This window comes from Longimicrobium sp. (assembly GCA_036389135.1).
Lineage (GTDB): Bacteria > Gemmatimonadota > Gemmatimonadetes > Longimicrobiales > Longimicrobiaceae > Longimicrobium.
In genome coordinates this window covers 1-54337 of the sequence record DASVQP010000062.1, presented here as the reverse complement: position 1 = coordinate 54337, position 54337 = coordinate 1, and the positions used below count along the sequence as shown (strand labels likewise).

Sequence of the window (54337 nt, the reverse complement as noted above, 5' to 3'; positions counted from 1 at the left end):
ATGTACCTGCGTCTCTGACCCAAACGGAGCGGAATCATACCCGCGGATCGGGTTCGAATTGCGTAGCAACCGCTCCGTACGACGTTTTCCACGGCTACCCGATACCCGCTTTTCCGCTGTTTCCGGATGGAAACTAGTTAGTGACAAACCTAGTTGAAGGTTGCGCTGAGCCACACGATTAACCCTGGACCCGTCGACGTTGAATGCGGCTCTCCCTTGATAGCGTGCGCACCGTGCACCCCCAGCCACTCGCGAGCGCCGGTCGCCGCGCCGTCGTTCGTCTCCCGGTGCCGGTCTGCGCAGGTGCGGATGCTGCTCCCGCCCGACCGACGGCGCTGCAGAGGCGCAGCGGCGAGCACCAGCAGAGGAACGGTGGACCTGAAGAGCTTCAATGCAGAATCGTCGTGTGATCGGTTTGGCGGTGAGAAACATGCCGCACTACCGAGGCGTGTGAAAGTGGAATAACCGAATGATCGTATATTGCTTCAAGAGATCATTCCGAAATTTATCGACATTCGCTCGTGCTTCCAATATCAAATCTAGAAAGGGTCCACTCGAGTGTTCTTGACGCGACGCATCAAAAAGTGTCCACCGAAACAGCGTGGCTGCGTCCCAGTTTTCGTTTGCCACTTCACGGTATAGTTGCTCCTCAATCGAAGAGATAGTTCTTCCCATCGCCCATGAATCGGCTGGGTAGGGCAGATAACCAGGTCTTGATTCATCTCCGAGCCATGCCAGCGCATCGTCGAGTCCCGCCAAGAAATCGACATATTGACGGACGGAGCGAAGCGCCTCTCGCTCGAGACGAGCCTCGGGCATCGGCAAAAAACGGAAATGAGCTCCCATACGGTTTAGCACCTCCCGTTGAGCAGCACTAACGCATCGTGTTGAGATGTCGTCGAAATACCGGCTACTTCGTCTACTACGAGTGTACGCAAATCCGGATCTCCTCTGTAGTCGGCCAGAAGAATATCGAACTCACTCTCAGCAAGGTCAGCGACGAGATATTCGTGTGAGCCAACCAGACCTGATCCTGCAACGTGCCTTCTCGCCGGAGGAATCATGTCGATATCAACCCGATATACTAGCGGATAGAAAAAAACAATATCGATTGTATCACATATGTCTTTCAACTGTGTGGCCGTGCTGAGATCGAACGTCCCCATGCGCTCATGCAGGATGATCCCTTTCCGCAGGTTTAGTCGAGTTTGCGTTATTAGCTTATCGAAGTCATCACGGTCCCGCCACGGCTGATAAAGATCTTGGTAAATTAGGTGCGGGTTGGATGATTTGGGGTTCGGCAGCCGGTAGGGGAAGTACTCGACCGCCAACCACGTATAATGGCTTCTCCCGTAAAAATAATGGGCAAGAATCCAGGCCAGGCTCGCAGATGTCCCATAGTAATGTTGTGCCATTTCCGGTGCCGGTCGACTCGGCGCAGAAGGAGAGGGAGTGCTGTAGTTTACCGATCTCTGTCAGTAGCGAGAACCGGACCATCATGGCCGTGCTCTCACTAGACAGTACAGGCAAGTACGAACAGGTGCGGGTAGGCGTAGTTTCGAATCCACAAGCACCCGCGCAGTATAGGAAGAATCACCTCAGGCCCACCACCGCGACAGACGGTCGCACGGCATCGCGGGGATGGCGAGGCCGGCGTGCTTGTAGTGGGAGGTGTCGTTGAAGAGGGTCAGGCGCGCGCGCGTGGTGCCGCGGAAGTCGACGATGTTCAGGGCGGCCGGGCTCTGGTCCAGGTTGTCGCGGTAGCGGCGCGGGTCGAAGCCCAGCAGCGAGCTGAGCAGCAGGCGGATCGTCGCCTTGTGCGACACCACGAGGATCGTCTCGCCAGGGTGGGCGCGCACCAGCTCCAGCATGGCGGGAAGCGCGCGCGCCGTTACGTCCAGCCCCGTCTCGCCGCCCTGTGGGGCAAAGGTGTACGGGTCCGCCTCCCAGCACCGGACCTCGTCCGGGAAGCGCGTCTCCACCTCGTCGCGCGTCATCTCCTCCCAGCGGCCGTGCGAGATCTCGCGCAGCCGTGCATCGGTGGTCACCGGCAGCTCGTGCGGAGCGGCGGCGATGCGGGCCGTCTCCAGCGCGCGGCCCAGCGGCGATGTGTAGACGGCCGCGATCGGCTCGCCGCTCAGCCGCAGCGCCAGCCGCCGCGCCTGCTCGCGCCCATCGTCGGAAAGAGGGACCTCAATGGAGCCGGCGAAGCGGTTCTCGGCGGTCAGCACCGTGGCGCCGTGGCGAACCAGAAAGACGCGCGTGGTGGAGGATGCCATTGGTCCCGAGGATGAGCGCGAAAGTCGTCGCGAGCGCGCCGTGATCCGGCAACTCGGATGCCGCCCACAACGAACCGCGGCCCGCACCCCCGTCGCGAGGGTGCGGGCCGCGGAGGTGTTCCGGCGGGGTGCGCTCAGCGCCGCATCTGGCCGTTGCTGGATGCCACGTTCAGGATCGGGGCGAGGATCGCGTCCTCCACGCACATAGGCTCCAGGACCGGGGCCGGCATCGCGGGCAGCTCGCAGAACTCGAAGCAGTTGCCGTTGCCGTCGCACACCAGGATCTCGGCGGGGCCCGCGGCGTCGCCGCCCGTCATCGAAAGGAGGTGGAACTGGCCGGTCAGCCCCACGGGGAGCCCCAGGCGAAACGTCCCGTCGGCCCCGGTGCGTGCCTGCACCACCGGCGTCCGGCCGCTTCCCGGGCGGTAGACGCCGACGGGGACGTTGCCCAGCACCGCCTTCGCGTCCTTGGAGACCAGGCGCAGGCTCAGCGTGCGTCCGGCCAGCGCGGTCCACTGGTCGCCGTGGCGAACGACGCCGGAGGAGCGCAGCAGGTCGCACTCGCGCGTGTCGAACACCGTGCCGCCGCTCGCCAGCACGTCGCACGGCGAGCCCGAGACTGGCCCGTTGACCGTGCGGTTGTTCGCGCCGCTCTGGGCCGCGGCGGTTCCGGACGCCAGGGTCATCATGGCGGCCAGCAGAATGAGGCGCCTGCTCCTGCGTATGTCGTGGCTCATCGCATCTCTCCGGGACGTGTCGTGCCGCTGAACGCGGCGAAGGGCACTGCAGGGGCAACCCCGTACGATAAACACGCTTCCGGAGCGATACAAGAAAACATCAGTCGCCGCGCCGTTCAGCCTCGTCTGTCCCCGTCTACGGCGCGCGCGAGGTGTCGCGGGGCTGCGGGGGCGGCAGGGTGCGCGGATCGACCGACTCGTCTTCCAGGCGGATGCGGAGCACGCCGTCCTGCCGGCGCAGGAGGCCGGTGTACGAGAGCGCCAGCGGGGCCGCCCCTCCGCGCCGGCCCCAGAGGAAGCGGCCCGCCACGACCACCGCATCGGGCCCCACGGGCTCGAACGACAGGTCGCGCCACTCGAACGAGGCGGGCGGCGACCAACGTGGGCCGCCGTACCGCGCCACGATCGAGTCGTACGGCTCGAAGTCCTTGTTGCCGTTCCCCATGAAGTACGCGCCGTTCCGGTCGTAGCGCCCCGAGATCGCGGCGCGGTTGCCGGCGAGCAGGTCGCGCGCGTAGCCGTCCATGAAGGCGCGCGCCTCCTCCACCACGCCCGCCTGCGAGGGGGCGCCGGCGGGAGCCCCGCTCGCGGCACAGGCGCCGGTCGCGATCATTGCCGCGAGAACCAGCGCGCTCAACCGCCTGCCTCGATTTCGATGCATGCGCAAGCCTCGGCCAGGGGTTCAGGGCGGGTGTTTCAGCCGCGCGCCGCGCCCATCGGCATGGGATGGATTTCGAAGGCGAAGCCCTGGCCGGAGCGGATGGTGGGGTCGCCGTCGGTGAAGGCGCGGACCTCGGCCTCGCTCGCGAACTCCACGACGCCCATTCCGAACGGGCCGCTGGGGTCCGCCACGAAGCCGAAGGTGATGACGCTGCCGCGCGCCACCGCGTCGTTCCAGTACGCGGCGTGCTCCTGCATCAGCCGCATCTCGGCTTCGGTCATGTCCATCGCGAATGTCGTCCTCGGCGGCAGCAGCTTGCAGAAGAAATTCATGTTGTGTCGTTGGAGGATGTGGATGCCCGCCCCCCTCCGGGGTCGGCCGACCGCAAAGTACACGGCGCGCGTGCCCGCCGCACCGGTCAGCGCACGCCCCACTCCCAGATGGCGTAGGCGGTCTTCTTGTCCAGCGGATGGCCGCCCTGCTTCAGCGTGAGCGCGATCTGCCCGCGGTGGTGCGACTCGTGGGAGACCAGGTAGCCGAGGAACGCCGTCACGTGCGGCTTGAAGCCCTTCACCCTGCCGCCGGCGGCCACGCTCTGCCGCAGCAGCTCGGCGATGGCGGTGGCCGAGCTCTCCAGCGCCGTCCGCAGACGGGGATGATCGGCCGCGTCCGTCTTCTCCACCTTTTCGAGGCCGGCGAGCAGCTCGGGAGCGGATTGCTTCAGCCACATCAGCCGCACGTTGTGCACATGCGCGAACTGCTCGGCCACCGTCCTGCCCTTCGAAGCGGGCACGTCGCCCAGCGCCTCCGGGGCAACGGCGTCCAGGAGGTACAGGTTGATGCGGTTGTGGATCGCCCAGGTCTCCAGAAGCTGCTCGTCCATGGGCCGATGCGGGTAGAAGGGCGAGAGAAGAGCTCCGAACCGCAACGTAAAGGCGAGGGGCAGCAGAGTACAACGATTTTCGGCCCGCGGTGTGCAGCCGAACGCGGGGAGCCGCGTACCGCATCGCGAAAAAAATTCGGGTGTTTCCACGGCGCGCGTGCTATACTGGGAAAGGTGCAGCCGTATCCCCCGATTTTAGAGGTGGTCGATGAGCGCAAACAAGCAGGCGTACACCGAAGCGTTCGAGCGTGCACTGCACGGAAAACCGCGCCCCTTCCTGGACAAGGTCCTCGCCGTCTTCACCGAAGACCAGTACACCCGCCAGTCGCGCGAAAAGGGCGAGCGCGATGGTATGGCCGCCCGCGAAGCCGGCGCGCCCGCCGGGGAAGGCTCGTCGCCGGCCATGGAGTCGCCCCCGATCGCGTAGCGCCGCCGGGCTCGCGCGAGCCACCCACCGCTCCCGTGAGCGCCTCCGAACCCACGTCTCCGCCCTGGCGGCAGGCCCTTGTGCCCAGGGCGGAGCGGACCGGCTACCGCGTTCCGCTCAAGACCCACGTCCACATGCCCGGCCGGGTGGTGGCGGACGTGGCCGGGGTGTTCCTGCGGCTTCCGCGCTGGCAGGGCGCGCCCTTTGTGGACGACCTCGGTAAGAAGGCCGCCGCCATGATCGAGCTGGACGGTGAGCACCTCATGCCCGAGCTCGCCCTGCTGCGCCTGCTGGAGCGCGACGGCTGGCGCGGGCGCTGGGTGAACACCACCGGCGCGGGCGGCGAAGTCTGGAAGTACCTCACGCATTGGGAAGACGTCCCCCGCGCCGGGCAGCGCAACCGCGTGCTGGAGGAGGAGGAACCGCGGCAGGTCCTCGCGGGCGTAGCGCGGCGGGCGGCGAAGCGCTACGCCGGGTGCTGGGACGTGTACGCGTGGCGCGACGGCCACTTCGCCTTCCTGCAGACGAAGCGCGGCGCGCCCAACGCGAAGTCCGAAGTCGGCGCGGCGCAGGTGGACTGGCTGCACACCGCCCTCCTCTTCGGCGACCCCCGCATCACCGTGGACTCGTTCGCCGTGGTGCACTGGGACTACGCCTGATGCGCCGATGTGAAGCCCCTCCACCCGCCTGGTGGAGGGGCTGCCCCGTTCCCCCGGCACCGCTCGTGCGGTCGCACCCCGGTCGCGAGCGCGCCCGCGCATCGCCGCCGTCCCACCGAGCGCCGGAGCCCCGAGATGAAGCCGCAGATCGCCATCCTGTTGACCGCCGTACTCAGCGCGTGCGCCACCACCGGACCCGGGAGCGCCGGGGGGACGGGAATGAGCTTCTTCATCACCAGCGCCGGGCCCGGAAACGGCGCCGCGCTGGGCGGCCTCGCGGGGGCGGACGAGCACTGCCGCAGGCTGGCGGAGGCGGCGGGGACCCTGGGGCGTACGTGGCGCGCGTATCTGAGCACGCAGGCCGCGGGCGGGCAGCCGGCCGTGAACGCGCGCGACCGCATCGGCACCGGCCCGTGGCACAACGCGCGCGGCGTGCGGGTGGCGGCCAGCGTCGCCGAGCTGCACGCGGACTCCAACGGCCTCAACAAGCAGACGTCGCTCAACGAGCGCGGCGAAGTCGTCGCCGGGCGCGGCGACACCCCCAACCGCCACGACATCCTGACCGGCTCGCAGGCGGACGGCACCGCCTTCCAGGCCGGCGAGGACCGCACCTGCGCCAACTGGACCAGCGGCGGCGAAGGCAGCGCCCAGGTCGGCCACCACGACCGCACGGGCGGCGGCGCCGCCCCGACCTCGTGGAACTCCGCTCACCCGTCGCGCGGCTGCAGCCAGGAGAACCTTCGCTCCACCGGCGGCGACGCGCTCTTCTACTGCTTCGGCCTGGCTTCCTGAACGGCGGGTCTCACGCAGAGACGTGGAGGCACAGAGAGAAGCATCTTCTCTCCGCGCCTCTGCGTCTCTGCGTGAAATTGCGGTTTTCGCGAGTTCCGCGCGAACGCTAACCCTCCAGCACCGCGAGGTACGACGTCAGCATCCTGACCGGATGGTCGCGGAACGCCTTCAGGGCACCGAAAAGCGCACGGTGCGGAAGACCTGGAGCTGAAGCCGGGCAGTCACGGCATCCCGCGACTCGCCGGCGACGTACACCGCCGGATTGGTCCACTTCGCCCCCGTGTAGAAGTCCCCCTCGAACTCGTTGTCGTACAGATCCGCCAGCTTCCCGCCGATCACCTCGGAGAAGCGCTTCACCCCGGTGGGCTCCGGAAGGGGATTGCCCGCCCGGACCGACACCACCCTCGTGACGACTTTGCCGGAACGGTACTCACCGGTTCCCCACTTCACCTCACCGCCGCCCCCGCGCCAGGTGCTCGCGTCCACACCGTTCCGCACGCGTCCGACGGGGCGCCAGCCCGCAGGCACGCAAAAGGTGAAGCCGGTCGCCCGCACCTCCCTCCACCCCGTGAGGTCCGCGCCGGGCACCGTCACCGTGCACGGACGCACTTCGGGGGCGGTGCTCTCCTGCGCCGCGGCGCCGAGCGGGGCGATCAGGAGGGCGAGGACGAGAAAGGGAGTCTTCATTTTCGGTGCTCCAGTGAGTGACGCGCGCGGGCGAAATACGAATCGTAACACCGTTCGCATTCGGCCACAACGCACCCTACGCACGGGTGGGAATTACCTCCGGACCCGCACCGGCATCGGCGCGACCAGCCGGCGTCGCGTCCGGTCCGTGGCCTCAAAGGGTGGTCGCGACGTACGCGAGGTAGGCGAACCAACCCAGCGCGGGAGCCGATGAAATCAGGAACCGCCTCAACAGCAACGCGTACTCACGCTTCTTGTCGCGATCCTGCTCTTCCTCCATCATCGCTCTGAAGTGCGCGATGATCTGCAGCCCTCCACCCACCCGGCTGTAGCCGCGGCCGCTGCGCCGCACCGCCGCCGCCATCTCGGACCAGTACAGGTTCCCAAAGATCAACGGCGGGCCGATGAAGACGACGAACATGACGACGGTCAGAGCCCACATGGGGCGATCTCAGCGCGCGAGAAGGCAATCCGGGTCACGGCCGGGATACTCGCACCACCACGGAGCCGTACGCCTGCGGCGGGCACGATTCCGCGACCGGACCCTCGACGTACACTTCCACCGTGTCACCGACCGCGACGGCGGAGCGGGGGATCGTGCGGAGCTCGCCAGACGCCTGCTTCTGGTAGTAGCGCGTCCGCGCGTCCACGGTGGCGGAGATGCCGCACGACTCCCGCGATCCCGGCCCGCCCCGCACCAGGAGGTTGGATGCCGTCGCGCTATGGGTGAACGCCTCGACTGGCCCCCGCGCGTACGGCGCTCCCGCGGGCGCGCCCAGCGGCGACGCGCGCGAGCAGGCGGCAACAACGGTGAGGGCGAGTACGGCCACCAGCTTCGAGAGAGGAGCGATCATCATCGGCCTCCAGAGCGCGGGACGAGGTACGGCAACCACAGCGAGAACGCGCCAGCCGGCGAATGGCTGACGCTGAGGCTCGAGTAGCACGCAAGGATACTCGCGCGCGCGCCTTCCATCCAGTGGAATCCGGCCGAAACCCGCTCCCCAATTTGAAAACGATCGTTGCAGAATCCGGCGCTCAAAGGGTGTTGGCGCACCACGCTCCGATCTCACGAATCACGAGCACCGCACATACGTTCTATGCTCGTGGGAGCACTTGACTTCCAGACGGTTCGGCGCTCTTATTGTCCGCATCCGATCACACCTCGCTAAACATCCGACGCTTCCCACGAATCCGCGGGAGCGTGGATGCATCCCCACCTCACCCCACCTTTCGGAGTACGCACCCATGAGAGCACGCCTCGCGTTGGTCCTCGCGGCATCGTTCGGCCTGGCGGCATGCCAGGGCGACGAGATCACCCCCTCGGACACCAGCACCTCCATGAGCGCCGCGGCGCAGGAGAACCTCCTCACACTCGTCTCGCAGCCGGCGCTCAACGCCGGGCAGCGCGACCGTCTGGCCAGCATCCGCGGCCGCTCCAGTACCGCCGAGGTGCACGTTGCCCGCATGGCATCCGCGCCGGGGCGCATGCTCCAGCAGGGCGGCGCTGTCCGCGTGGCGGTAGCCCCGGGCGTTCAGGTGGTGGCCGTGGGGGAGCGCGTGGTGAACCGTGCGGCCGACGACATCTCGTGGGCCGGCCCCGTACGCGGCGCCGAGGGCTGGGTTCAGATGGTGTTCATGGACGGCGGCGTGACCGCCACCGTGCGCGTGGGGAACACGTCGTACGCCGTGGAGCCCATCGGCGGCGGGCTGCACGCCGTCTCGCGCATCGACCAGAGCGGCTTCCCGCAGGAGCACACGGCCGACAACCCGAGCGGCGCGCTTGAGGACTTCGGCGGCAACCCCCTCGCCTCGCGCAGCCTGGGGATCGCCCCGGCGACCACGAGCAGCCTGGCGGCCGCCACGACGATCAACGTGCTGGTGGCGTACACCGCCTCGGCCGCGACCGCCGCCGGCACCATCACCAGCAAGATCCAGCTCGCGGTGGACGAGACCAACCAGTCGTACGTCAACAGCGGCATCAACATCAACATGGTGCGCGTGCACAGCGTGCAGGTCACGTACAACGAGTCCAACCGCAGCTTCAGCCAGCACGTCACGGCGCTGCGCAGCACCACGGACGGCATCATGGACAACGTGCACACGCTGCGCAACACGTACGCGGCGGACATGGTGATCCTGGTGGTGAACGACAGCGAGGCGTGCGGCCAGGCAGCGGGGATCGGCTCGACGGCCAGCAGCGCGTTCGCCGCGGCGCACTACACCTGCATCACGGGCTACTACTCGTTCGGCCACGAGCTGGGCCACCTGCAGAGCGCCCGCCACGACCGCTTCGTGGACGCCAGCACCACTCCGTACGCGTACGGCCACGGCTACATCCCGCCGTCCAAGAGCTGGCGCACGGTGATGGCCTACGGCAACAACTGCAACAACTGCACGCGCATCCAGTACTGGTCGAGCCCGCTCAAGACGCACCCGGGCACGCTCGAGGTGATGGGGACCGCGCAGTACGAGGACAACGCGCGCGTGCTCAACACCACCGCGGCGACGGTAGCCACCTTCCGCTAGCGTGAATCGCGGGACGTGAAGATGGAGGCCCGGAGAGCATCGTCGCTCTCCGGGCCTCCGTGTTTGTGCGCAGAGATGCAGGGAGAGAACGACCGAGAAAAGCATCACACAGAGAACACAGAAGGAACTGAAAGCCACGGAGTAAGCCTTTTGCGGTTCTCTCTGTGGCTCTGTGGCTCCGTGACTCCGCGTGAGACCTTTTGTCGTGCGTGGGGCCGGGAGTGGTGGACCGGGCGAGGCGGTGTAGTTATAGTTTGCACCTCTCGAACGCCCTGTGTGCAGATGATCGAAACGCTCCTGGCCGCCGCTCTCGTGGCGGCTTCGCCGTTCCAGGCCGATACTCAGCGCGTGGCCGACCCGCCGCGCGTGGAGACGGCACAGATCCGTGTGGACGGCCGGCTGGACGAGGAGGCGTGGTCCACCGCGGCGCTCCTCGGCAGCTTCACGCAGTCGCGCCCGGCGGAGGGATCGCCCGCCTCGGAGCGGACGGAGGTGCGCGTCTTCTACACCCCGCGCGACCTCTACATCGGCGTGCGCGCGTACGCCGCCGATCCGTCGCGCATCCGGTCCACGCTCGCCGAGCGCGACCAGATCACCAGCGACGACCACATCCGCATCCTGCTGGACACATTCGCGGACCGGCGCCGCGCCTTCGTCTTCTACGTCAACCCGCTGGGGATCCAGCAGGACGGCATTCTGGCGGAGGGGCGCGGGACCGACTTCGCCCCCGACTTCCTCTTCGACTCGCGCGGGCGCCTCACCGGCGACGGCTACGAGGTGGAGCTGCGCATCCCGCTCAAGAGCCTGAAGTTTCCCGCGGGGGGCGAGCAGCGCTGGGGCTTCAACGTCATCCGCGTGATCCCCGCCACCGCGGCCCAGGAAAGCTGGGCGCCGCGCCTGCAGAGCACGCCGTCGGAGCTGGCGCAGAGCGGCACGCTCCGCGGGATCCGTGGGCTGCGGCCGGGGCGTCTCTTCGAAGCCAACCCCACGCTCACCGCGCGCCGCGAGGGGAGCACCGGCGAGGCGGGCTTCCGGCGCGGGCCCACCGAGCCCGACCTGGGGGTGAACGTCAAGTACGGCATCACCAGCGAGCTGACCCTCGACGCCACCGTCAATCCCGACTTCTCCACCATCGAGGCGGACGCGGACCAGATCACGGTCAACGAGCGCTTCGCCATCTCGCTGCAGGAGAAGCGCCCCTTCTTCCTGGAGGGCGCCGACCTCTTTTCCACCCCGGAGACGCTGGTCTACACCCGCTCGGTGGTGGACCCGGCGGTGGGTGCGCGGCTCACCGGCAAGGTGGGGGCGCTGAACCTGGCTTATCTGGGCGTGGTGGACGAAGCTCCGCTCTCGCGCCCCGCCCGCTTCGCCCCGCGCGCCGACCGGGCGGTCGTCCACATCGCGCGCGTGCGCCGCGACGTGGGGTCGGCGGGCTCCACCCTCGGCGCGCTCGCCACCAGCCGCCAGACCGGCGACGCCTTCAACCACGTGGCGGCGGCCGACGCGCGCATCCGTTTCGGCGGGGTGTACACGGCGGGGGTGCTGGGCGGCGGGAGCTGGACGCGCTCGTGGGTCGCGGACCCGTTCGGGCGCGACTCGGCGGGCGCGCCCGGCGCGAAGCAGACGGTATCGACCGACGACGAAGTGGGGCACATCGCGAACCTCTATCTGGACCGCACGGGGCGGCGCTGGGGCTACCTCGCCACCCTGCGCGACGTCCCCTCCAGCTTCCGCACCGAGACGGGCTTCGTGCGCCGGCGCGGGATCACGGAGATCTCCGGGGGCAACCGCGTCTCCTGGTACGGCGCGCGCGGCGCCCTCCTCCAGCGCCTCGACGTGCGCGGGGGCGGCCGCCGGTACTGGGACGGGCGCGGCTTCTGGCGGGGTGACGGGGCGGTGGAGGGGGCGCTCTCCCTGGAGGCGAACGCGTCGCTGCGCGGGAACCTGGGGGTGGAGGTGGGCGTGCAGCGCGCCTTTTACACCCTCGACTTCAGAGACTACGCCGGCTTCTCGCGCATCGGACAGGGCGGCCGTACCGAGACCGGCGACTCGCTGGTGGGGCCGAACCCGCGCATGAGCGGGCTGCACGGCATTTCGCTCGAGGTGGAGTCGTCGCACTTCAAGACCGCTGACATCGGCGTGGAGCTCTTCGTGGGCGCCACGCCGATCTTCGCGGAGGGAACGCGCGGCGTGGAGAGCGGGATCGGGGCGGAGGTGGCGCTGCGCCCCACGCCGTCGCTGCGCGTGGACGGGCGCCTGGGCTTCTCCGTCCTGCGCCGCGCCTCGGACGACAGGCGCTACTCGCGGGCGCTGGTGCCGCGGCTGCGGGTGGAGTACCAGCTCACGCGCGCCCTGGCGGTGCGCGGCCTCGCGCAGTACTCCGTCGAGGAGGTCGACGTCCTGCGCGCCCCCGACGGCGGCGAGTACCTGCGCGAGGGCGAGCCGTTCCGCGTGCGCCGCGGCAACCTCCCCTCGTACCTGGAGCCGCAGCTCAACCCGCTGCGCCTGGACCTCCTCCTGAGCTACCGCCCCTCCCCCGGCACCGTCGCCTTCCTCGGCTACGGCCGCGAGGTGACGGATGACGAGGCGTTCCGCTTCGACGGGCTCCAGCCGCGCGCGGACGGGCTGTTCTTCAAGATCAGCTACCTGTTCCGGCGCTGAGCATGGGCGCGTTAACGACAAAAGGGGCGGGACCGCAGCCGCGGTCCAGCCCCCTCCATCTTCACGCCCCGACCAGATAGGTCGTAATTGACTTACCACCCTTCACCGCGTTTCGTCGCCCACGTCTGGCAGCAGTTCGTTGATTCGTTCCTCGGCTTCGGACTCGCCGGTCGCGGCCCTTTCAGCTTGGTCGAGTACGATTCCCCATTGTTCGCCGACCTCGCCATCCTCCTCCAGCGCGGCACGACGGCGGCGTAGTTCCGCGAAAACTTCCTCAGCAGGAATAAGCTCCGCCGTGCCGGAATCGACCTCAGCCAATCTGCGACGAACCTCTTCCACCCACGCGCACTCCATCTCGGCGGAATCGCTCTCTGCATCATCGGGCTGTGGGGCAATCGTCACCCCAAACGGTGATCCTGCCCGACCTCGTCCCCAGATTTCAGTCACCAACCCCATGCGCGTAAGTGCAAGGAAGAAGAATGTACAGTGACAATCATGCCCCTTTCGAGCCGAATCAAACAACGCAGGGGCGTAGCTCTTCAGGCGCTGAGTCGTCACCTCTCTTCCAGCGAAATGGTCGTACGCGGCGTGCAGGTCACAAAGACGGGTATAGAGCCGCAGGCTCCCGCGCCTATAGCAAACCCGCTCTTCGGTGCACCACATGATTGTGGAGGTGCCGCCCCCTGGGTTGTCGAGTACGGTTTCGGCTGGCAAGCTGGTCCGAAATAGCCGCGCGAAGACGGGAAATTCCACCAATAACCTCCATTTGGCATCAGCGTCGAGTAACTTCTGCCGTGACCTGCTTGCGCTGCGAACCTGGTCACGGATCGGACGCTCTGAGAATCTCCTCCACCACGAATGCGAGGAACGGCAGATCAATGGTCACGGTGTTCCACACGATGTCGCGGTCCACGTCGAAATACGCGTGGACCAGCCGGTTACGCATCGCCACGATCGCTTTCCACGGTAGCTCCGGATGCTGAATCCGGAACTCCTCACTCAAGCGGCTCGCCGCTTCACCGACGATCTCCACATCCTTGACGATGGCGAGCAGGAGCTGCCGATCTGTCTCCAGATCGTCACGCGTCCGTCCCGTCGCGAAGCCGATAGCCTCGCGCGCGGCATCGCGCATGTGGAGGAGGCGAACGCGCTCTTCAGGCCGCATACACCACGGTTGCGCCGTTGAGCACGTCCTGCCGGAAGTAGCGGCTCAAGTCAGCAGCAGTACGGAGATCGGCCTTGCGACCCACGAGTTCGCCGAGTTCCAGCTCCAGCTGCGCGAGCGTGAGAAGACCGACCCTCGCGTCCGGCTCGAACTCCACGAGAAAATCCACATCGCTATCCGCGCGAAAATCGTCGCGGAGCACCGAGCCGAACAGCCGCAGCTCACGAATGGCGTGGCGGCGGCAGAACGCGGCGATCTGGTCGCGTGGCATGTCGATCCGCGGCTCGCTCATCAGCTTTCCCGGTTTCAGTGGTGCGCGGCGGGGATTCGGTACCTAATCCGGCGGCTAGCGACTGTCAATCCCCCGCCACGCCTAGCGCGCTCTCCACGAACGGCGCCTCGCGCAGCACGGCCGGCTTACGGTGCCGGAGCACGAGCAGCCACTCGCGCACCGAGACGACGATCACCAGCACCGCGACGGCCATGAAGGCGAGCGCGACGACGGCGTCCAGGCGGTCGTTGAAGAGCATGTGGCGGGCGTCGGCGATGGTCTTGGCGCCGGGGGGGAGCTCCCCGGCGGCGAGGCGGGCCTGGATCATCCGGGCGTGGGCAAGGAAGCCGAGCTTGGGGTCGGCGGCGAAGACCTTTTGCCAGCCGGCGGTAAAGGTGACGGCGCAGAGCCAGGCCAGCGGCAGCAGCGTCGTCCAGGCGAAGCGCGCCTTGCCGCTCTTGATCAGCACCGTCGTCCCCACGCACAGCGCGACGGCGGCCAGGAGCTGGTTGGAGATGCCGAAGAGCGGCCAGAGCGAGTTGATGCCGCCCAGCGGGTCCACCACGCCCTGGTAGAGGAAGTAGGCCCAGCCGAAGACGATCAGCCCGCTGGAAAGGACGATGCTGGGGTACCAGGAGGTGCGCCCCAGCGGCTTCCACACGTGCCCCAGCAGCTCCTGCAGCATGAAGCGGCCGACGCGCGTGCCGGTGTCGATGGTGGTGAGGATGAAGAGCGCCTCGAACATGATGGCGAAGTGGTACCAGAGCGCCGCCATCCCCGGCCCTCCAAAGACGCCGCTGAAGATCTGCGACATCCCCACCGCCAGCGACGGGGCGCCGCCGGTGCGCGCCAGGAGCGTCGTCTCGCCCATCTCGCTGGCGAGGCGCGTCATGTCTTCGGGGGTGACGACGAAGCCCCAGGTGGCGATGGTGCGCGTGGCCGTCTCGACGGTGGCGCCCACGACGCCGGCGGGGGCGTTGATGGCGAAGTAGACGCCCGGCTCCAGGATGCAGGCGGCGACCATCGCCATCACGCCGACGAACGACTCCATCAGCATGGCGCCGTAGCCCACGAGGCGCGCATCGGACTCGCGCTCCAGCATCTTGGGCGTCGTGCCGCTGGCGACCAGCGCGTGGAAGCCGCTGATGGCGCCGCACGCCACGGTGATGAAGGCGAAGGGGAAGAGCTTGCCGCTAAATACCGGCCCCGTGCCGTCCACGAAGCGCGTCATCGCCGGCATGTGGATGACGGGGAGCGACACCAGGATCCCCACCGCCAGCCCCAGGACGGTGCCGATCTTGAGGAAAGTCGACAGGTAGTCGCGCGGGCAGAGGAGGACCCACACCGGGAGCACCGAGGCGACGAAGCCGTACCCCGCCATCAGCCACACGAGCGTCGTCTTCTCCACGGTGAAGACGGCGGCCCACGCGGGGTCCTTTGCCACCCACCCGCCGGCCACCACCGCCGCCATCACCAGCACCACCCCGATCGCCGACGCCTCGCCCACTCGGCCAGGGCGGAAGGCGTGCATCCACCACCCCATCAGCAGGGCGATGGGGATGGTGCAGGCGATGGTGAAGAGCCCCCAGGGCGAATGCGCCAGCGCGTTGACGACGATGAGCGCGAGCACGGCCAGCAGGATCGCCATGATGGCGAGCACGGCGACCATGGAGATCATCCCGGCGGTCGTGTTGATCTCCTCGCGCGCCATCTGCCCCAGCGACTTGCCGTCGCGGCGCATGGAGACGAAGAGGATGATGAAGTCCTGCACCGCCCCCGCCAGCACCACGCCCACGATCAGCCAGAGCGTGCCCGGCAGGTATCCAAACTGCGCCGCGAGCACCGGGCCCACCAGCGGCCCCGCCCCCGCGATCGCCGCGAAGTGGTGGCCGAAGAGGACCCATCGGTGGGTGGGCACAAAGTCCACCCCGTTCTCCAGCCGCTCGGAGGGGGTGGCGCGGCGGTCGTCCAGCTCGAAGACGCGCGTGGCAAGGAAGCGCGCGTAGAAGCGGTACGCCACCGCGTAGGTGCACACCGCGGCCACCACCAGCCAGGCGGCGTTGATGGTCTCGCCTTTGTGCAGCGCCATCACCGCGATGGCCGCCGCGCCAAGCACGGCTACGGCGCTCCACAGGAGGATGCGGACGGACTTGGGCATGGCGGGGGTTCGTGCGCTGGGAACGGGGGTGGGGGTGGGGGGACAAGGTAGTTTGAGTGAGCAGGCGATGGAAGGGAAGTGCGTGAGGGCGAAAAGACGAACGGCCGTTTCACACAGAGACCCGGAGGGGAACGGCAAGAACTACAAGAAGGGGTTCTTCGTGCCTTGCAGTTCTCTCTGTGCTCTCTGTGTGATGGTTTCGCTGTTCTACGCTCTCACGCATTTCCGTTCCCCCCGGATCGTATCTTGCCGGATACGTGGCATTCCCAGGGGAACGCGCGCGCCACGACTCAACCCGACGCCATGTCCGGACTCGAAGGGCTCCTCGCCGGCCGCACGCTGATGGGCCGCTACCGGATCGAGGAAGTGATCGGCAGGGGCGGTTTTGCCGCCGTGTACAGGGCCCACGACGAGCGCCTCGGGCGCACCGTGGCGGTCAAGGTCATCACCGTGGTCGCGGCGGACGCGGCGACGCGCGACCAGGTGCGCCGCCGCTTCGAGCGTGAGGCACGCGTCGCCGCCAGCCTGGACCATCCCAACGTCGTGACCGTCTACGACGTGGGGACCGATCCCGACCTGGAGCTCGATTTCCTGGTGATGGAGCTGCTGCGTGGCGAAGACCTGTCGCGCCGGCTCGCGCGCCCCGAGCGGCTGGAGACGCCCGCGGCGGTGCGCATCCTCCGCGACACGGCGCACGGGATCGCGGCGGGGCACCGCGGCGGCCTCATCCACCGCGACGTGAAGCCGGCCAACATCTTCCTGGCGGAGCAGGAGCGCGAGGAGCGCTTCCGCGTGTGCGTGCTCGACTTCGGCATCGCGCGCATCCGCGACGCCGAGCAGTCGCTCACGAAGCTGACCCGGGGTGCCGCGCCGCTGTCGCCGCGCTACGCATCGCCGGAGCAGCTCCAGGACGTGCGCGACCTTTCCCCCGCGTCCGACGTCTATAGTCTGGGGGTGATCGGGTACGAGCTGCTGACTGGGGAGCGTCCGTTCGATCCCGAGCAGATTCGGCTCCTCACGCGCGGGGACCCGGCCACACCGCCCTCGTTCGACGCGATCCCGGAACAGGTCGAGCCGATCATCCGCAGGGCGATGGAGCTGGACCCGGAGCGCCGCTTCTCCGATGCCGGCGAGATGGCGGAGGCGCTGGACGCCGCGCTGACCTCGCTCCGCGCCGAAGCCGCGCCCGCCGCCGCGCCGCCGGTCGTCGTGCCCGCCGACACGTCGGATACGGTGATGCTCCCCGCGCCCGAGCCGGTCGCGGCGGCGCCGGAGGTCGTGGTGCCTCCCCCTGTCGTACCCACGCCCGCCGCCGAGCCCGTGCGCGAACCAGCGCCCCTGGTGGACCCCACGCGCGAGGTGCCGCTCCTGGCGGAGCGGATGCCTGCAGGTGTGCCGGTGACTGGCCGTCCAGCGGGACGCAGTGCCTCGCCCGCGCTGCTCGTGGGGGTTCCGCTGCTCCTGCTGGCGGGCGGCGGCGCGTGGTGGGCCCTGTCGCGCGACACACCGGACGCACCGCCCCCGGCCGAGCAGACCACGGCAGCCGCGCCGCCCGCCGCAACCCCGCCGCCCGCGCGCACGCCCGACTCCCTCGCCTGGAGCGCCCCCGACGGCGGGGACCCGGCCGCGACCGGAGCAGCGCAGCAGCCGGGCTCCGGCGCGGCCCCTGCCGCCGGCGCGGCACCCGGTGGCGGCGCAGCACCTCCCGCACAGCCAGGCACGACCCCAACTGCCAGCGGCACCTTCGCGGGCACGTCCACGCTGCCGCGGTCTCCCGCGCCCGCCTCGAGCCCCGCCGCGGCGAGTGCGGCGCGCCAGGCGGAGCAGCGTTTCGAGGTCGGGGACTTTCCGGCGGCGGTGGCGGGGTTCCGGCGGGCGGTGGCGGCGGCGCCGCGCAACGCGCACTATCGCAACCAGCTGGGCTGGGCGCTCTTCCAGAGCGGGGACCTGGCGGGGGCGGAGCGGGAGCTGCGGGAGACGGTGCGGCTGGATCCCAACCGCGCCATCGCCTACGCCAATCTGGGAGAGGTGTACCGGGTGCGCGGACAGACGCCGGCGGCCATCGCCAACTATCGCCGCTTCCTGGAGCTGAACACGAACGAGCGTCGCGAAGAGATCGCGCGGGGAAAGCTGCGCGGGATGGGCGCTACCCCCTGAATCGCCGCACGTACGCCGTCCGCTGCCGCACGGCGAGGATCTGCGAGGGGAGCACCTTGGCGATGGAGTGGTTGGCCCAGGGGCGCGAGTAGTACGCGGTGAGCACGCGGTCGTAGCGGACGAGCCAGGCGCGCTGGTCCTGGCGCAGCGCGTTGCGCGCCGCGGCGGAAAGGCCGGCCATCTTCGCCGCGTACACGCGGTTCAGCTCGGCATCGGCCACCGCGTAGTCGCGCCGCAGGCAGTCCACGACCTCGGTGCGCGTGAGCATCCAGAAGTCCTGGCACGGGTGCGCCACGTTCTCCCGGAACTCCTGCCCCTCTACACCGCCCGCCAGCAGCACCGCCAGAACCACGGCACAACCAGCCGTCCGAGCTCTCCGCATCGACGTACTCACGGGCTGTTGGACTTCCCGGCTCCCCGCCCGCATCGCTGCGCACAACGGATGCCCCACGGTTTCAGGGGCGAATCAATCCGAAACGAAGATCCCCTTCTCGCGGAGCCGCTTGACGAGCGCGGCGCGGTCCTTCCCCTGCGCCTTCACGCGAAGCACGGTCGGCGTGATCGCCTCCACCTGCTTGCCGCCGGCGGAGCGCACCCGCGCGGCGGTGTCGGCGTCGGGGCACTCGATGAGGACGGCCGGGCGGAGGCTCACCCTGCGGGTGCTCCCGATCCAGTCGCGCACCTGGCGAGCGACGTTCGCGGGCACCCCGCTGCGCGCGACCTGCTCCAGCGAACCCACAACGTGGTCAGCGGTCAGCCCCTGCTCGGCCGCGCGGATCGCGGAAGCGCGCGTGATGCGGAAGAGCGCCCCCACCCCCGCGCCGATGCGGTCGGCGAAGCGCGCCACCTCCGGCTCCAGCCGCGGGGCGGGCGCAAGGAAGACGATTTCGAAGTCCGGCTGCACCAGCACCTCGCCTTCGGGCAGGGGCGCGTACTCGAAAGCGTCCGTCGCCCCCAGCAGGTAGCGCCCGGCCGGCGTCAGCCCCACGCAAGCGACACCGTCCGCCGTGCGGGCCAGCCGCGCGCCGCCAAAGGGGAAGAGGCGCATCGCCAGGAAGACCCTCAGCATGTTGACCCAGAGAAGCTCCCACTCCTCGCGGGTGGTGGGTTTCGAAGAAGAGTAGGTCTTGTCCAGGATCTTGCGCATCCCCGGCACCAGGAAGGGGTTCGCCGTGATCCCGTGGAAGTGCAGAAAGTATTCGAGTGGAACCACCTGGCCGTCGGGGACGGAGAGGAACGCCGCGGACGTCGCGGCGCGCAGGTCCAGCCCCGAGCCCTTGGTCAGGTCGAACCCGAGCCGCGCGGGAAAGAAGTCGGTTCCCTTTTCCGTGCCGTACCAGCCGTGCGGATTGCGCTGGTCCGAGGCGCGGAAAGCCTTGAGAAGCACGCTGAGGCGCTCTCCCTCACCGAGCCGCAGCCACTGCTCGCCCGCCTTCGTGGCGGCGAGGTGGAACTTGCCTCCCCTGTCTTTCCGCGTCGTGGCGAGCGCGGAACGGAGCAGCATCTGCGCGGCCGCGGCGGTGCGGTGGGATAGCTCGGAATCGGGGTTGCGGCGCCCGCGGTCTTCCTCGGGTTCGTCGTCCTCCTCGTCGTCGTAGTCGTCACCCGGCCCCTTGCCCACGGCAGTGGCGACCCACTCCGGCAGCGGCTGAAGACGCGAGGCCAGTACTTTCTGCGCCCGCGCGTACAGCGCGCCGTCGCTGCCGCGCAGGGGGATGGGTGAGGTGGCCGCCTCCACCAGGACCGCCGTCATGTCGGCGAGCATGTAAGGCGCTTCAAAACTTTCCTCGGGCCGCACGGCCTCTGGTGCAGGTGGCGCGGGCCCCATCCGCAGCGCGGCTCCCGGGGCGAGCCCCACCCGCGCTTCCGGCTCTTCGCCGAGCAACGCCGGGAAAAGAAGAAGGTAGCGGAACCCCGCCGATAGAACCGCCGCCCGCGTGTCGTCGTCCAGCCCGGGAAGGATGCCGCCCAGGGAAATCCCGCGCGGATTGCCTGCGAACGAGCGCACCAGCGCCCGGAGCGGGTCAAAGATCCCGTTCCGGGCCAGACGCGAAGGCTCGCCCGGTGTCAGGAGGTTGGCCTCCCACCTGACCGCGGCGCGGAGGTCCTGCTGCGCCAGGAACCCGTCCACCCAGTCGAAGGACCAGGCGCGCTCTGCCGCGTCGCGGTGATTCACCCAATCGAACCCGCCCCCGAACCGGTGGCGGGTCATCAGCGTCGCCTCCGCCTTCGTGACATGCTCCCGGACGTACGCCTCCGCAAGCGCCTCGTCGTGAATCGCGAGCACCGGAAGGGCGTGCATCGACCGCAGCGCCAGGAGCAACGCGTGGTACCGCGGCGTCGCCTCCCACAGCGTTCCCCGCGCCCCGGCCCCGGCAATCATCCCGGCTTTCTCCAGCTCCGCCTTCGCGGCTCCCAGCACCGACCCGGCGGTCCCCGCGGGCTCCACCTCCACGAAGGCGCGGCGCGCGGCGGGGGAGAGCGCCTCCCAATCCGGGAGGGTCGCCAGGATTCCCCGCCAGTCCAGGTCGGCCAGCTTCATCCGGCGATCTCCTCCGCGTCGGCGATGCGGTACTCGTAGCCCTGCTCGCAGAGGAAGAGCTGGCGCTTGAGGGCGAAGTCCTGCTCCACGGTGTCGCGGCTTACCAGGGTGTAGAAGTGGGCCTGGTTGGCCCCCTTCTTGGGCCGCAGGATGCGCCCCAGCCGCTGCGCCTCCTCCTGCCGCGATCCAAAGGTCCCCGAAACCTGCACCGCCACCGCGGCGTCGGGCAGGTCCACGGCGAAGTTGGCCACCTTCGACACGGCGAGCACGGGGATGCGCCCCTCGCGGAAGTCGCGGTACAGCACGTCGCGCCGCCGCTGCCCGGTGCTCCCGGTGAGCACGGGCACGTCCAGCCCGCGCGCCAGGCTCTGCACCTGGTCCACGTACATCCCTATCAGCAGCGCGGGCTCGCCGGGGTGGAGCGCCAGGATGCGGCGCGCCACCTCCAGCTTCTCCGGGTTCTCCGACGCGACGCGGAACTGCTCGCGCGGCTCGGACACGGCGTACTCCATCCGCAGCTCTTCGGAGAGTGGGACGCGCACCTCCGTGCAGGTGGCGCGGGCGATCCACCCCTGCCCCTCCAGCTCCTTCCAGGGAACGTCCGCCTTCTTGGGGCCGATGAGGGCGAAGACGTCGTCCTCGCGGCCATCCTCGCGCACCAGCGTGGCGGTGAGGCCCAGGCGGCGGCGCGCCTGCAGCCCGGCCGTCACCTGGAAGACGGGTGCGGGAAGGAGGTGCACCTCGTCGTACACGATCAGCCCCCAGTCGCGCCGGTCGAACAGCTCCAGGTGGCGGAAGGCGCCCTCGCGGCTGTCGCGGTGCGTGAGCACCTGGTAGGTGGCCACGGTCACCGGCCTCACGTCCTTGGCCTGCCCGGTGTACTCCCCCACCTGGTCTTCGTGCAGGGTGGTGCGGTCCAGGATCTCGCGAATCCACTGGCGCACGGCGGTCACGCTGGTGGTGAGCACCAGCGTGGAGCTCCCCACGCGCGCCATGCACTCCATCCCCACCACCGTCTTCCCCGCGCCGCAGGGGAGTACGACCACCCCCGAGCCGCCCCGCTCCGACCCGCCCGCGTGGAAGGCGGCGGCCGCATCTTCCTGGTACGCGCGCAGGGCGAAGGGCTCGCCGCCGCGCGTGACGGTGCGCAGGGCGATGGGAAGCGGCTCGCCGGGGGTGTAGCCGGCCACGTCCTCCGCCGGCCACCCGGCCTTCACCAGCGCCTGCTTGATGCGCCCGCGCTCCGCCGGAGGGATGCGGAAGGCGGTGGGCGAGAGGCGCTCCCCCAGGTGCGGCTCCACCCCCTTGATGCGCGACACCAGCTCCACGAGCGCGGGATCGTCGCCGCACAGCACCAGCCCCTCCGCGTCGCGCACCAGCCGCAGCCGCCCGTAGCGCGACGCGGCGTCGCGGATGGACGACTCCACGTTGGCGGGTACCGGGTACTTCGCCAGGTCGCGCAGTCCCTCCACGATCTCGGCCGGATCGGCGCCCGCGGCGCAGGCGTTCCACACCGAGAGCGGGGTGATGCGGTAGGTGTGCACGTGCTCGGGCGACTTCACCAGCTCGGCGAAGCGCGCCAGCCGGTCGCGCGCCTCCTGGAAGCGCGGGCTCGCCACCTCGGCTAGCACCGTCTGGTCGCTCTGGACGATCAGCGGGTTTTCGGGTCGGTGCCCGGCCATCTGTATCCCTGCTCAGGCTCTCATCTCTCGCGGCACCCGCACGGAGCGCCCGGAACGGAGCGGATTCTATCGAGTAAGCCGCGCGGGCGGAAGCCTCTGTTCACTTTGGGCGCACGAACGGCGGGTCTCACGCAGAGGCGCGGAGACGCAGGAGAGAACGGCAACTGCATGGCTCAGAGACACAGAGCCACAGAGGAGAACAACTGAAAGGCTTTTTCCCTGTGGCTTGCAGTTCCCTCTGTGTTCTCTGTGTGAGGCTGTTTCTGTTGTTCTCTCCGCGTCTCCGCGCCTCTGCGTGAGACTACCCCGGACGCGCACCCACGCGCTCCTGGACGAACCGCGCCATCTCCGCCAGCACCCGCTCGCGCTGGTCGCGGTGCGGCGCGTGGCCGCAGTTGGGGAGGACGAGGATCTCGGCGGGGCCGGCGAGCTGGCGCTGGATTGCCTCCACCTGGCGCATCGTCCCGTACTCGTCGTCCTCACCCTGGATGACGAGGGTGGGGACGCGGATGGAGCCCAGGTACTCCTCGATGTTCCAGGCGCGGAACTCCGGGTGCAGCCACACGCGGTTCCATCCCCAGAACGCGCCCTCCGTGTTGTCACCGTGGTACTTCGCCAGGCGCCGGGGGAGGTCGGTGGTGCGGTACGTACCCGCGATGCGGGCGATGCTCGCCAGCCCCTCCGGCTCGGTGAAGACGTGCGGCGCCTCCAGCACCAGCGCGCGTACGCGGGTGCCGCCCGCGCTCCCCGCGTGGATGATGGCGATGGATGCGCCGTCGCTGTGCCCCACCAGCACCGCGTCGCGCACCCGGGCCGCATCCAGCACCTCCCCCAGCACCTCGGCCTCGTCGTGCATGAAGCGGACGGTGCGCGGCAGCCTGGCGGGGCCCGATCCGCCATACCCGGCGCGGCTGTAGACCAGCGCACCGAACCCGGTCGCCGCCGCCAGCGCCGCGGGAAAGTCGCGCCACCCCGCCAGCGATCCGAGCCCCTCGTGAAGGAACACGAGCGTCGGCGCGGCCTCCGGCCCCGGGCCGATCCACGCGTACTCCAGCCGCCGGCCGCCCGCCACCATCGAAAGCGTCATTCCGCGACCGGGCGGGAAGGTGAGAGCAGTGTCGGATCACCGTTCTCTGGATCGAAGGTCCGGAAGCCGATCCGCTCCGCTAGAGATCGCAGCTTGCGGTCCGCGGCAACGAACACGAGCGGCTCGTTGGCGATCTCTCGCGCCTGCCTGGCTGACGCGGTGTGGAGCAGGTCGAGCGTACCCGCACCGGAGTCACTGTATTCGATAGCAATGGACTCGGCCTCTCCGACCAACTCCGTCTCGACCCCAAGGACGGTGAGATATGTGCGACGGTGATCCGCGTGCGCTTTCAACAAACGGCCGAGCCTACGGCGCGTCATTCGTCCGCCCGCCCTGGCGCCCCTGGTAAGGCGTACCACCACCTCCAGCGCCACGAGTTCGGACACGAAGAAGGAACCCTTTAGGTCACGCCGTTGGAACAGCTCACGCATGGTTTCAGCGCCAGTCTCATCGTGGTAAAGCTTCACGAGCGCGCTGGCGTCGAGGAACAAGATCACAAAAAACGCCGCAGGTATCTGCGTACAGGCCACCACAGCCGTCGCACGCGGTAGAAGCGCGGCTTGAGCGTCTCGAATTCCGGCGGGGGCCAGGGGTGGCAGGACGGCGGGCGTATTCCGGCGGCGATTAGCCGCTCGTTGCGCCGGAGCCGCTGTAGCTCCCACTGATCCAGCGTCGCTTCGCTCTCCGTCCCCGTCTGGTTCTCCATTTCGGCATTCTCCGATTCAAGGCTCGCGTGTAGGCTGGATTTCGCTCCGCAGCTTTACAAGGCTGCCCGAACATAGGCAGAACCCGCGCCGCACACCAGCGACTTGCAAGTGTGCCTCCCACATCGGTTTGCGCGGTGTCCCATTGCGGTCTGCGGCGCGCCTTTTTCGTCACGGAGGTGGTTGGCGCGCAAAGACGCGGAGGCGCGGAGAAGCTCTCTCCGCGCCTCCGTGTGAGGACCGCTGTTCGTAAATAGGGCACGCGGGCGAAGCGCAGGGCCCGAAAACGGAGGAGGGGCCGCGACTACGGGATGAAGCGGGAGACGAAGGTGAGGTAGCCCTGGCGTCCCCCGCGCTTGGTCCAGCGCTGCGCCGACTTCCGCACGCGCTTCAGGCAGGCGATGATCTCCTCTGTGGTATTCAGCTCGCCGCCGGCGTCCGGGCCGCGTCCAAGCCGCCACTCGCACGCCTCCAGCACCGCCTCGAACACGAGCCGCCGGTTCGCATCCGAGGGGGCACCCGGCGGCGGGCGGCCCTGTAGCTCGGCCGTGTAGTGCGCGATCAGCGCTCCGAGGCCGGAATCCACCTCGTAGTCCACGAGCGCCGGGTCGGCGCGGTAGAGCTCGACGATGGGGGCCTCGATGTTCTGCAACACGTCTTCGTACCGCTGCTCGAACGGCTCGGTCATTGTTCTCTCCCGATGGTTCCTGCGCCCCGCCGTCGCGGAGCACGCAGACACTTTAACGGGTGAACGAGCTTCCGAAAGGGGTCAGAGGGAACAGCGGCCTCACACAGAGCCACAGAGAGAACAGCAAGGAGTTTTTCTCTGTGGCTTGCAGTTCCCTCTGTGGCCTCCGTGTGATGCTGTTCGTCGTCCGCGCTGCACCAGATTGGGCGATGCGCACCAATTCGAAACGGTTGCGGGACTGGGAGGCTGGGATATAGGAGCGAGTCCGGTTTGATCGATCTTGTTGAGCCGCAGACACTTGCCTGAGTGGGGACGCGGGCATCGGGCTGCGCACGTTTTCGGTACGGATATTCCCCTGCTCCCCCTTCCCCCCCGGGCGTTCCGGACGGGAGCCGGCCGCTCACTCTCCACATCCAAGGTGCGCTCCATGCGTTTCCGACACATTGCGGCGCTGGGTGCGTTCGCGCTCCTGGCGGGCTGCCAGGACGAAGTCATCAACCCAAGCGTGAAGTCGCCTGGGACGGACGCGCCGGCCCGCACGCAGCTCGACGCGATGTTCGCGCGGGCGGCGGCGGAGTTCGGGGTGCGCGCCGACCTCCTCAAGGCCGTCAGCTACGAGGAGACCCGCTGGTCCGTGGGCGAACCGGGCCACGAGAGCGACGCTCCGTTCCAGCACGGCGTCATGGGTCTCGATGCGCACCAGGTCCCACTTGCCGCGCGCCTCGCCGGGGTGCCCGCGGAGAAGATCGACACGGACGTGGAGTCGGGGATCCGCGCGGGGGCGGCGCTGCTGGCGCACTACGGGCAGGAGCTGGGGGTGAGCGGGCCGGACCTGGCGGGCTGGGCGCCGGCCGTCGCACGCTACGCCAGCCTGGGCGACGAGCGCAGCCAGTCCGTGTACGTGCACGACCGCGTCTACGCCACGCTGCGCAACGGGGTACAGGCGAGCAACACGCAGCTGCGCGCCACGCTTCCCGGCCAGCAGGTGGGGCGCCCCGCGTTCCAGCGTTCGGCGAGCGTCTCGTCCGCCGCGCTGGCGCCGGACTGGCCGGTCGCGGGCACGGTGTCGTGGCCGGCGCTGGACGACGAGGGCACCGGCGGCAACCGCATGCAGCCGCGCCCGACCCCGCTGCACATGGTGGTGGTGCACATCTGCGGCACGTACTCGTACAGCAGCTACACGGGGTGCCGAAGCTGGCTCTCCACCGACCGCGCGAACACCGGCAACAGCAGCGCGCACTACGTGGTGGACGACGCGGTCAACGCCTCCGGCTACGTGGAGGTGTCGCAGATGGTGACGGAGGACTCGGCCGCGCACCACGCCGGGAGCCCCAACTACGACTGCGCCAACAACGCCAGCATCCTGCCGGAGAACGAGATCCACTGCGCCGAGTTCGCCAACCGCTGGGTGAACGGCTTCACCATCGGCATCGAGCAGGCGGGCGACGGGCGGCAGACGCGCCCCGCCGCGCAGCTCAGCCGCACGGCCGCGCTGGTGTGCGACATCACGCGCGACAACCGCCTTCCGGTGGACCGCCAGCACATCATCGGGCACGCGGACGTCTCCGAGAGCCGGCGCGGCAACCTGGACGGCGACCCGGCGACCGGCATCAACGGGCGCGAGTACCTGGAGGACCCGGGTGCGGGCTTCAGCTGGGCCAGCTTCATGGACCAGGTGCGCCAGTGCCGCGCGCGCGAGGACGTGGTGCTGGTGGACAACAACGCCACGTACAACCTGAACGACACGGACCGCGACGCGGTGCGCGGGCGTTTCGAGGCTTCCACCAGCTGGAGCACCGGCACCAGCGCCACGGACAAGTACAAGACGGACTACCGCTACGTCTCCGCCTCGCCGGTGACGGACGGCGCGACGTTCTGGTTCTACCTCCCCGCCGCGGCCACCAAGACCGTGTCGTTCTGGTGGACGGCGGGGACGAACCGGTCCACGTCGGTGCCGGTCATCAGCTACAACGCCGCGGGTACGGAGCTCGGCCGGCTGAACGTCAACCAGACGCTCAACGGCGGCAAGTGGAACACGATCGGGACGTACGCCTTCACTGCCGGGTGGAACAAGGTGTACATCTCGCGCTACACCACCGCGGCCGGCACCATCATCGCCGATGCTGTGCGCATGCAGTGAAAACAGCCTCACACAGAGGGCACAGAGGGAACTGCAAGGCACGGAAGAACATCTTCTGTTGTTCTCGCCCCTCTCTCTGTGGCTCTGTGTGAGGCTGCCGTTCGTCGTTCTCGCCGCGCTGATCGTGGCGGCCTGCGGGGGCGGCGAGCTGAAGACGCGGGTGGCGGGGGCGGGGGACACGCTGTCGGTCGCGGAGCGGGCGAAGATTGCGGGGAGCATCGTCTTCTCGTCGAAGCGGCACGGGAACGCGGAGCTGTACCGGATCCGGCCCACCGGCACGCCGCTCCTGCGGATGACGAACAGCCCCGAGGTCGACGACTTCACGGGCCCGCTCTCGCCCGACGGGCGGGAGATGGTGGGGGTGGCGGCGCGGCGGCTGTCGGCGGCGGTGCGGCTGTCGCAGCTCGTGGTGGTGCCGCTGGCGGGCGGCGCGGCGCGGCCGGTGGGGGCCCGCGGCGTCCGGGTGCGCAGCCCGAGCTGGTCGCGCGACGGACGATGGGTGGTGTACGAGAGCGACTCGGCCAGCTTCCGCGACCTGTACCGCGCCAGCCGCGATGGCGGCGCTCCGGTGCGCCTCACCGACAATCCGGAAGGCAACTACTCGCCCGAGGTCTCCCCGTCTGGCGAGTGGGTGATCTTCCACAGCAGCCGCACGCGCGATGGGCTGCAGATCTTTCGCATGCGCGCGGACGGGAGCGCGCCCGAGCGGCTCACGCACGACGCGCGCGACCACTGGGGCGCGCGCTGGTCGCCGGACGGCAGGCGCATCGTCTTCGTGAGCGACCGCCAGGGCGCGGACCGGCTCTGGGTGATGGATGCGGATGGCGGGAACCAGCGGCGCCTGACGCGCGAGGACACCCTTCCCGGCACCGTCGAGGCGCAGCCCGTGTGGTCGCCCGACGGACGCATCGCCTACGTGCTGAAGCGCTCGGGCCAGCCCGCGCGCATCCGCATCCAGGACGGCGTGCGCGTCCGCGAGGTCCATGCGGGCGCAAAGGGCGGTGACGACACCCCCGCGTGGTCGCGCGACGGCCGCTACCTGGCTTTCGTATCCACGCGCGATGGCAACGCGGAGCTTTACCTGGCCCGCGCCGATGGATCGCGCCCCACTCGCCTGACGAACGCCGACGGCGACGACTTCGACCCCGTCTGGGCTCCCTGAAGCGGTGGGCTGTGGACGGGCCGGCATGCACCAATCTGTGCGGATCGCACCATATTGCTCCGGCGCGGAAAATCAGCGCGCGCGCCGCGAGGCGGCTGCGCGTGGGCCGATCCCGTTGCGGCGCAGGGGGTTGGATGGGCAGCCGGCAAACGCGCTTTCCCATCCCTTTTCCGGTATGGATATTCCCTCACACACGATCCCACCGAAGCGTTCCGCCACCTGAACTGCCGGGAACCGTATGAACTATCCACAATCCGGGAAGGCGCTGGGATCCACCCGCGGGGGACGCGCGCTGCGCGGCCTGGCGCTCCTCGCCGTACTCGCCTCCCTCCCGGCCTGCGACGGAAGCGGATCGCGGATCACCGCGCCCGAGGCGCCGTCGAAGACGCTCGCCGGCACCGCGACGGTCGCCTGGGTCTTCCCCACGGGGAACTACGCCACCAACCCGGTGACCTTCAAGGCGGACGCGACCAGCGACATCGTGACGGTGAAGTACTTCGCCGACGGCACGTACCTGCTGGGCTCCAGCACGGACCGCGCGAACTTCTTCCCCGTGAAGTACAAGTTCAGCGGCGTGGGGGTGCGGCGCATCTATCTGCGCGGCTACAACTCGGCGGGCACGCAGGTGGCGGGCTTCTACAAGGACATCACCATCGCGGACCTGGTGCCCAACGTGCCGTACTTCTACCAGTACGCCAACACGTACGAGCCAGGCGCCACCTGCGCCAACACCACCATGGCGATGCTCCTGAAGTACTACGGGGCCAACTACACGCCGGACCAGATCTACACCGAGTTCCGCAAGCTGTCGCAGGACGAGTTCAAGTTCGACACGATCTTCAACAAGCTGGCCGCCCGCGCCGGGCTCAAGCAGCGCATCCGGGTGCACATGGAGACCGGCTCGGTCCCCGAGATGGAGGCCGAGCTCAACAAGGGGCGGCCCGTCATCATCCACGGCAAGTTCACCAGCTCTGGCCACGTGATGCTGCTGATCGGCAACGACGGCACCAACTACACGATGAACGATCCGGCCGGCCGGTGGGGCCAGAGCCTCTGCAACGGCACGGGCTACGGCTCGTCGTCCACGGCGGGGATCGGGGTGAAGTACGGGCGGTCCATCGTGGGCAAGGCGATCACGACGCCGTGGCAGGGGAGCTGTACGTACTTCGATCCCAACACGGTGCGGTACCACGAGACGTACCTGGTGCCCTGACAACCGCGCGTCACACAGAGGCGCAGAGGGAATAGCAAGGCGGGCCGGCTTCCCAGGTGGGGAGCCGGCCCGTTGCCTTCACGGTGGGCGTCCGAAACCGCTCAGCGACAGGTGCGCAGGAACTTCTCATCGAGCACGACCTGTTCGTCGCATACTTGCCGTAGCCGGTCCGTGTACGACTGAGCGGGGAAGTGGCACCAGAGCACCTTCCGCCCGGTGAACTGGACCGCCTGGATCGCGCGGACGTAATCCATGTCCCCGGCAACCAGCACAGCGATGTCGTAGCGGCCGGTGTGCGCACCCACAGTCATATCCACCGCGAGGTTCACGTCGGTTTCCTTTTCGACCGTGGTGCCTTTGAACCGAGATCCTTCCGCACCCGGGGCACTCCACGCTCTCTCGCCGGGGCTCGTTCCGGCCCAGCACGAGCCCAACGGCGCTCGTGGCACGAAGTCGTTTCGAAGAAGCGTTGCTGCCCACGATACGCAGCCGAGCCGTGGTCCGGAAGCGGTGACGTGTAGTAGCGCATCTTCACCAGGACGTGACCCCTGGCGAGCTGGCGCGCGAAGCGGGGGATGTCGAGGTCTCGGATTCCGGCTTCGAGTTGCGCGATCCGGAAGTTCGTCCCGTCGACAAAGATCTCCATGCGGAGCTTGCGGGACGGCCGCGAGGCGGGAGAATCGTCGTAGTCACAATTAGGGGAAATGACGGGGGGTTGTGCACTTGGTGCACAACCCCCCGGAGCTACGTACCCGGTACCCCGAAGGGAGCGGGCCCTACGTTCTGGTGCCAAGTGTATGCCGTGCCGGGAGAAAGTCAATCGGGGTTAATTGAGGCAACGCGCATGCGTATCCGTGTGGTGGGTGGCGCGATTGGGGCGATTCAAACCTGCGGGTGCAGAGGCTCGGGGAGCCCCGGTGATACGCCGCACGGTCGCAGAGGACGTCGTTGCGGCATACGATCTGCCGGACGGGAACAGACGGCTCCTGTGCCCGGGAGCTGCTCGATCCACCCCCTGGTTACAGGTGCTCGTGATGAAACGATTTACCTTCGCCGTGGCAGCCGCCGCGTCGCTGGCGGCGTGCGCGGACAACCCGGTGACGCCGGAAAAGGCGGCCGAGTGCACGGCGAAAGCGAGCCTCACGCCCGCCATGTCTCTCCTGGGCGCGCCGGCGCGGTCGCGGCTGCTGGAGAGCCCGCGCACCGTAGTCGTGATCCCGATCCGGGCCACGGCGCTCACCAACGATGCGGTCGCGGCCGGCACCGATGGGTCCGGTCCGGCGTCGTGGAGCAAGACGGCAGGCACGCGGCGGCTCACCGGGATCACCACGGTGGGGGACTACAACCCGGCCGGGCAGGCGGCGGGCAACAATCCGGGCAAGCTGGTGCGGCGCGAGAGCGACGGCGGCGTGGTGGCGATCGGGGATTCCACGGCCAGCGGGGACGGCGCGTTCGGAATCAACTCGGAAGGGTGGGTGGTGGGACAGCAGGGGAACCGCGCGTTCTTTTGGACGACCTGCTTCGGCCTCAAGCACCTCCTTCCCGCACCCGCGCCCGAGGTGACGATCACCAGCCGCGCCGTGGACATCAACACGCGGGGCGACATCGCCGGCTACATCGAGCGGCGGCACCGCATCAATCCGTCGGACCCGGGCCGGCGCGCGACCGTATGGAAGGCGTGGAGCGACGAACGTGTGGAGATCGCCCCGCCGCGCCACAACCACAGCGAGGCCAACGCCATCAACGACAAGGGTTCGGTCGCAGGCACGGTGGGGAACTGGGGGCGCGGCACGCAGGACCGATTCCCGTTCTTCTGGACGGCGGAGGGAGGACTGGTCCTCATCCCCGTCCCGGACGGAAGCACCTGGGCCTCCGCCACCGACATCAACAACAACGACGAGGTGGTGGGCTGGTCGCGCGACAGCGTCACCGGCAGCTCGCACGCCTGGGTCTGGCGGCGCGAGACGGGGACGGAGCGGCTCCCCGAAATAGGCCAGGCGAGCAGCACCGCGCTGGCGATCAACGACTGGGGCGACATCATCGGCATGGTAGGCGACCAGCCGGTCGTTTGGACCTGGCCCGAGAACGCGCACCGCTGGCGCTGAGCGGCCGCCACGAACTCTCTCTGGATGTACGGGCTGGCTTCCGAGAGGGGGGCCGGCCCGTTCGACATCCTGCGCGGAGAACTCGTTCTGGCCCATCCGTACTGACACGCACATTCGTGACAGTTTCGGCATGCGATCTGCCGAGGAAAACAGGTGGTTCCTGCTTCCTGGGAGCCCTGGAGCATCTCACTGGCTTGCGGGAGCTTGTGATGAAACGCTTTACCCTCGCGCTGGCTGCCGGCGTATCGCTGGCGGCGTGCGCGGACAGCCCGGTGGATTCCGGGAACGAGGCCGCCTGCAACGCGAAAACGCGATTGGCGCCGTCGATGTCGTTCGCGGCTGCGCCGGCGCGGTCCGCGCTGCTGGAGAGCCCGCGCACCGTGATCGTGATCCCCATCACCCCGGTGGCGGTCACCAACGATGCGGTCGTCGCAGGAACGGATGCGTCGGGCGCGGCCACGTGGAGCAAGGCCACGGGCGTCCGCCGGCTCGGCGGTCTCGCCACGGTGGGCGACCGCAACCCGGCCGGGCAGGCGGTCGGCACCACCCCCGCGAAGCTGGTGCGGCGCGACACCGACGGGACGATGGCGGAGATCGGCGACGCGCCGAGCACCGCCGGGTACGGGATCAACTCGGAGGGGTGGGTGGTCGGACAGCAGGCGGGCCGTGCGTTCTTCTGGACGATCTGCTTCGGCCTCAAGCCGCTCCGCCAGCCCCCCCTCGACCCCCAGGATGGGAGAGTGACGAGCGTGGCCGCGGACATCAACACCCGGGGCGACGTGGTGGGCTACAGCGACGTGATGTTTCGCTACACTCCGAATAAGAGGGTACTGGCGACGGTCTGGAAGGCGTGGAGCGATGAGTGGGTGGAGATCAGGCCGACCAGCTACCACAACGGCACCCAGGGCAGCGCCATCAACGACCGGGGCGCGGTGGCGGGTACGCAGGGGAACTGGATGTCGCGCGGGCCGCCGGAGCGGTTCCCCTTCTTCTGGACGGCGGAGGGAGGGCTGGTCCCCATCCCCGTTCCCGAGGGAACCCTCTGGGGCGAGGCCAGCGACATCAACAACCACGACGAGGTGGTGGGCTCGGCCCGCGACATGGTCACCAACCAGCTGCACGCGTGGGTGTGGCGCAAGGAAACCGGCACCGAGCGGCTCCCCGAGATGGGGCAGGCGAGCAGCACGGCGCTGGCGATCAACGACTGGGGCGACATCGTCGGTACGGTGGGCAACCAGCCGGTAGTGTGGACCTGGCCGGAGAACGCGCACCGCTGGCGCTGAGCGGCCCGCTTCCTCAGTTTGCGGCCGGGCCGGCTTCCCATGGGAGCCGGCCCGCTGGTATGGCGGCCTCGCCGCGCCCCGAATCCTCCGAGGTACATCGTGCGGACATCCCATCTCCGGAACGGCGGCCTCCCGTTGCTCGCGCTGGTGCTCCTGGCGGGCTGCGGCGGGCCCCCGGACGGCGTCACCGCACCTCCCGCGGGAGTCCAGCCGGCGTCGTACACGCCGGGGCAGTCGTACTTCGGGCGGAATCGGTACGTGGAGTACATCGCGGGCAACGCGCCCGTCATCCTTTCGGCGCCGCACGGCGGGGATCTGACTCCGGACGAGATCCCGGACCGCACCGCCGAAAGCTGTGGCGGAACCGCCACCGTCGGGCGCGACCTGAACACGCGCGAGCTGGTGGTGGCGATGCAGCGGCGCTACTTCGCGCGCTTCGGCAGCTATCCGCACGTCGTCGTCAACCACCTGCACCGCTCCAGGATGGACGCCAACCGGGAGCTGCTGGAAGCCGCCTGCGGCGACGTGGAGGCGGGCGTGGCGTGGCGCGAGTTCCACGACTTCCTCACCACCGCGCGCAACGCCGTCGTCCGCACGCGCGGCAGGGGGTGGTACATGGACATGCACGGGCACGGGCACCCCTTCCAGCGCCTGGAGCTGGGATACCTGCTCCGGGACGACCAGCTCGACCTCTCCGACGCCAGGCTGGACGCATACAGGGCGTACGAGGACACGTCCAGCATCAGGACCATCTCCGCACAGGCGACGCGGCTCTCCTTTTCCGCGTTGCTGCGCGGGGCCGGCAGCCTGGGCACCCTGTACGCCAGCCGCGGCTTCCCCGCGGTCCCCAGCTCCACCTTTCCGAGCTCGGCGGAGGGCGAGGCATATTTCAGCGGCGGCTACAACACGGCGCGGCACACGTGCGGGGCGGAGGCGGGCCCGCTCGGCGGCGCCACGCACGGCGCCATCTGCGGGGTGCAGATCGAAGCCAACTACACCGGCGTGCGCGACACGCAGGCCAACATGGACCGCTTCGGCGACGTCACCGCCGAGGTGCTGGACAGCTATCTCACGCTGCACTGGGGCCTGGATCTGGACGTCGTACCCTGACGGCATCCCGGCACACGCGAATGCGGAGAGGAGCGGAAGTGGGGCGATCGAACAGGCGTATACTCGTTCTGGCCCATCCGCCCTGATACGCGCATTCGTGACAGTTTCGGCATGCGATCTGCCGGGGGAAACAGGTGGTTCCTGCTTCTGGGAGCCCTGGAGCATCTCACTGGTTTGCAGGAGCTTGTGATGAAACGCTTTACCCTCGCGCTGGCTACCGGCGTGTCGCTGGCGGCGTGCGCGGACAGCCCGGTGGATTCCGGGAACGAGGCCGCCTGCAGCGCGAAAACGCGGCTCGCGCCATCCATGTCGCTCGCGGGTGCGCCGGCGCGCACCCGCCTGTTGGAGAGCCCGCGCACGGTAATCGTGATCCCGATCAAGGCGGTGGCGGTCACCAACGATGCCGTCGTCGCGGGCACCGATGAGTCGGGCGCGGCCACGTGGAGCAAGGCCACGGGGGTCCGGCGGCTTACCGGGCTCACGACGGTCGGGGACTACAGCTCGGCGGGGCAGGCGGTCGGAACCACCCCCGCGAAGCTGGCGCGGCGCGACACCGACGGGACGATGGCGGAGATCGGCGACTCGCCGGGAACCCTCGGGTTCGGGATCAACTCGCTGGGTTGGGTGGTGGGACAGCAGGCGAAGCGCGCGTTCTTTTGGACGACCTGCTTCGGGATGAAGCAGCTCCGCCAGCCGGAACTCGACCCGTACGACGGGAGCGTGACCAGCGTGGCCGTAGACATCAACACGCAGGGCGACGTGGTGGGCTCAACCGACGTGACGCTTCGCTCGAGCGGGAACACCACTCACCGGGCGACGATCTGGAAGGCGTGGAGCAACGAGTGGGTGGAGATCCAGCCGATCGACTACCACCGCGATACGCGGGCGGCTGCCATCAACGACAAGGGCGCGGTGGCGGGTACGCAGGGAAACTACGGGTCGCGCGGTGGACCCCCGGAGCGGTTCCCGTTCATCTGGACGGCGGAGGGCGGACTGGTCCCCATCCCCGTTGCCGTGGGGACCCGCTGGGGCGACGCCAGCGACGTCAACAACATGGACGAGGTGGTGGGCTCCTCGCGCGACACGATCAACGGCCAGCTCCACGCCTGGGTCTGGCGCAAGGAAACGGGCACCGAGCGGCTCCCCGAGATGGGCCAGGCGAGCAGCACCGCGGTCGCGATCAACGACTGGGGCGACATCATCGGCACGGTGGGCAACCAGCCGGTGGTGTGGACCTGGCCGGAAAACGCGCACCGCTGGCGCTGAGCGGTCGCGACAACCGGCAATCTCACACAGAGACACAGAGCCACAGAGAGAACCGCCAAGGGTTTTTTCTCTGTGGCTTTGCGCTTCCCTCCGTGTCCTCTGTGTGAGGCTTTCTCTTCCGCTGTTATGGACGCCCGCCCGTCACCTCGCGCAGGCGCGTCGCGGCCTGGGGCGTGAGCGACGGCGTCACGGGCAGGTTCTGCGCGCGCTGGAACGCCTTGAGCGCGGTGATCACCTCTTCGTCGAAGGCGCAGAACTGCTGTGTGGTTCGCGTGCCGTGCCCCGCCTTCGCCAGCAGGTTGCGAAGGAGGCAGACGTGCGCCCCGGCCGGCACCGCGAACGCCTGCGACCCGTTCGGGAGGAAGTGGTCCTCGGGGTGGAAGACGGACATCCATACGTTGTACACGCGCTCCAGCTCCAGGATGGGCTCGGGCGCGTCCTCCACGTGCAGGTCGGCGTACACGTCGTCGCCGCCGCCGTAGCCACCGCCCTTCTTTACGATCAGCAGCCCCGCCCCCTGCCGTCCGCGCCGGTCGCCGCCGGCCGCCTGCCCGGCCTTGAGCGCCGCCAGCAGCCGTTCGCCAAAGGGGCGCCCCGCCGCCTCCGCGCGCCGGAACGCGCTCGCCATGGAGTCCACCACCTCGGGGCCGGTGAGGATGTTTCCCTGCACGCTGAAATGGTCGCCGGTGCGGTGCCCGGCCCACGCCTGCGCGCTGTCGCCGGTGAAGGCGGCGGTGCGGCAGCGGGCGTCCATCACCGCGAACTGGCGCCGCGCGATCCCCGGGTCGGTGCGCCTGAACTCGGCCACCACCTCGTCCGGCGAACGCCCCTGCCGCATCAGCTCCAGCCCGCGCCGCTTGAACGCCACGTTCGCCGCCGCCTGCGATGCGATGGCGCCCACCTCCGCCTCCGCCGCCGGCACGATGGAGCCCGCCCCCACCACGCGCGACTGCACGGCGACCCCCAGGAAGCCGTTCTGCGGGTCGCAGGCCACAATGCTGAAGGTGGAGAGCGACGGCGTCTGCGCCGCCGCGCCGCCAGCCATCACGATGCCGGCGCACGCCGCGCACACCGCCGAGCGGATGCTACTCATGATCCTTTTCCAGTTGAAGGAAACGCTACTCTTCGCCTCGCGCCTCTTTCTGGGCGATCTCGCGCCGGCGTGCGTCCAGCAGCGGCGTCTTCCGCTTCTTCCGGTGCCCCGCACTGACGGCCTGAGCCGCCGATGACGACGGCTGCTTGCTGGACGAATGCGAGCGCTTGCCGCCGCCCTTCCCGCGCTGCGACGGCTGCGGCTGGACCTCCTCGCCGCCCGTCTCGTCCACCATGCGGCGCGCGCCTTTCTTGGGCTCGATCCCACTCCCCTTGCGCACCGCCCACGTCTGCGTGAACTCGGCGCCGAAGAGGAGGATCATCGACGAGTAGTAGACCCAAACCAGGAGCACCGCTAGGGAAGCCGCGGCGCCGAAGCCCTGGCCGGGGTCGCTGCGCCCCAGGTACAGCCCGATCCCGAACTTGCCCACCGTGAAGAGCGCCGCGGTGAAGAACGCCCCCACCCACACGTCCTTCCACGCGATCTTGCCGTCCGGCAGGAACTTGAACATGGCGGCGAAGAGCAGCGTCACCACCACCAGCGAGAGGGCCAGGTCCAGCACGGCCTGCACGATCGTCCCCAGCCCTCCCAGCATGCTCCCCAGCGCGCTCCCCGCCGCCGAGATGAACGCGCTCAGCGCCAGCGACACCAGCAGCATGAAGGCGATCCCCATGATCATCCCCAGCGACAACACGCGCTTGAAGATGAAGTTCTTGATCCCGCCCGCCTTGGGGTCCGGCTCCACCTCCCATGCGCGGTTGAGGGCGCTCTGCAATTGCATGAACGCCCCCGTCGCGCCGAAGATCAGCGCCGCCGTGCTCAGTACCGACGACAGCCCCTTCCCCTGCTTCTCGTCCGCCGCGCCGATCATCGCGGACACCTGGTTGGCGGTGTCCTGCCCGATCATCCCGGCGAACTGCTCCTGGATGGTGCGGCGGACGGTCTCCGCGTCCACGAAGATGCTCGCCACCAGGATGATGAGGAGAAGGAGCGGCGCCAGCGCGAAGACGATGTAGTACGAGAGCGACGCCGCGCGCATGGCGCACTCGTCGTCGCCGAACTCCTTGAACGTCTGCTTCATGAAGCCGAGCGCTCCGGCGGCTTCTACCTTCGTGGCTGCCATGGCTTCACCGATGGAGTGAGTGCGCGTCCGCGCCCTTGTGCGCGAGTCGAGAGCCGCGCCCTTTGCAAGCGTGGTTCCACCGCCGCATCAACCCTGTCGAACCTTCATCAGCACCGCGATCGCCATCCCGAGCAGCACCAGCAGCACGATGACGGCGATCAGCACGGGCGTGCGGGCGCGCGACCGTTCGGCGGCCTTGCGCTCGTCGAGCCAGAAGAGCCCCGGCTCCGCCTCGCGCACGATGCCGCGGTTGGTGAGCGCGCGGAGCGCCATGCTTTCGGGGAGATCCAGATCCTTGAGCGTCCGCGCCTTCTCCGGAGCCGTGGCGTCCGCCGTGCGAAAGGCTTCGAAGGCGTGCCGCTCCGCCTGCGCCTGCGCGGCAAGAATGGCGACGATCGCTCCGTTGGTGGCCATGCAGCTTCCCCTTCTGTAAGAACAAAGAGCCTCGCGCCACTGTGCGCGAGGCTCCCCTCTGGAGCGAAAGCCGTACCCGTGGAGAACTGCAACTGCGGGCCTCACGCAGAGCCACAGAGGGCAAAGCAAGAACAACGGAAAGTGTTTTCTCTGTGGCTTGCCGGTCCCCTCGCTCACGCCACCGCAGGCACCCTCACCTCGACGGTGAACCCCGCGTGCGCAAGCATGTTGACCAGCGAATCGATCGAGAACTGGTCGATCTTGCCGTGCACCAGCTCGTTATCCGCGGCTGCGACACCCCGAACAGCCGCGCCGCGTCCCGCTGCTTCAGCCCTCGCGCCTCAATCACGCGGTGGATCTCCATCATTAGCCTGGAGCGGATCTTCAGGTTCTCGGCTTCCTCTCCAACAAAGCCAAGATCCGCAAAGACGTTCCCACCCACCGGCGTGATGTGCTGAATGACCATCTTGGAGACCTCGTCGCGGAAAGCGGGGTTATCGCAGGTAATATCCCGCGCGTGCGGCGGCGCGAGCCATCCCGGCGAACTCCGCAGCATCGCCTGTGCACTCCTCCAGAAGCGTCTTCGCCTTCTCGACCAAGATTATCAGTTCTGCCGAGGCAGTCGGCTCCATCTCCACCAGTTCGGCTAGTATCTGCAACTGTTTCAGACGATCCCGTCGCCGTTCGTTCAGAATTTCGCGGTCCAGCCCTAGTGCTTCAATGGTCGCTTTTCCGGCACGACTTCCACCCACCGGGAAGGGGATCTCGTACCTGAAGGAGATGTGCTCCTCCGGGTCCTGCTCGGCAGGGTTGATGAACAGCGGTTCTTCCCGCGCGACGTCGTCCCGATGAGAACGGGCTCGTTTTGATGCGTCAGCGAGTGGGAAGAGGCTGCGCTTGAACCGCTGGTTGCAGATGGAGCAGCAGAGCAGGAGGTTGCTCCACTCGTATGCCAGCCAGTAGTAGCCGGGCCCTTCGATCCGCTGTCCTTTCCCCTGACTAAAACCCGCCTTCGGCCGGTAGTGCTCCACATCACCGTCCATCCCCGTCTTCGACTCGCAAAAGCAGCACTTGGCGTGCTGCGCAATGACGAGCGCCCGCTTCACCGTGGAGTGGCCGTACAGTGCGCCGTCGAAGTCGAACTTCTGTCTGCGCGCGTCGTATTCGTCCGGCGCGGCATCGTACGCGCCCACGATTGCGTCGCGCTTCTGCGTGCCGCGCGTAGCAAGCACGCGCGGCACGGCCGGGGGCCGGTCGATGCGGATCAACGTCCGGTCGTGCCTTCCCGCTTCAGAACTTCCGCGGCCTGGCGGATCACGTCCATTGCCTCGATGTCCGCCACCGACTCGCCGGCAGGCAGATCACCGATCTCCGATTCCAGCTTCTTGAGCCGGCTCTCGTCCCTCTTCGTCAGCTTCGCTTTCCCCAGCAACTTCGCACGTTGCGCAAGAAGCTCGTCGTACTCCGGCGGTCGCGCCGTCTCCAGCCCGAACAGATCGCTCGTGAGCACCTGATCGATGCGCCACCCGCGGATTGCCTCCACATCGTTGTCGATGACGACGTGGTCTCCCTCGCGCCGCAGCAGGACAATGTTAGCGTCCGTCGCCGCCTGCACGATCAGCGGGCTGTGCGCCGTAACGATGAACTGCGTATTCGGGAACCGCTCCGTAAGGTATGAGATCAGCGACCGTTGCCACTTCGGATGTAAGTGCAGGTCGATCTCGTCTACGAGAACGATTGCGGGCTCGGCCAGCGGGTTCTCACTCCCCTGGTACCGCTCAAACATCCTGTAGGCGAAGTCCACAATCCAGGCAACCAGCGCGCGGTACCCGAGGCTCAGGTCGGAGATGTTGACCCAACCGTATGGAACTTCAACCTCTACGCGCGGCCTCCTGCCGATTTCGGTTGGGCGGACAAAACGTATGTCTGATACTTCAGGTAGCAGGTTGATCAGAACTTCGATCAACTGATCACGTCGTGCACGGGCTTGTTCTCGGACAGGCGAGTCCACAAGTGCATTGTAATCAGACTGGAGTAGCCATTCCTCCGCGTTGAGGAGGCTCACGTCATCTGAGAACAGTGAGACGGTGCTATCGTCCGGTTCTTGCTCGGATAACGCAACCGCTCCCATCCTACGCGTTGCTCCGTAACCGTAGCAGATCAGACGGTCAAGATTCTGGAAGCTGCCGGTAGTGTTGATGTTTCCGTGTGGGTCAGGCCCAATCACAAACGAAAGTGCTTCGACGGTACGTTGGGTGCTTACATGCTGCAATGTACCTCCCAGCGAAATCTGCACTCCTGCGAGGCTACGGGAACTCTCACGTGTTCCATAGCGTCGAGCTTCTAGGAAGTAGCCGGTGTTATATGCACGCGGGAACCAGGCGTGGCGCAATAGATTTTCGCCTTCAGCTTCGTCGTGGAACACCTCGCCAACAGATTGGAATTCGGCAAGCGACTGGAGAAGCGTTGTCTTTCCTACACCGTTGTCTCCCAAGATCACAGTCCATCGCGCCGGCAATCCACCCAACGACAAGTCTAGCACCTGTTTCGTACCGAAGCTGCGGATATTCTCAATTTCAAGACCTACAAAATAAGCGGGAAGTGCGGAAGGGGTGTTCGAAGCGCCTTGACTAAGCTGTTGCGCCTGCCGAGTGGGCGGGCTCGTGGATGGTCCACTCAAGGAAGTAGCTTTTCTGGTCACGTGGATTCGTCGTTAATCGTTGGCGTTGCGAGACAGTCTACAATCACCTCAGGCTGATAGCCATGGGGAATCTGTGTCACTCCCCTGTACACAAGCGCGTACCCCGCCTGCGTGCGCTCAGAAGTCGTGGACCGCCGTGGCGGCGGAAGGCGGAGAAGTATCCACCGCTCCCCAGCAACTACATGGCTCACCCCGAGCCACAGAGCCACAGAGAAGACTGCAAGAAGCTTAAGTTGCGCCTTGCAGTTCCCTCTGCGTTCTCTGTGTGAGGCTGTTGTAGTCGCTACGCGAACAGGTCCTGGCCGAACTGGAAGCCCCCGCCCTTGCCCTTCGACTTGGGCTCGGGCCGCGCGCGGGCGTAGCCCTGCTCGGCGCGCGAGATCCGGCGGTGGGCGGCGAGGCCCTCCAGCAGCAGCTCGGCGGCGGCGACGGTGGTGCCGGGGTCCTCGCGGCGGTACATCCCCACCTCCTCCAGCGCCTCCACCAGCCCCGGCACGCCGCCCAGCCCCCCCAGCGCCGCCTCCGCCGACGCGCTGTCCGACACCTGGAGCACGCCGCCGCGGTCGAAGTGCTCCACGATGGTGTCCATCGAGTCCACTTCCCACACCTGGTCGAAGAGCTCGCGCGCGGCGGCTGCGATCAGGTCCCTTGCGATCGTCTCGGAGCCCTGCAGCTCGCCCTCGTACTCCAGCTCCATCTTTCCCGTGATGGAGGGGAGCGCGGCGTACACGTCGGCCACGCGCGGCACGACGGCCGTCTCGCCGGCGAGGAGGGCACGGCGCTCGGCGTTGGATACGGCGGTCTCCATCACCGAGATGGGCATGCGCTGCGAGACGCCGCTGCGCCGGTCGATGCGCTTGTCGTCGCGGGCCAGGAAGGCGATGCGCTCCACCAGCTCCGCCACGAAGGGCGGCACCGACACCGGCACCCCGTCGCGCTCGATCTGCGCCTCCTGAGCGGTGATCGTCATCGCCTCCTCCGGCGAGCGCGGGTAGTGCGTCAGGATCTCGGCGCCGATGCGGTCCTTGAGCGGCGTGATGATCTTGCCGCGCGCCGTGTAGTCCTCGGGGTTGGCGCTGAATACCAGGAGCACGTCCAGCGGCAGGCGCACCGGGTAGCCCTTGATCTGGATGTCGCCTTCCTGGAGCACGTTGAAGAGCCCCACCTGCACCTTTCCGCTCAGGTCCGGCAGCTCGTTGAGCGCAAAGATGCCGCGGTTGGCGCGCGGCAGCAGGCCGTAGTTGATCGACAGCTCGTCCGACAGGAGGTGCCCGCCGCGGGCGGCGCGGATGGGGTCCATGTCGCCGATCAGGTCGGCCACGGTGACGTCCGGGGTGGCGAGCTTTTCCACGTAGCGCGCGTCGCGGCCCAGCCATGCGATGGGCGCATCGTCGCCCGCCTCCTCCACCAGCAGGCGCCCGGCGCGCGAGATGGGGCGCAGCGGGTCGTCGTTGGTCTCGGTGCCGGCCAGCACGGGGAGCGCCTCGTCCAGCAGCGAGGTGAGCTGGCGGAGGATGCGGCTCTTGGCCTGCCCGCGCAGCCCCAGCAGGATGAAGTTCTGCCGCGCCAGCACCGCGTTGCACAGCGCGGGGACCACGGTGTCCTCGTAGCCCACGATGCCGGGGAATATGGTGCCGCCCGCGCGCAGCCGGGCAATCAGGTTCTCGCGCATCTCCGCTTTCACGGAGCGTGTGCGGTATCCGGCCTCGCGGAGCGCGCCGAGCGTGGTGGGACGCTGGTCCATGGATCGATTCCTGGGTTTGGACGACGGACGGAAACAGAAGTGCGTTAGTGCGTACGGGGCTTCCCCGCCTTTTGTCATCCCGAGCGAAGCGCTTCTCCGTCCTTATCCATGCGCCATGCTGCGGCGCGGAACGAAGGATCTACTGCGCGTGCCGAGGGGCTTGGCCGCGTTGCGCCGTCCTCTTGCCTCGCCGGCTAGATCCGTTCGGTCGCCGCAGGAGTACGGCCTGGGCGGCTCCCTCAGGATGACAGGAACCCGCGCCAACACACTCACGTACTCACGCACTTCCCCTCACGGCACCTCGATCGCCACGCCGTCCGGGTGGCGGCGCATGCGCGGGGTGATGGCGGGGATTTCGGCGTCGCGAAAGGCGGCCAGTGCATCGTCCGCGGAGGCGAACTCAGCCAGGCGGCGCAACGTGTGGACGGTCGGCGGCAGCATCTTCATCTCGCCGCGCTCAAAGCGCTCCACGACTTCCGCGGGGCCGCACCAGAGGGCGTCGGTCATCTCCTCGCCGTGGGCGTCGCACTCGGCGCCTGCGGGGGCCAGGGCCAGGAAGAAGCGCGTGTCGTAGCGGCGCGGCTCAGGGAGCGGGGTGATCCAGTGCGCCAGGTACGCCAGCGAGTCGCCCGCCAGACGCACGCCGTTTCCCACCGCGAGCTGCCGCAGCGTCGCCACGCCATCCAGCAGCGCGCGCCGGGCAACCGAGAGCGCGCCCGCGTCGTCGATGCGCGAGGGGGCGGCGGGGTCGGCGCGGGCCAGGAGGATCCCCGTCTCCTCAAAGGACTCGCGCAGGGCGGCGGCCACGAAGCCCAGCGCCTCCTCCGGCGTCTCCGTGCCCAGGCGCGCGGCCCACTCGCCGGGGGTGGGGCCGTCCAGGTGGTCGGCCAGCGAGAGCTCGCGGTCCGCCTTGTCCACCACCCCGCCGGGAAAGACCCACGCATCCGCCGCGAAGCCGCTCCTGCCGTGGCGGCGCAGAAGGAGCACCTGCGGCCCCGCTCCGCCCTCGCGCAGCAGCGCCACGGTGGCGGCGGGGCGGGCGGGGGCGGGGATCAGCGATTCGTCGTCCACGCGCTCCGCGAAGCCCGGGGGCAGGCTCGCCTCCGGGATCAGGAAGAGGTTGGGGTCGTCGGTGGCGCGGCGCGCGGCCGAAGCGGCGGTCGGGCGGTTGGGCTCGGAGGGCACGGCGTTCCGGTCAAGAGTTGTCCCGCTCCTGCCGCAACGATAGTGCCCCGCGGATTTGGAGGGCAAACTTGACTGCAGCCTCACACAGAGACGCAGAGGGAACCGCAAGAGGAAAGAAGAGGGTTTCGGATGATTCTTCCGTGCCTTTTCCGTTCCCTCCGTGTTCTCTGTGTGAAACGGCCGTTCGGGTATTCGAAAGTGTTTGCGAAGCGGGCCGCGCGTGCTATTCTTCATGCACACAACCGCTTACAGGAAGTGCCCGTGTCGATGCTGGCAATCGGCCCGCATCCCCCCGAGCCGCTCGCCCCTTGTCCGCCTCCACGCCGCCGCTCCACGGCTACACCTTTCTCTCCCCCGCCGAAGGGGTGCGCACGCTCCGGGAGAGCGACGCGTACTTCCGCTCGCTGGTGGAGAACGCGCGCGACGTCATCCACGTGATCAACGAGGACGGCACCACGCGCTACATCACCCCGTCGGTGAAGCGGCTGCTGGGGTTCTCGCCGGAGGAGCTGATCGGGCGGATGGCGCTGGACCTGGTGCACCCCGACGACCGCGAGAGCGCCATGGCCGCCCTGCGGCTGGACCGCTACGCCCCCGGCGCGGGGCGCGGGCTGGAGTTCCGCGTGGGGCACCGCGACGGGAGCTGGCGGATCTTCGAGGGGGTGGGCACCAACCTGCTGGACGACCCCACCGTGCGCGGCGTCATCGTCAACTCGCGCGACGTCACCGGGCGCAAGCGGGCGGAGGAGGAGAGCGCGCGCCTTGCCGCCTTCCCGCGCGCCACCCCCTCGCCGATCCTGGAGTGCGACGCGTTGGGGGAGGTGCGCTACGCCAACCCCGCCGTCGAGCGCGCCATCATCGAGCTGGGGGTGGAGGGGCCGCACCACCTCCTTCCCGAAGACCACGTGGCCATCGTGCGCCGCGCGCTGGAGACGGGGGTGGGGGTGCGCGACGTGGAGGTGGGGGTGGCCGGGCGCGTGCTGGCGTGGCTCTACAACCCGCAGCCGGCGCTGGGCACGGTGCACCTCTTCGGCGAGGACGTCACCGAGCGCAAGCAGAGCGAGGCGCGCCTCTTTCACGACGCCATGCACGATGCGCTGACGGGGCTCCCCAACCGCCCCTTCTTCATGCAGCGCCTGGCCGCCGCCCTGGTGCGCCACCGCCGCGGCGAGACGCCGGCGCCGGCCGTCCTCTTTCTGGACCTCGACCGCTTCAAGGTGGTCAACGACTCGCTCGGCCATCACGTGGGCGACGAGCTGCTGGTGGCCGTCTCGGGGCGGCTGAAGGGGTGCCTGCGCGAGAGCGACACCGTGGCCCGCTTCGGCGGCGACGAGTTCGCGGTGCTGCTGGAGGAGCTGGAGGACTCCGCCCACGCCGTGATGGTGGCGGAGCGGATCGCGGCGGCGGTGGCGGCGCCCGTCAACCTGAGCGGCTACGAGGTGTTCACCGCCGCCAGCATCGGCATCGCGCTGGGCGAGGCGGGGCACGACCGGCCGGAGTACCTGCTGCGAAACGCGGACATGGCGATGTACCGCGCCAAGGGATCCGGCGGCGCGCGCTGCGAGGTGTTCGACCGCGCCATGCACGCCCGCGCCCTGGCCCGCCTGCAGATGGAGACCGACCTGCGCCGCGCGCTGGCCCGCGGCGAGTTCGTGCTCCACTACCAGCCCATCGTGGCGCTGGCGACGGGGCGGATGGTCGGCGTGGAGGCGCTCTGCCGCTGGGTGCACCCCGAGCAGGGGATGATTCCGCCGAGCGACTTCATCGGCACGGCCGAGGAGACGGGGATCATCGTGCCGCTGGGGGAGTGGGTGCTGGAGGAGGCGTGCGAGCGGCTGGCGGAGTGGCGGCGCGAGTTCGACCACGCGCGCATCGCGATGAGCGTCAACCTCAGCGCCCGCCAGTTCGCGCACCCGGGGCTGGTGGGCCACATCCGCCGTACCCTGGCCAACACCGGGCTGGACGCGCGCCACCTGAAGCTGGAGCTCACCGAGAGCGTGCTGATGGAGGGTGGCGGCACGGCCGCGGCGATGCTGCAGCAGCTCCAGGCGCTGGGGATCGACCTGCAGCTGGACGACTTCGGCACGGGGTACTCGTCGCTGGCGTACCTGCACCGCTTTCCCATCGGCGCGCTCAAGATCGACCGCTCCTTTGTGAGCCGCATGCACCCCGAGAACGCCACCGCGCAGCTCGTCCGCACTATCGCCGGGATGGCCAAGGGCCTCGACCTCGCCGTCACCGCCGAGGGTGTGGAGACGCCCGTGCAGCTCGCGCAGGTCCGCGACATCGGCTGCGACTTCGCCCAGGGCTTCCTCCTCTCGCCGCCCCTCCCCGAGAACGAGATGCGCGCGCTGCTGGCGAGCGATCCGCGATGGTGAGGGGCGGGCCCCCTCCCCCGCTCGTCACCTCGCGGCCCCTCCCCCAATAACTACCTGGGGGAGCGGCGTACGCACAGATTTGCGCGGGTCGCGGATGCCCGTGCCCGACGCCTGCTCCGCCGCCCGCCGCGCACATCATCATCCGTAGGGGCGGCCCCACGTGGCCGCCCGTGCCCGACCCTGCGTCCGCCCTCCGCGTAACGCACCGATACCTGTAGGGGCAGACCTGCGTGTCTGCCCACCCTCTTCGCCTCGCAGACCTCCGCGGTCAGACCGGTTCGGTGCGGATCCACGTCTGGGCAGTGCGCACCGTCCCCTCGAACACCTCCTCGCGCGTGTCATCCAGAACGTAGCCGAGCCTGCGCGGCACGGCGGCGCTGCGCTCGTTGAGGACGTCGCAGCGGATCTCGACGCGAGTCGCACCCAGCTCAGTCAGTGCGCGGTTGGTGAGGATGCGCGTGGCTTCGGTGGCGATACCCTGGCCCACCGCGCTTTCGCACAGCCAGAAGCCGATCTCCATCGATCCCGCCGCGTCGCCCCGGTGCAGGCCGATCGCGCCCAGCACACGAGCCTCGTCCGGGGAGAAGATCCCGAACTGCCACTCCTCGCCGCGCACGAACTTCTCGCGTGCGTCGCGGATGTGCTCGATGAGTGCATCCAGCGGGCGCGGCTCGTCGCGGGCCCAGGGCATGAAGCGGCGCAGGTGATGCAGGTTGCGGTCGATCGCCTCCCGGAACCGCGGCGCATCCGCCTCCTCGCGGCAGCGGAGCACGAAGCGCGGGTGCTCGATGCGTTCCTCCACGCGGAGCACTCCGGGCGTCAAATCCCCCCGCCCATCCGCAGGTGCAGCCGGAACCCGCCGCCGCCTAGCCCCCGCGCCAGGTCCACGCGCACCAGGTTGTCCAGGAGCGCCACGCCGAGTCCGATGCCGCGCAGCGGGCGCGCATCCCACAGGTCCGCGCCGTCGCCCGCCCAGCCGGCGTCGCCAAAGAGGGAGAGGCGCATCATGGGGGCGCCGCGGGTGATCTCGCCTCGAGCGAGCCAGAGCGTCTCGCCGCGCATGGACGCGGCGTCGTGGCCGCGCACCGTGGTGGCGCCGCCGATCTGCCAGAGGCGCTGCACCGGCACCTCGCCGAACCCCGTGCCCCCCGCCAGCGACAGCCCGTATCCCAGGCCGCCCCCGATCGGCCCCTCCGCGTCGAGCCGCAGCAGCGGGCGCCCGAAGGTGGCGCCGCCCGTCTCGCCGTGGAGCTCCAGCTCGGCGCGGGTGCGCAGGCGCGAGGGGTCGTCGCCGCGGGAGGCGCGGAGGCGAAAGGTGGCGCCGGCCTGGTCGAGCGTCTCGGCCAGGACGTTGTCGCGCGCGTCGAATTCGCCGTCGAAGGCGCCGCGCAGGCTCACGTCGGTGCGGGCACGGACGCCCCGCTGGTGCTCGGCGAAGAGGCGCACATCCCAGCGCTGGCGCCGCGTGGCCGCCGGGGACACGCGCAGCTCGGCACCGGTCGCGCGGAAGTAGTCGTTCTCGTCGCGTCCCAGCAGGAGGGCGCTGGCCGAGCTGGCGAGGGAGAAGGGCTGCGACGACACCGCCACCGCCTCCAAGCCGCGGTACGCCGCCACCTCGGTGCGCAGCGCGGCCGTGGAGTGGATACCCGCCAGGCGCGCCCCGATCTCGCCCGTCGTCCCGGCGCGCAGCTCCCCGCGCAGCTCCGCGGGGCCCAGCGGCAAGCTGGCCCGGGCTCCCAGAGAAAGCCCCTCCACCCGGTTGAAGCGGATCAGCTCCGGGCTCAGCAGCCGCACGCCCGGCCTGCCGACGCTCCACGGCGTGCCCGGCAGGTCGCGCACCAGATCGGTGAGGGTGCGCAGCTCCTGCTCGCTGACGGCCCCCTCATTCTCGTCGTAGATCCCCGCGGGGAAGGCGGGGCCGCTCACCAGGTCCGTCCCCGGCGCGCGCGTCACGACGAACGACTGGGTGCACTGCGGCGCGCCCGTGCTGTCCACCGCCGTGCTGTCGCTCTTCGCGGTATCGCCGGCCGCCATGCGGGCCATCTGCCGGTCCCACGCGGCCTCCCAGCTGGAGTCGCTCTGCACGCTGGTGCCGATGTTGATGCTCCCCTTGATCTGCCGCCGGCATCGCGGCGGCGTGGCGGCGACGCCCTCGGGCGCGCTCTGGCGGGTGGGAGCGGCGGCCAGCGTGTCCCCCGTCACCTGGTATCCCTCGTAGGTGCGCTCGTACGAGAGGGGAAAGCGGCGCCCGGAGAAGTGCGCCACGCCGCGCGCGGCCACGCTGCGCGGCAGCCACCAGCGCCGGTCCCACAGCCCGTAGTCGATCGCAACGTAGTCCAGCTCGGCCCCCGCCTCGGGCATGATGACGGTGACGCCGGGCTTGACGCTGGAAAATGGGCGGCTCTGCCGGAACCCGGCGCGCACCACCGCGTGCGTCTCCGAGTCCAGCCAGAAGGAGCCGTTGATGAGGTGCGGATCGGCGCGGCGCGCGGCGATGCGCAGCTCCAGGATGCGCACGCCGCGCCCGTTGGGTAGGCGGATGGAGAGGCTGTCGCCGCTGGAGTAGCGGTAGTGCGCCTCGCTCCCCGCGGCCAGCGGGTTGCGGATCACGGTGGAGTCGAAGCGGAGGAGCATCTCCGGATCGGCCGGATCGAAGGCGATCACCATCGCGGCCCCGGCGATGTTGTCGGGCGAGAGGCGCTGCGCCCCCACGCGCACGGCCGGGATCGCCTCGCGCGCGCCGATCACCTCCACGCGTACCGTGTCGCGGCTCCAGTCTATGCGCGACGCCGTCTCCCGCCGGAAGAGGAGCTTCTCGATCCCCATCACCGACATCCGCGCCGAGATGCGCTCCCGCGCCGTCACCTGGTAGCCCGTGATGCGCGTGTCGACCACCGCCCGCCGCGCCCGGGCCAGCCTCACCAGCTCGCGTGCGCGGGGGTCGCGGTAGGCGTCGTCCTGCGCGGCGGCGGGAAGGGCGCAGAGAAGGAGAGCGAAAACGGCTGCGGAGCGCATGCGGAGGTGGGGCCGAGGAGGGGATGAACTGCCACCGCCGTGTACGTCATCGAGCGCCGCGGAGTTCCAGGAGCCGACGTGCATCCAAGAAAAAGGCCTCACACAGAGGCACGGAGGGGGAAAGCAAGAACGGTTTCTTTCCGTTCTCCTTTCCTTTACCTCTGTGTCTCTGTGTGAGGCCAGCAGTTCCCCGCGGTTACTGCCCCTGACGCCCCGACGCGAGGTCGCGCACCGCGCCGGCCAGCATCCGCACCTTGGCGGCGTCCGACGACCCCGCCGCGTAGCCGCTGATCTGCCCCGCGAGCGTGGTCAGAGCCGTGCGGCGGCGCGCGGCGGGCGCGCGCTCGGCGGTGGTGAGCGCCTGGCGGATCGTGCCCAGCCGCGCCGCCGTAAGCCCGCGCGAGCGCTCGAGCTGGTCCGCGTAGGCGCGGGCGAGCGCGAACGACGCCGGCCACACCATCTTCGGCTGGCCCTGCGGGTTCAGGTAGTCCACGCGCACCGTCTTGGCCGCGTCGATCTCGTTCTGCGAGAGCAGCGCGCTGGGCGTCAGCTCCATGATGTCCAGCCCGCGCGAGATCTCCGAGCTGACGATCACGCCGTTGTACCAGTACGCCGACCAGGTGCCGCCGTTGCCCATGCGGGTGGCATCCACCGGGCCGCGGTCGAAGAAGGCGATCTCCATCGGCCGCCTGCCGTCCGTCCAGTCGAAGACCGACACGCCGCCCTGGTACCACGACTGCACCATCACGTCGCGCCCCGGAATGGGGATCAGCGAGCCGTTGTGGGCCACGCAGTTCTCCTGCGCGGTCTGCGGCGCCGGGAGCTTGTAGTAGCTCTGGAACTGCATCTCGCGGCGGGCGTTCACGCTGAAGATGGCGTTGGCGCCCCACGCGCGCGGGTCGCTGGCGCGGCACTTGGCCTGGCCGCCGCCGCCCCACTCGTCGCTGAACAGCACCTTGGTGGCGTCGTTGTTGAACGTCGCCGAGTGCCAGTACGAGAAGTTGGAGTCCGCCACGGCGGTGAGCCGCACCGGGTTCGCCGGGTTGCGGATGTCCAGCAGCAGCCCGTAGCCCTCACAGGCGCCGCCGGCCAGCCCCACCGCGGGGTACACCGTGATGTCGTGGCACTGCGTGGGCCCCGGCCGCGGGCCTGCCCCGGCCTGCTCGCCGATCATGTCGTTGATGATGTTCTGGATGCCGGCGCGCAGCGCGGCGCTGTCCGCGGCCGTGGGCGTGCCGGTGCCGCCGCGAGCCTTCACGATGCTGTCCAGCATGGGCGCCGTCATGCGGGGCGGAAGCGGACGCTCCACCCCTTCGATCATGACCGTGTACGCACCGCGTGCCTTAGCCTCGGCCGTCATGCGGGCCATCTGCGCGGCGTCCTCCGGCGTCTCGCCGTGGCGCGGGGGAGCCACCAGCCCCGTGAAGATGCGCGGCGAGCTTACGATGGCCGCGCGCTCCGGGTTGGCCAGCGGAACGCGGATGACCTCGATGCGAAAGAGCGCCGAGTTCGGATTCTTGTCCGGCGTGTCACTCACGCACCCCGGAAGCTCCTCCGCCGAGCGCACGCCGGCCGAGCCGGAGATGTAGACGTACACGTTCTGCGGATCGCGCGGGTCGGCGAGCACCGTGTGCGTGTGCGAGCCGCGGCACGTCTGCACGTTGCCCACGTTGCGCGGGTTGTTGATGTCGGTGATGTCGAAGATGCGCAGCCCGCGCAGCCGGTCCTTGCTGACCGGCGCCGGCACGCCCTGGCCGCCGCAGTCGAGGCGCCCGGTGAGCCCCTCGCCCGAGACGAAGAGGAGGTTTTTGTACACCGACACGTCGCTCTGCGACGCCGGGCAGAAGAACTCCTTGGCCAGCGTGGGGCTGCCGGGGTTGGTGATGTCCCAGACCATGAAGCCGTTGTAGTTCCCCTGGATGGCGTACTTGCCGCTGAACGCCAGGTCGGAGTTGGTGCTCTGCGCGAACCTTTCCGGCGGACGGGTCTTGGAGAGGACTCGCATGTTCCACGTCGCCTCGCCGGCGTCGTGCAGGCCGGCGCGAAGGCCCACGCGCGGATCGGGCGACGGGGCGATGGGCGCGCGGTTGGCGGACCCGGTCGAGGGGCCGCCGTTCTGGGCGAGCGCCGGGGTAAGCGCCGCCAGCGACAGCAGCGCGGCTACGAGCGACCGCTTCAGCGCGGCGCGCGGAGCGGGGGACGGTGATTGCATCGCGTCTTCCTGGATAGGGGCCGAAAGGGACCTGCGCACGGACATCGGTTGGCTCACGGGGTGCCTCCTTCGAAGAGAATCGCGATCAGCATCTGCTGCATCCGCGCGATCTCGGTGATCTGATCGACGTTCACGTCCGATGCGAACTTGAACACCGTCTCGTCCTGCCCGGCGCCGTGCGTGCCGAACAGCTCCTCCACCATGGCGACCGCGCCGCGGTGGTGCTGGATCATGAAGGTGAGAAAGAGCCGGTCGAACTCCGGTCCCCTCGCCTCGTCCAGCTGCTTCATCTGCGCGTCGCTGAGCATCCCAGGCATCTTCATCTGGTGCTCGACGCCGTTCGTGGTCATCGTCATCGTGGCCGACGCGCGCGCCTCCGGCACCGGCTGCTTCCGGTCGCGGAGCCACTGCTGCATCGTGGCGATCTCGTCCTGCTGGGCGTTGATGATGCGCTCGGCCAGCCGGCGCACGGTGGGGTTGGCGCCGTGCGTGGGCGCCAAGCGCGCCATCTCGATGGCCTGCGCGTGGTGCCCGATCATGTGCGACATGAAGTGCACGTCCGCCGCGGTCCACGGCCGGTGCACGCTGTCCGCCGGCACCGCCGCGTGCGTGTGCTGCCCGCCGTGCGAGTGGCCCTGCGCCTCCGCCTGCGCAGCGCCGCCGCAGATCACCGCGCCCAGCAGCAGCGCCAGAGTCCGTCGGGGGGATGATGTAGTCATCTCACTCCTTGGGCGCCGCGAGCCGCGCCCTTCCGGTGGTTGTGCCGAATCATGGATACTAGCTCACTCCCGTGGCCCCGCAAGGCTGTTGCCCGCTCCGTCGTATGCCCTATATTCCAGGGCAGGAGGTGAAATGGAACAAACGAGTCCCCTGGCGAGCCTTTTGGGCTCCGACGCGCGAGCGCGCATCCTCGTCCACTTCGTTGTGTACCCGCGTTCCCGCCTGAGTGTTCGCGCACTGGGGCGGCGCACCGGTGTGGCGGGGAAGAGGTCGCTGCAGATCGAGCTCGACCGGCTAGCCGGCCTGGGGCTCCTGGAGCGCAGCCGGGAGGGCCGGGTCGTGCTCGTGGGGCGCAACCACTCGCATCCGCAGTGGCCCGCGTTGGCCTCGCTGGTGCAGGAGTACGCGCCGGCGCTGATTCTGGAGTCGGTGCTGGCGGACGTTCCCGGCCTGGAAGCCGCGTTCATCTTCGGCTCCTTCGCCCGTGGAGACGCGCGGCCGGACAGCGACATCGACCTCTTCGTGTACGGCGACCGAATCCCGGATGGGGCCGTAGGCAAGGCGCTGCTCGACGCTTCCGTCGTCCTTGACCGTCCCATCGATGCGAAGCGCTACGACTCCCCCACCTTCCGGCGCGACGTGCGGCCCGGCGCCAGCTTCCTGCCGAGCGCGCTGAACGGCCCCAAGCTCTGGCTCCTCGGCTCCCCCGACCGCCTTCCGCCCGCGGAGGCCCTTTTCTCGTGAACGAGAGGATCGACAATCTCCGCGGCATAGGCCGCCTGGTGGACGAGCCCGCGCCGGACGAGGAAGTTATCGGCCTGTGGGTCGGCGCTCTGGATGCGCTCGAGGACGCCTGCCTCTCAGTTCGAACACCGAACCGGCGGCTAACGGCGGCGTACGACGCGGGCCGCACGGCGGCGCTGGCCGTGGTTCGAGCCGCGGACCTGCGCGTGCGCGCCAATAATCATCACGAGGTGACGCTCGCCGCCGCGGGTTTCCTGGTCCAGGGCGCCCTCGAACCCCTCCTCCAGGAGTTCCAGGAACGCAGAATGGACCGTATCCAGATCGAGTACGGCTGGGCGAAGCGCGCCACCGACGAGGAAGTCCGGGATGCGGTATCGCAATCGCGTGCGATCCTGGAGCTTGCCGCTGCATGGATACGCGAGCACCGCCGCTCTGTTGCCGCGGAGATCCAGTTCCCCGGCTGATAGAGCGGGGGAAACAGCATCACACAGAGAACACAGAGGGAACTGCAAGCCGCGGAGAACCCCTTGTATTGGTTCAGCGGAAATCGAACTTTCCGCAAACGCTTGAGAGTTACACTTTCCCCTCGACCGGCGAGTGGCCGGGACCACGAGCAAGGGGAAAGTACGATGCCCAAGGGGCGGCAGCACACGGCGGATGAGAAGTTGAAGATCCTGGAAGAGGCGCGCCAGCCGGGTACCACCGTGGCGGAGGTGCTGCGCCGCCACCATCTGGATGCGACCACGTTTTACCGCTGGGAGCGACAGGCGAAGGACGCGCTGCGGCAAGCGTTCAACGGCGCACCGCGGCGTGATTCGGATGCGAAGGATCGGGAGATCGAGCGCCTGAGGGCAGAGCTGGCGCGCAAGAGCCGGGTGATTGCCGAGGTGGTGGAGGAGAATCTTGGGCTAAAAAAAAGTCTCTGAACCTCGGTGGCCGCACGCGCTTCTCCGCGGAAGAGAAGGCGTCCGTGCTGGCGCTGGTTGAGCGGGCGACGACCCGGACCGGCTGGACGGTCGGGCGAGTGCTCAAGTGCCTGGGGCTGTCAAAGGGGCGCTACTACGAGTGGGCGCGGCGCGCGGCCGCCGACTGCCTGGCGGACCGATCCACGGCAACTGCGTCATCAGGGGGGATTCTCGACGAGGAGAAGCAGGCGGTGATCCGCTACGCCCTGGCGCGCCCGAAGGACGGCTACCGCAGGCTCGCGTGGCAGATGGTGGACGAGGATGTCGCGTACGTGAGCCCATCGAGCGTGTACCGCATCCTGAACGATGCGGACCTGTTGTACCGCTGGAAGCGCGGCCGGGGCGTGGGCGAGCCGCCGCCGAGGCCCGTGCGGCCCCACGAGCGCTGGCACACGGACATCATGTACCTGCGCGTGGAGGGTACCTGGTATTTCCTCGTGACGGTGCTGGACGGCTACAGCCGGTACGTGGTGCATTGGGAGTTGCTGACCTCCATGCGGGCCGCCGACGTGCGGCTGGTGCTCCAGGAGGCGCTGGAGCGCACGGGCGCCAGGCCGCAGGTGGTGAGCGACAACGGGTCGCAGTTCACGGCGGGCGAGTTCAAGGACCTGGTGAAGCGCTTCGAGCTGGAGCATATCCGGATCCGGACTTATCACCCGGAGTCGAACGGGACGCTGGAGCGCTTCCACCGCAGCACGCGCGAGGCGCTGGCCGCGGATGACCTCAACAACTTGGGCAAGGCACGCGAGCTCATCGGCCGCTGGGTGGAGCACTACAACAACAACCGGCTGCACGCGGGCCTGGGATATCTGCCGCCGGCGGAGTACTATCGCGGCGACCCTGACCGGCGCTTCGCGGAGCGGAGGGAGAAGCTTGAGCAGGGCCGCCGCGAACGAGAGCGGCGCCGGAAGGAGCCGATCAAAGCAGCGGCGTGATCACCGGCGAAGGTGTAACTCTCACGAGCAGGCGATTTGTTCGGGAACCGCTGAAGCAGTACA

The 54337-nt window shown here is 68.9% G+C and carries 49 protein-coding genes and 1 pseudogene; 18 read left to right on the top strand and 32 right to left on the bottom strand.

The window, feature by feature from the left end; genetic code table 11:
• Positions 1-851: 851 nt before the first annotated feature.
• From VF584_15120 to VF584_15095, 6 genes are all read right to left on the bottom strand, one after another.
• A complete protein-coding gene (locus tag VF584_15120) occupies positions 852-1415 on the bottom strand; it encodes a hypothetical protein (GenBank protein HEX8211501.1) in 564 nt (187 codons plus the stop codon).
• A 183-nt stretch (positions 1416-1598) separates the two neighbouring features.
• Positions 1599-2279: a histidine phosphatase family protein gene (locus VF584_15115; GenBank protein ID HEX8211500.1), complete on the bottom strand. Its 681-nt coding sequence runs from the start codon at positions 2277-2279 to the stop codon at positions 1599-1601.
• Positions 2280-2413: 134 nt separating this feature from the next.
• Positions 2414-3016 carry a hypothetical protein gene (locus VF584_15110; GenBank protein HEX8211499.1) on the bottom strand — a complete coding sequence of 201 codons (603 nt, stop codon included), beginning with the start codon at positions 3014-3016 and terminating at the stop codon, positions 2414-2416.
• Positions 3017-3152: 136 nt separating this feature from the next.
• Positions 3153-3653 (bottom strand): hypothetical protein, encoded by a 501-nt coding sequence (locus VF584_15105; protein HEX8211498.1) that lies wholly within the window; start codon positions 3651-3653, stop codon positions 3153-3155.
• A 59-nt stretch (positions 3654-3712) separates the two neighbouring features.
• A complete protein-coding gene (locus tag VF584_15100; protein HEX8211497.1) occupies positions 3713-4009 on the bottom strand; it encodes a YciI family protein in 297 nt (98 codons plus the stop codon).
• Positions 4010-4095: 86 nt separating this feature from the next.
• Positions 4096-4560 carry a DinB family protein gene (locus VF584_15095; GenBank protein ID HEX8211496.1) on the bottom strand — a complete coding sequence of 155 codons (465 nt, stop codon included), beginning with the start codon at positions 4558-4560 and terminating at the stop codon, positions 4096-4098.
• A gap of 208 nt (positions 4561-4768) precedes the next feature.
• On the opposite strand from VF584_15095, the gene VF584_15090 reads away from it, so the two are divergent.
• From VF584_15090 to VF584_15080, 3 genes are all read left to right on the top strand, one after another.
• On the top strand, positions 4769-4987 hold the full coding sequence (locus VF584_15090) for a hypothetical protein (GenBank protein ID HEX8211495.1): 219 nt from the start codon (positions 4769-4771) through the stop codon (positions 4985-4987).
• Between the two features lie 80 nt (positions 4988-5067).
• The gene (locus VF584_15085) at positions 5068-5646 is read left to right on the top strand and encodes a hypothetical protein (protein HEX8211494.1); all 579 of its coding nucleotides are present in this window, start codon (positions 5068-5070) and stop codon (positions 5644-5646) included.
• Between the two features lie 135 nt (positions 5647-5781).
• Positions 5782-6438, top strand: a complete 657-nt coding sequence (locus VF584_15080) for a hypothetical protein (protein HEX8211493.1) — start codon at positions 5782-5784, stop codon at positions 6436-6438.
• 168 nt (positions 6439-6606) lie between these two features.
• Here the strand turns inward: VF584_15080 and VF584_15075 are convergent, their stop codons facing one another.
• From VF584_15075 to VF584_15065, 3 genes are all read right to left on the bottom strand, one after another.
• Positions 6607-7125: a hypothetical protein gene (locus VF584_15075; protein HEX8211492.1), complete on the bottom strand. Its 519-nt coding sequence runs from the start codon at positions 7123-7125 to the stop codon at positions 6607-6609.
• Positions 7126-7279: 154 nt separating this feature from the next.
• Complete coding sequence (locus tag VF584_15070; protein HEX8211491.1) at positions 7280-7567, bottom strand: hypothetical protein; 288 nt, start codon at positions 7565-7567, stop codon at positions 7280-7282.
• Positions 7568-7601: 34 nt separating this feature from the next.
• Positions 7602-7982 (bottom strand): hypothetical protein, encoded by a 381-nt coding sequence (locus VF584_15065; GenBank protein ID HEX8211490.1) that lies wholly within the window; start codon positions 7980-7982, stop codon positions 7602-7604.
• A gap of 388 nt (positions 7983-8370) precedes the next feature.
• Between VF584_15065 and VF584_15060 the strand changes: the two genes are divergently transcribed.
• Together VF584_15060 and VF584_15055 are read left to right on the top strand one after the other, a co-directional pair.
• A complete protein-coding gene (locus VF584_15060; protein HEX8211489.1) occupies positions 8371-9651 on the top strand; it encodes a M12 family metallo-peptidase in 1281 nt (426 codons plus the stop codon).
• A gap of 282 nt (positions 9652-9933) precedes the next feature.
• Positions 9934-12312 (top strand): DUF5916 domain-containing protein, encoded by a 2379-nt coding sequence (locus VF584_15055; GenBank protein HEX8211488.1) that lies wholly within the window; start codon positions 9934-9936, stop codon positions 12310-12312.
• 102 nt (positions 12313-12414) lie between these two features.
• On the opposite strand, the gene VF584_15050 is transcribed toward VF584_15055, so the two are convergent.
• The 4 genes from VF584_15050 to VF584_15035 all read right to left on the bottom strand — a co-directional run bounded on the left by VF584_15050 (position 12415) and on the right by VF584_15035 (position 15906).
• Positions 12415-13065 (bottom strand): addiction module protein, encoded by a 651-nt coding sequence (locus tag VF584_15050; GenBank protein ID HEX8211487.1) that lies wholly within the window; start codon positions 13063-13065, stop codon positions 12415-12417.
• Between the two features lie 67 nt (positions 13066-13132).
• Complete coding sequence (locus VF584_15045) at positions 13133-13444, bottom strand: HepT-like ribonuclease domain-containing protein (GenBank protein ID HEX8211486.1); 312 nt, start codon at positions 13442-13444, stop codon at positions 13133-13135.
• 22 nt (positions 13445-13466) lie between these two features.
• The gene (locus VF584_15040; GenBank protein HEX8211485.1) at positions 13467-13769 is read right to left on the bottom strand and encodes a nucleotidyltransferase domain-containing protein; all 303 of its coding nucleotides are present in this window, start codon (positions 13767-13769) and stop codon (positions 13467-13469) included.
• 64 nt (positions 13770-13833) lie between these two features.
• Entirely contained in the window at positions 13834-15906 is a 2073-nt protein-coding gene (locus VF584_15035; GenBank protein HEX8211484.1) for a carbon starvation CstA family protein, read from the bottom strand.
• A 303-nt stretch (positions 15907-16209) separates the two neighbouring features.
• Between VF584_15035 and VF584_15030 the strand changes: the two genes are divergently transcribed.
• Positions 16210-18063, top strand: a complete 1854-nt coding sequence (locus tag VF584_15030; GenBank protein ID HEX8211483.1) for a serine/threonine-protein kinase — start codon at positions 16210-16212, stop codon at positions 18061-18063.
• On the opposite strand, the gene VF584_15025 is transcribed toward VF584_15030, so the two are convergent.
• The 6 genes from VF584_15025 to VF584_15000 all read right to left on the bottom strand — a co-directional run bounded on the left by VF584_15025 (position 18053) and on the right by VF584_15000 (position 24766).
• Entirely contained in the window at positions 18053-18415 is a 363-nt protein-coding gene (locus tag VF584_15025; protein HEX8211482.1) for a lysozyme inhibitor LprI family protein, read from the bottom strand. The two genes, VF584_15030 and VF584_15025, sit on opposite strands and share 11 nt — an antisense overlap.
• A gap of 114 nt (positions 18416-18529) precedes the next feature.
• Entirely contained in the window at positions 18530-20605 is a 2076-nt protein-coding gene (locus tag VF584_15020) for a helicase-associated domain-containing protein (protein ID HEX8211481.1), read from the bottom strand.
• Entirely contained in the window at positions 20602-22287 is a 1686-nt protein-coding gene (locus VF584_15015; protein ID HEX8211480.1) for a DNA repair helicase XPB, read from the bottom strand. The genes VF584_15020 and VF584_15015 overlap by 4 nt, the downstream gene beginning before the upstream one ends.
• A 301-nt stretch (positions 22288-22588) precedes the next feature.
• The gene (locus tag VF584_15010; GenBank protein HEX8211479.1) at positions 22589-23374 is read right to left on the bottom strand and encodes an alpha/beta hydrolase; all 786 of its coding nucleotides are present in this window, start codon (positions 23372-23374) and stop codon (positions 22589-22591) included.
• Complete coding sequence (locus VF584_15005; protein ID HEX8211478.1) at positions 23371-23871, bottom strand: type II toxin-antitoxin system VapC family toxin; 501 nt, start codon at positions 23869-23871, stop codon at positions 23371-23373. The genes VF584_15010 and VF584_15005 overlap by 4 nt, the downstream gene beginning before the upstream one ends.
• Before the next feature lie 511 nt (positions 23872-24382).
• A complete protein-coding gene (locus VF584_15000) occupies positions 24383-24766 on the bottom strand; it encodes a hypothetical protein (GenBank protein ID HEX8211477.1) in 384 nt (127 codons plus the stop codon).
• A 427-nt stretch (positions 24767-25193) separates the two neighbouring features.
• On the opposite strand from VF584_15000, the gene VF584_14995 reads away from it, so the two are divergent.
• From VF584_14995 to VF584_14985, 3 genes are all read left to right on the top strand, one after another.
• Positions 25194-26906, top strand: coding sequence for an N-acetylmuramoyl-L-alanine amidase (locus VF584_14995; GenBank protein ID HEX8211476.1), 1713 nt, complete (start codon positions 25194-25196; stop codon positions 26904-26906).
• 88 nt (positions 26907-26994) lie between these two features.
• Positions 26995-28068, top strand: a complete 1074-nt coding sequence (locus tag VF584_14990; GenBank protein HEX8211475.1) for a hypothetical protein — start codon at positions 26995-26997, stop codon at positions 28066-28068.
• 238 nt (positions 28069-28306) lie between these two features.
• Entirely contained in the window at positions 28307-29281 is a 975-nt protein-coding gene (locus VF584_14985) for a C39 family peptidase (GenBank protein HEX8211474.1), read from the top strand.
• A gap of 101 nt (positions 29282-29382) precedes the next feature.
• Here the strand turns inward: VF584_14985 and VF584_14980 are convergent, their stop codons facing one another.
• The gene (locus tag VF584_14980) at positions 29383-29730 is read right to left on the bottom strand and encodes an NYN domain-containing protein (GenBank protein HEX8211473.1); all 348 of its coding nucleotides are present in this window, start codon (positions 29728-29730) and stop codon (positions 29383-29385) included.
• A 585-nt stretch (positions 29731-30315) separates the two neighbouring features.
• On the opposite strand from VF584_14980, the gene VF584_14975 reads away from it, so the two are divergent.
• From VF584_14975 to VF584_14960, 4 genes are all read left to right on the top strand, one after another.
• On the top strand, positions 30316-31386 hold the full coding sequence (locus tag VF584_14975) for a DUF3466 family protein (protein ID HEX8211472.1): 1071 nt from the start codon (positions 30316-30318) through the stop codon (positions 31384-31386).
• A 209-nt stretch (positions 31387-31595) separates the two neighbouring features.
• Positions 31596-32669: a DUF3466 family protein gene (locus tag VF584_14970; protein ID HEX8211471.1), complete on the top strand. Its 1074-nt coding sequence runs from the start codon at positions 31596-31598 to the stop codon at positions 32667-32669.
• 99 nt (positions 32670-32768) lie between these two features.
• Positions 32769-33779 carry a hypothetical protein gene (locus VF584_14965; protein HEX8211470.1) on the top strand — a complete coding sequence of 337 codons (1011 nt, stop codon included), beginning with the start codon at positions 32769-32771 and terminating at the stop codon, positions 33777-33779.
• A gap of 189 nt (positions 33780-33968) precedes the next feature.
• On the top strand, positions 33969-35045 hold the full coding sequence (locus tag VF584_14960; protein ID HEX8211469.1) for a DUF3466 family protein: 1077 nt from the start codon (positions 33969-33971) through the stop codon (positions 35043-35045).
• Positions 35046-35169: 124 nt separating this feature from the next.
• On the opposite strand, the gene VF584_14955 is transcribed toward VF584_14960, so the two are convergent.
• The 8 genes and pseudogenes from VF584_14955 to VF584_14920 form a co-directional block, all read right to left on the bottom strand.
• Positions 35170-36138: a DUF1028 domain-containing protein gene (locus VF584_14955; protein HEX8211468.1), complete on the bottom strand. Its 969-nt coding sequence runs from the start codon at positions 36136-36138 to the stop codon at positions 35170-35172.
• A gap of 25 nt (positions 36139-36163) precedes the next feature.
• Positions 36164-37261, bottom strand: a complete 1098-nt coding sequence (locus VF584_14950; protein HEX8211467.1) for a YihY/virulence factor BrkB family protein — start codon at positions 37259-37261, stop codon at positions 36164-36166.
• A gap of 87 nt (positions 37262-37348) precedes the next feature.
• On the bottom strand, positions 37349-37675 hold the full coding sequence (locus VF584_14945; protein HEX8211466.1) for a hypothetical protein: 327 nt from the start codon (positions 37673-37675) through the stop codon (positions 37349-37351).
• Positions 37676-37848: 173 nt separating this feature from the next.
• Positions 37849-38141: pseudogene (locus VF584_14940) on the bottom strand (XRE family transcriptional regulator).
• A gap of 28 nt (positions 38142-38169) precedes the next feature.
• On the bottom strand, positions 38170-38943 hold the full coding sequence (locus VF584_14935; protein HEX8211465.1) for a hypothetical protein: 774 nt from the start codon (positions 38941-38943) through the stop codon (positions 38170-38172).
• Positions 38940-40376 carry an AAA family ATPase gene (locus VF584_14930; GenBank protein HEX8211464.1) on the bottom strand — a complete coding sequence of 479 codons (1437 nt, stop codon included), beginning with the start codon at positions 40374-40376 and terminating at the stop codon, positions 38940-38942. Before VF584_14930 ends, VF584_14935 begins: the two co-directional genes overlap by 4 nt.
• 283 nt (positions 40377-40659) lie before the next feature.
• A complete protein-coding gene (locus VF584_14925) occupies positions 40660-42120 on the bottom strand; it encodes a sigma 54-interacting transcriptional regulator (protein ID HEX8211463.1) in 1461 nt (486 codons plus the stop codon).
• Between the two features lie 291 nt (positions 42121-42411).
• Positions 42412-43305: an NUDIX domain-containing protein gene (locus VF584_14920; GenBank protein HEX8211462.1), complete on the bottom strand. Its 894-nt coding sequence runs from the start codon at positions 43303-43305 to the stop codon at positions 42412-42414.
• Between the two features lie 308 nt (positions 43306-43613).
• Between VF584_14920 and VF584_14915 the strand changes: the two genes are divergently transcribed.
• A complete protein-coding gene (locus VF584_14915; GenBank protein HEX8211461.1) occupies positions 43614-45683 on the top strand; it encodes an EAL domain-containing protein in 2070 nt (689 codons plus the stop codon).
• A 268-nt stretch (positions 45684-45951) separates the two neighbouring features.
• On the opposite strand, the gene VF584_14910 is transcribed toward VF584_14915, so the two are convergent.
• The 4 genes from VF584_14910 to VF584_14895 all read right to left on the bottom strand — a co-directional run bounded on the left by VF584_14910 (position 45952) and on the right by VF584_14895 (position 51629).
• A complete protein-coding gene (locus tag VF584_14910) occupies positions 45952-46485 on the bottom strand; it encodes a GNAT family N-acetyltransferase (protein HEX8211460.1) in 534 nt (177 codons plus the stop codon).
• Positions 46486-46502: 17 nt separating this feature from the next.
• Complete coding sequence (locus tag VF584_14905) at positions 46503-48698, bottom strand: hypothetical protein (GenBank protein HEX8211459.1); 2196 nt, start codon at positions 48696-48698, stop codon at positions 46503-46505.
• Between the two features lie 196 nt (positions 48699-48894).
• On the bottom strand, positions 48895-50910 hold the full coding sequence (locus VF584_14900) for a hypothetical protein (GenBank protein HEX8211458.1): 2016 nt from the start codon (positions 50908-50910) through the stop codon (positions 48895-48897).
• A 53-nt stretch (positions 50911-50963) separates the two neighbouring features.
• Entirely contained in the window at positions 50964-51629 is a 666-nt protein-coding gene (locus tag VF584_14895) for a DUF305 domain-containing protein (protein HEX8211457.1), read from the bottom strand.
• 133 nt (positions 51630-51762) lie between these two features.
• Here VF584_14895 and VF584_14890 point away from each other — a divergent pair, with 133 nt between their 5' ends.
• From VF584_14890 to VF584_14875, 4 genes are all read left to right on the top strand, one after another.
• Positions 51763-52374: a nucleotidyltransferase domain-containing protein gene (locus VF584_14890; protein ID HEX8211456.1), complete on the top strand. Its 612-nt coding sequence runs from the start codon at positions 51763-51765 to the stop codon at positions 52372-52374.
• Complete coding sequence (locus VF584_14885) at positions 52371-52838, top strand: hypothetical protein (GenBank protein ID HEX8211455.1); 468 nt, start codon at positions 52371-52373, stop codon at positions 52836-52838. The genes VF584_14890 and VF584_14885 overlap by 4 nt, the downstream gene beginning before the upstream one ends.
• A 165-nt stretch (positions 52839-53003) precedes the next feature.
• Positions 53004-53300 (top strand): transposase, encoded by a 297-nt coding sequence (locus VF584_14880; GenBank protein ID HEX8211454.1) that lies wholly within the window; start codon positions 53004-53006, stop codon positions 53298-53300.
• Positions 53297-54274 (top strand): IS3 family transposase, encoded by a 978-nt coding sequence (locus VF584_14875; protein HEX8211453.1) that lies wholly within the window; start codon positions 53297-53299, stop codon positions 54272-54274. Before VF584_14880 ends, VF584_14875 begins: the two co-directional genes overlap by 4 nt.
• Positions 54275-54337 lie beyond the last annotated feature (63 nt).

Bases quoted from the DNA above. Each gene is read 5' to 3' on its own strand.
- VF584_15020 (HEX8211481.1), bottom strand. From the start codon at position 20,605: ATGAAGCTGGCCGACCTGGACTGGCGGGGAATCCTGGCGACCCTCCCG.
- VF584_15100 (HEX8211497.1), bottom strand. From the start codon at position 4,009: ATGAATTTCTTCTGCAAGCTGCTGCCGCCGAGGACGACATTCGCGATG.
- VF584_15090 (HEX8211495.1), top strand. From the start codon at position 4,769: ATGAGCGCAAACAAGCAGGCGTACACCGAAGCGTTCGAGCGTGCACTG.
- VF584_14900 (HEX8211458.1), bottom strand. From the start codon at position 50,910: ATGCAATCACCGTCCCCCGCTCCGCGCGCCGCGCTGAAGCGGTCGCTC.
- VF584_14970 (HEX8211471.1), top strand. From the start codon at position 31,596: ATGAAACGCTTTACCCTCGCGCTGGCTGCCGGCGTATCGCTGGCGGCG.
- VF584_14995 (HEX8211476.1), top strand. From the start codon at position 25,194: ATGCGTTTCCGACACATTGCGGCGCTGGGTGCGTTCGCGCTCCTGGCG.
- VF584_15115 (HEX8211500.1), bottom strand. From the start codon at position 2,279: ATGGCATCCTCCACCACGCGCGTCTTTCTGGTTCGCCACGGCGCCACG.
- VF584_15000 (HEX8211477.1), bottom strand. From the start codon at position 24,766: ATGACCGAGCCGTTCGAGCAGCGGTACGAAGACGTGTTGCAGAACATC.
- VF584_14960 (HEX8211469.1), top strand. From the start codon at position 33,969: ATGAAACGCTTTACCCTCGCGCTGGCTACCGGCGTGTCGCTGGCGGCG.
- VF584_15055 (HEX8211488.1), top strand. From the start codon at position 9,934: ATGATCGAAACGCTCCTGGCCGCCGCTCTCGTGGCGGCTTCGCCGTTC.
- VF584_15015 (HEX8211480.1), bottom strand. From the start codon at position 22,287: ATGGCCGGGCACCGACCCGAAAACCCGCTGATCGTCCAGAGCGACCAG.
- VF584_14895 (HEX8211457.1), bottom strand. From the start codon at position 51,629: ATGACTACATCATCCCCCCGACGGACTCTGGCGCTGCTGCTGGGCGCG.
- VF584_15035 (HEX8211484.1), bottom strand. From the start codon at position 15,906: ATGCCCAAGTCCGTCCGCATCCTCCTGTGGAGCGCCGTAGCCGTGCTT.
- VF584_14925 (HEX8211463.1), bottom strand. From the start codon at position 42,120: ATGGACCAGCGTCCCACCACGCTCGGCGCGCTCCGCGAGGCCGGATAC.
- VF584_15080 (HEX8211493.1), top strand. From the start codon at position 5,782: ATGAAGCCGCAGATCGCCATCCTGTTGACCGCCGTACTCAGCGCGTGC.
- VF584_15110 (HEX8211499.1), bottom strand. From the start codon at position 3,016: ATGAGCCACGACATACGCAGGAGCAGGCGCCTCATTCTGCTGGCCGCC.
- VF584_14955 (HEX8211468.1), bottom strand. From the start codon at position 36,138: ATGAGTAGCATCCGCTCGGCGGTGTGCGCGGCGTGCGCCGGCATCGTG.
- VF584_15040 (HEX8211485.1), bottom strand. From the start codon at position 13,769: ATGAGCGAGCCGCGGATCGACATGCCACGCGACCAGATCGCCGCGTTC.
- VF584_15060 (HEX8211489.1), top strand. From the start codon at position 8,371: ATGAGAGCACGCCTCGCGTTGGTCCTCGCGGCATCGTTCGGCCTGGCG.
- VF584_14945 (HEX8211466.1), bottom strand. From the start codon at position 37,675: ATGGCCACCAACGGAGCGATCGTCGCCATTCTTGCCGCGCAGGCGCAG.
- VF584_15075 (HEX8211492.1), bottom strand. From the start codon at position 7,125: ATGAAGACTCCCTTTCTCGTCCTCGCCCTCCTGATCGCCCCGCTCGGC.
- VF584_14975 (HEX8211472.1), top strand. From the start codon at position 30,316: ATGAAACGATTTACCTTCGCCGTGGCAGCCGCCGCGTCGCTGGCGGCG.
- VF584_15045 (HEX8211486.1), bottom strand. From the start codon at position 13,444: ATGCGCGATGCCGCGCGCGAGGCTATCGGCTTCGCGACGGGACGGACG.
- VF584_14905 (HEX8211459.1), bottom strand. From the start codon at position 48,698: ATGCGCTCCGCAGCCGTTTTCGCTCTCCTTCTCTGCGCCCTTCCCGCC.
- VF584_15010 (HEX8211479.1), bottom strand. From the start codon at position 23,374: ATGACGCTTTCGATGGTGGCGGGCGGCCGGCGGCTGGAGTACGCGTGG.
- VF584_15070 (HEX8211491.1), bottom strand. From the start codon at position 7,567: ATGTGGGCTCTGACCGTCGTCATGTTCGTCGTCTTCATCGGCCCGCCG.
- VF584_14985 (HEX8211474.1), top strand. From the start codon at position 28,307: ATGAACTATCCACAATCCGGGAAGGCGCTGGGATCCACCCGCGGGGGA.
- VF584_15030 (HEX8211483.1), top strand. From the start codon at position 16,210: ATGTCCGGACTCGAAGGGCTCCTCGCCGGCCGCACGCTGATGGGCCGC.
- VF584_15095 (HEX8211496.1), bottom strand. From the start codon at position 4,560: ATGGACGAGCAGCTTCTGGAGACCTGGGCGATCCACAACCGCATCAAC.
- VF584_14950 (HEX8211467.1), bottom strand. From the start codon at position 37,261: ATGGCAGCCACGAAGGTAGAAGCCGCCGGAGCGCTCGGCTTCATGAAG.
- VF584_14880 (HEX8211454.1), top strand. From the start codon at position 53,004: ATGCCCAAGGGGCGGCAGCACACGGCGGATGAGAAGTTGAAGATCCTG.
- VF584_14890 (HEX8211456.1), top strand. From the start codon at position 51,763: ATGGAACAAACGAGTCCCCTGGCGAGCCTTTTGGGCTCCGACGCGCGA.
- VF584_15120 (HEX8211501.1), bottom strand. From the start codon at position 1,415: ATGGCACAACATTACTATGGGACATCTGCGAGCCTGGCCTGGATTCTT.
- VF584_15065 (HEX8211490.1), bottom strand. From the start codon at position 7,982: ATGATGATCGCTCCTCTCTCGAAGCTGGTGGCCGTACTCGCCCTCACC.